The organism is Paenibacillus sp. IHB B 3415, assembly GCF_000802655.2.
In the GTDB taxonomy this organism is placed as follows: Bacteria; Bacillota; Bacilli; order Paenibacillales; family Paenibacillaceae; genus Paenibacillus_AQ; species Paenibacillus_AQ phytohabitans.
In genome coordinates this window covers 1-57,671 of sequence record NZ_JUEI01000006.1, presented here as the reverse complement: position 1 = coordinate 57,671, position 57,671 = coordinate 1, and the positions used below count along the sequence as shown (strand labels likewise).

Sequence of the window (57,671 nt, the reverse complement as noted above, 5' to 3'; positions counted from 1 at the left end):
TATTTATCTGCTTAACTTCAAAATTCAATAGTTGCATTTCTCTTTCAACTTCATTAATAGAAGCAATTATTTCTCTTTTATTTTTCAACTCATCCTTATAGGTTTCCATGTAATCAAAATTTTTTCTTTTTGTAGTTAAATCATTAAGTTCACTTTCAAGTAATTGCTTACGCTGTTCTAAAATATCTAGTGATGATATGTTATCATCATGCTGATATAATTTGATTTTTGTTTCACATTCTTTCAAACTTGAAGACAGAGAATCTTTTTCACTTAATAAATCATCCCTTATTATTCTGAAAAGAAATAGATAAATTGTGTCATATGTATCATTTGATGTATTATTCCCTAAATACTTAATCATACTTTCAGAAGTTGTATCGTTTACTCTAACAAATTTTGAAATTAATTGCCTTAGTGTTGGATTATCTTCTTTCAAATTAAATAGAATAGATTTTAGTTCACTCCAAAATTCACCTTGAGTATGTTCCTTACCATTAATTATCCGTTTTCCATTATTAAATAATTGTCTTATAATGCTGAATTTCTTATTTTTTTCACCATTTTTCTGATCAATCAGTATTAATTCTGCTTCAACTTTGTGATCAGCTAAAAATTTCTTTATTTCAAGGTTTTCACTTTTAGTATCTACATCATAGTATAAACTTCTAACTGATTTAGCTCCTAAGCACAAATCAATTATTTTTATTACAGTAGTCTTACCCACGTTATTGCCACTATCTTCAGCTAAGTCACTCGTATTATCTACAATTAAACTTAATCCCTTAAGGTTAAATGAAATATCTCTTATAATTTCATTTCCCAGCTGAGTCTTTCGTACAATTAATCTATCAATTAGCATAATTTCACCTTATCTTTTTCAATCTCAATTAGTGATAACATATATAACCAATCTAAAGAGTAATAAATAAAATCAATGTATAAGTTCTCATCAATTAATTGTTTAGTCTTTTGATAAAGTTCATCAATAGATATATGATCTTGTTTCTTCAATATTCCCAAAATAATTCCACCAATATAATATAGTGAGTATTTTGGTTCTCGATCTATATTTACTATCATTTATTTCACCTTCGGCTTCTCCAATATCTTACATTCAACGAAAGAATAACAAATGATTCTTATCAAACCCATATCAATATCTTCAACGAACAATCTATCTTTACTACCATCTTCCAAAATTCTTTTTTCTAACACTTCCTTTACATAGTCTATAATCTTATCTGCATTCATCCTAATAATATCAATATCAGCAATTTCACTGGTTTTATTTTCTAATAATAACTGTCCTTTGAAATCCTTATAGTGTAAAGAAATGCTATTTAGTATTCTTCTTTTCACGCCCATATCGTTATTGTCAATTATATTAAATGCGTGTTCGCAAATATTTCCATACAAACTGTACTCTTTGATTAAATCTTTGTACTTTATGACATCATTATATTCTATTTTTTCATCTATACCATAGGTTATTAACTCCGATGGGCTTATTTTATATGTCCGTTCCATTTCCTCATCTGTAATGTTAACTAAATCTGCTAATTTTTCAATAAGAACTGGTATTAAAGAAGCATATTTATTAGCGGGTGTAGGATGAATATAAGTAATATCTCCATGTACAACCCCTGCAATCACACCATCATTTTGTCCAGGGTTAGTTAATGAATAGGTCGGTTGTCTATTTATCACGTTGCTGTATTCCTCCTGATACTATTCCAGCCATTACTCCGTCATTGGTTCCTGAATTACTAATATCAATGCTCCCCTTGTTTTTTATATCATGCCTTTGATTATTAGATTTGATATCACCACTTTTTATTTCTGTTAAAATCACTTTTGCCTCATTCTTTGCTTTAATTGCAATAATTGTGGATATTACTGTAGCAATCATTGACACTATACTAATTACTAACATAACTGTTTCCATAAATATGCCCTCCTTATGATATGGTTGTTTTTCACCTTGTAATTCTATCCCCTTTTGGAACTACTTTTTATGGTTCAATAATACTAATATATCCTAGTTTCGACAAGAAATATTTAACAAACCAACCATACATTTCGACTTCGAAAGTAAAATTCACCAAATGAAATATATATTATAACTATGAATTTAACCTTATCGTTATTCGTATCCCCTATTAAACACAAGATAAAATGCTCATATTTTAAATTCAAAATCACTAAGGAGAAGAATAGAATGAATAATACTGTTAATGAAGAATTAATGAACCTTATTAGTCAAACGTTAAACGAGCAGAAAAACTGCTCTTCAATTCAGCAACTAATTGAAAAATTCCCAACAACATCGGAACTAATGGATGTATCAGAGCAACAGTTAGTCTCTATAAAAGGAATTGGTAAAGGAAAAGCCCGGCAAATTACTGCTATGTTAAAACTTGCAAAGGTGCTGACTTTACCTGATCAAAATCAACATATAATTCGTAATCCCAAAGATGTGTTCAACTTACTCGAATCAGAATTGCGTTATGAGCAGAAAGAACACTTTATCTGCCTCTTCCTCAATACCAAGAACCTTGGCATGTCCTTCAAATAATCAGATGTAAAGACCTCACTTAAGTGCTTTTATCCACGGTTTAACCATACTCCGTATCAATTCTCTACTATAAGCATTGAAATCCTTACTATATCCTGTTGAGCCTCCTACCAAAAAATTCTATCGTTTGATTAGAGGTGAAGGGAAATGAACAGCATTGAATCTATTGGGGAAAACATCAGGATTTTACGGTTGAAAACGGCTTCATTCAGGAGCAGCTTACACTAAGTGCAGGGGTAAACACATCATACTTTGGGCAGATTGAACGTGGAGAGAAGAACCCTACGATCAAAATACTAGAACAAATCTCGGCTGCTCTGGAGATTACCTTAGTTGACTTATTGACTTTGTATGATCCGAAGGGAGGTGTGAGAAGCGGTTGCCATCCTTCAGCTTTAACTATAACCCTTGAAACCATTATGCAATGTCCACTAGGGTGCTGCTGGAAACACAAATATGATTATTGAAACCAAGAAAGAAACTTAAAGTTCAATTACTCTTTTACTCATTAAAAATCTTTTCAAAATATAGAGGTAATCTGTTTTCACTATAAAAAAGAGAGCACCTTATAAGGCACTCTCACAACTTCCCGCGTAGCAATTTATTCCTCCGGGCTATACTCAATCAATTCCGACAACTTACATTGAAAAGTATCGCAAAGCTTAAATAACGTCTCAAGCTTAATAGTCTCTAATTGGGTTCCTCTGTACAGCTTATTGATGGAATTTCGGCTTAGTCCTGATTTCTCCATTAATTCGGTAATGTCGTCTATCTGATGTTCAGCCATTAGAATTCTTAAATTGCTTTTCAACAAGAAGTTCCCCTCCAGCTATTATGTATGATAATTGCAGAAACGATTGACCTTATACAATTCCGACAACTTACATTGAAAAGTATCGCAAAGCTTAAATAACGTCTCAAGCTTAATAGTCTCTAATTGGGTTCCTCTGTACAGCTTATTGATGGAATTTCGGCTTAGTCCTGATTTCTCCATTAATTCGGTAATGTCGTCTATCTGATGTTCAGCCATTAGAATTCTTAAATTGCTTTTCAACAAGAAGTTCCCCTCCAGCTATTATGTATGATAATTGCAGAAACGATTGACCTTATAGAGTTAAAATTTAACTTTACAATTAACTACACAAGGTTATATAATGACCTTGTAAAGTTAATGGTTTGGAGGTGTCCAGTTTGTATGAATCTTTAGAAACTTTAACCGACCCACTGATCCGCATTCGGCTTGAAGGAATGTACCGCGAACTGTCCAACACCGATCCTAATTATAAACTTCTCGTATTGGAAAGCGATGAGTTCTTCCAGCAGCTTAGAAGTGTTCTACCGGAGGATCTGCAAAAGGCTTCATTTCTGTATGAGGATACTCAGATATCGCTTCAGGCTATTCTTGAACGCTCCATCTATCTGCAGGGATTTAAAGATGCACTCTATCTCTTCAATGAACTACAAATTTCATCACATGGTTAATTCGATCTTTTATTTACAATATCCTTTTTCTAACCGGGGTACAAAAAAAGGGCTCATTCAACTGAATGTGCCCTTTCATTGTGAATATGGATGCCGAGGACGGGGGTCGAACCCGTACGGTACTCAACTCTATCTCTTCAATGAACTACAAATTTCATCACATGGTTAATTCGATCTTTTATTTACAATATCCTTTTTCTAACCGGGGTACAAAAAAAGGGCTCATTCAACTGAATGTGCCCTTTCATTGTGAATATGGATGCCGAGGACGGGGGTCGAACCCGTACGGTACTCACGTACCGCAGGATTTTAAGTCCCAGAAGTCATTTGGACTTTAACAACCTGCAGTGGAATATAAGGGAACCTACAATCCGCAAAAAACCTTGTAGAATCAAGGATTTTTACGGTTTTTCGTGTTTTCCTTAGAGCCACAAGGGTTTCCGGCAACATACAACAAAAAGAGCAAATTTAGCCTTTGGAGAGAACTGCGAGAGAACTCGGAGAGAAAAATGAGAGAACCAGCCCGCTCCCTACCATTGACAATATGTTCGGAGCAAACCTCCGGGGAGGTTTTTATAATGACACAAACAACCGTTATCACCATTGCCAATCAAAAAGGTGGCACAGGCAAGACTACCACCGCCTACAATCTGGCGTGCGCCTTGTCCTATGAAAATAGAAAAGTGCTGCTGGTTGATTTCGACCCACAAGGCAATCTGAGCATGTGCTTTGGAATCGAGAATCCAGATCAGCTTAAGTTTTCAATGTTCAATATTATGAACGCCCTCATGAGCGACGAACCACTGCCGGCTCCTGAAGAATACATTCATAATCATGGCAATATAGACCTCATCCCAAGCAACATAGAACTATCCGTTGCTGAGATTAATTTAAGAGATGAAATGGGTGGTGAAAAGACTCTCACCACATTATTGGAATCCATGAAGCAAAGATATGACTATATCATTATAGACACAAATCCCTCTCTTGGTCTACTAACGATAAATGCCCTGGCAGCCAGCGATAGTGTGTTGATTCCAGTAAACCCTCAATTGTGGTCAGCGACAGGCCTAACTCAGCTTCTGAAAATTATCATTAAGGTAAAGAAACGAATTAATCCGCGGATTAACATTGCAGGTATTTTAATGACCATGTGTGATACTCGAACCAATTTATATAAAGAAGCCTTTCGGTTAGTGAAAGCTTATTACCAGAAAACCGTCCGCATCTTTGATGTTCAGATCCCTCTTTCCGTCAAAGTCGGAGAGGCGAATTTCTATAGTCAAAGCATTATCGAATTCAATCCTAAGTCGAAGGTAGCCACAGCTTACTGCAGTTTAGCGAAGGAGCTGATGCAAGATGAGCAATAAGCGACCTACGCCTAAGCTTTCAAGCATTGATGAGCTTTTACTTTTGTCTAAAGGGCCCAACCTTACAACATCATCCCCTGAAAATTCAGGAGTCACTTCTCTTCTACTATCCAGCCTTATTCCCTTTCATAAACATCCATTTAAGCTGTATGAGGGCGAAAAACTGGATGACCTAATCGAAAGTGTCTTGGAGAACGGTGTTCTAATTCCGGTTATAGTCCGTCCAATGGAACAAAACTCCTATGAAATCCTCTCTGGGCATAATCGCGTCAATGCCGCTAAAGCCGCAGGGTTACTTTATATCCCTTCCATTATTAAAGAACATTTGACGGAAGCAGAAGCTGTAATTATCGTGGTGGACACCAATTTCCATCAACGTTCCATTCAGGATATGTTGCCCAGTGAGCTCGCCCGTGCCCTGCAGATGCAGCTTGAAGCTTGCAAGGAGGCTAAGCAGAAGCAGAGTAAAGTAACTCAGCTTGAAAACGGCGAGACCCCTTATAACACAAAGGAATCTGAGTCCACTGTCCCAGTGGGACAGCGAACTTGGAGTGTGGATGAAGTTTCCGAAAAAAACGATATGAGCCCAACCAATATCAAACGATATCTGCGCTTGAACCACCTTCTACCAGAACTCATGGAAAGAGTAGATCAAGGTGAAATCAAGCTTCGCCCGGCCGTCGATCTCTCTTACCTAAAATCTGAAGAACAACAAACTGTGGAATCCTTAATACATGTACAGGGTTTCAAAGTAGATATGAAAAAATCCGAGCTGCTTCGAGCGAAATCAGAAAACCACATTTTCACGGAGCAAGCTGCATCAGCGATCCTTTCCGGTGAGTCTAGCCGGAAGCCAAAGAGTAAGATTCCCGCTCCATTCAAGCTAAAGCATAAAGTATATGCCAAATATTTCTCTCCTGAGAGTAAAGCCACAGAAGTTGAGGAAATCATCGATAAAGCTTTAACCCTATATTTTTCGCTCCAGTCAGAACCTGAACAACATCCCTTAATTGAAGAGGAGGAAATTTAATGATATTCAAAGATCTGGCTCATGAACAGTTTTATGAAGGTAATGTCATTCGTTCTGAGCGTCAACACGATCCTTACCGATCCGCTCTGTTTTATCTGTTAGGCCTTACAGAAGATACTCGCCGTCACATTAATGATCTTTATGATTTCAGAGAAGACAGCATTAGGCTAGAGGGCTTAAACAACGGCTGGCAGACAGGAACAACGGTCCGTCTTTCCCGCCTCGCATTTAACCTTTATTCGGGCTATACGGGAGAACATGAAGAAGAGACCCACTCTTTTAGCCCCTATCATCTGTTCGATAATGGACTCATGCCATATTTCTTTGAAGGGATCAAGCTTCGCTATCCAGCCTATGCCGTAAATATCAAACAAGATTGGCTTCCCTTTGTGCCAGCCAAAGATATCTATGATGAGCTGGAACAGTAAGGAGCACATTTCATCCATTGGAAGGGAGGATAACTATCATGGCTCGTGTTACAACACTAAGAGCCATCTATCAGTCGGCTGTATCACAAATTTCGCAGTCACCACAAGACTGGATGGATTATTTAAAATTTGCTTCTGGTATTTATAAGTACTCTTTTGATAAGGCTCTTCTCATATATATGCAGAATCCAGGGGCTACCATGTTGGCCTCCCTTCCTCTTTGGAACAAACTGGGCCGGTACATCAATCGAGGAGAAAAAGCCATTGGTGTCAGTAACTTTCAGGAGAATAGGCCTCATATAGACTATTTATTCGATGTCTCTCAAACTCATGGGAGAGTCCCTCCTCAATCCTGGAGTTTACAGAGGCTAGATTTGGTTGAACTCGCTCACAGACTATCCTCCAAGGAAACAAATGATTTAGGGTTATGTATTACACAGCTGGTTAAACAGCATATATCATCTTTTGACTTATATCAGAATATAGAGCTGGATATGGTAAATCATCCTTTTGCCACATTTCCTATTTCCGGCGTGCAAGAACAAATGCAGGAATTGATTGCAGCCAGCAGCATCTACTTCATTCATTCTCGGTGTAAGCTTCCAGAGCCAGATTCAACTCCGGTGTTCGATACTATAAACGACTGGAACAATGTACCGCTAATGTCCCGACTGGGCGGCATTCTAACTGAGATTTCCAAAGAGATTTTGCTCGATATCGGTAGGCATATCAAATTAATGCAACAAGAAAGGATGGTTAATTATGAACAAAGAGAATTTGAATCTCAACTACAGTCAGCAGACAGACGGACTTTTGTATCCTCTGATACAGATCTCCAGTCAGGCGGAGGCCGACCAACAGCCATTAGGCAAATACGGAAGGATGAGCTTAAACTATCTCAGAAATCATCATCCCCATCGATTAATGAGCCTGAGGATGCAGGGCAATCTGATGGAGAAAATGCACCAAATCGACCAAGAAGCGAACGAGAGGATGCAACAACTGACGGACCAGTTACTCCGGCTTCAGCCGATACCTCAGACCGAAGATACTCTGGAGCGGACACGTCACTTGAACCAGATCAAATCAACCGCAGAGGAATTGGTACTGAACGAGATCATCTTGAGACCCAGATAACTCCCCCTTTCCATACACTATCTTCTGAACCGCCAACCAGCGGTTCTTTTTTATTGCCTAAAAAAAACCAAAGTATAATCACATCGGAACAAGAAATGTTAGAGTATTTGCTCCGCAGTGGTATGGGTTCAATGCAAGGAAAACAAGACATCTACTCTTACGTAGTCGAACACTCGGTTACGAAAGCTCCTGACCTGATTCCTTTGCTTAAAAATCCATACGGGACTGGTGGAGCCAGAGGAGATTTTGGTAATGGCTTGACAGGATATACTCACTCTGGAAAAGGAATCGAACTAATGTGGTCTGACAGTGCAGGTTCACACGAGATTCTTATCAACTGGAGAACGGTAGCTACTACCCTCCTGCAGCTCATTCAAAATGGAAGCTATGACGATAGCCTACCCGCCTTCCCTCCGCAAGAAGTGGAATGGACATTATTTGATTACGTTCAGCAGGTGGAAGACACTAATAATCAGGCTGATTCTCCTAGAGACCCTATCCGCTTTGAACCTATAGAAATCGGATCCACCGAGAATCACAAATCATTTCCTTCTCAGTCCCTAGAAGAGACTGAAAGTACTCCTTCTGTAACACAAGACACCCTAGACCCTCCTATACTTCCTGCTTTCACACTTCAGAACTTTCACAATAATCCGGAAGTATCCCTGTACCCATCCGGAGCTAAAAGCAAATATAAACATAATGTGGAAGCAATCCGTCTTCTTAAAAGACTTGAATCCGAACGTCGTATAGCCTCACCTGATGAGCAAAGGATTTTAGCTAGTTATGTGGGCTGGGGCGGACTAGCAAATGCCTTTAATAAGAATGCAAAAGATTGGGAATATGAAGCTACAGAGTTAAAACATTTGCTGGATGAGAGAGAATATACTGAAGCACTGAACTCCACGATTACAGCCTATTACACAGAGCCGGAGTTAATTCGTTACATCTATCAAGCACTCGAGCGTTTTGGCCTAAATGACGGAGAACACCGTAAAATCCTTGATCCTGCTATGGGTACCGGAAACTTCTTCTCTGTACTTCCTGACACCTTACAGCAAGCAAAGCTTTTTGGCGTTGAACTGGATGGAATCACGGGTAGGATTGCGAAGCAATTATACCCCTTAGCACAAATCCATGTTCAAGGTTTTGAGACAACAAACTTTTCTCCGAGTAGCTTTGACGCCATTATCGGTAATATCCCTTTTAATAACATCCAAATTTTCGATCATCACTTTAATGACAGCTACTTAATCCATGATTATTTTTTCATAAAATCTATGGAATTGGTGAAGCCGGGCGGGATCATAGCCTTTATCACCAGTAAAGGTACACTTGATAAACAAGACTCTTCGATCCGCAAAGAGTTAGTAAAACAAGCCGATCTCATTGGTGCTATTCGCTTACCAAATACTGCTTTCAAAGCAGTTGCCGGTACTGAAGTAACTACCGACATGGTATTCCTGCAGAAACTGGATCAGCCCCGGCAGCTGGACACTGAACAATTCCCAGATTGGATTTCGGTCTCCCGCACATCCGATGGCATTCCAATCAATACTTATTTTGTTCATCATCCCGAAATGGTGCTTGGAGATATGAACTGGGATCGTAGCATGTATGGTTCAGAACGAACTACTGCTTGCTTTCCAAAACCTGCCCAGAATCTATATGCCGACTTAAGCGTCGCCCTTCATTCTTTAAAAGCACAATTTTCAGCCTTACCCGATGACATTCAAATTGAGAACTTAGAGGATGGGCAGGAACAAGCGCAACCAGCCGATGCAGGAACCAAGAATTTCACTTACGTGATCAAGGATAATCAGATCTATTTCTGCGAGAATGAATATTTACTTTTCCAAGACATCAAGGGCAAAAAGGCAGAACGCATTAAAGGATTATGCGACATTCGAGATGCCCTCAAAACAGTGATTGACATTCAGTCCCGAGAATATGGTTATGACATCTCTGAACTCCAACAGGGACAGCAGCGACTAAATGAGGTCTACGATCAATTTGTCAAAAGATACGGTCCCATTAATGATCGAGCCAATACTGCCGCTTTTTCAGATGATGATCAGCTCCCACTACTACGCTCCATTGAGGATATGACACCCGAGAAGAATTGGGTAAAAGCTCAGGTGTTCACTAAACCCACGATTCGTCCGAACCGCATGCCAGTACATGCTGATTCAGCTTTACAAGCTCTTCAAATCTGCCTGAATCAGAAGCTCAAAGTAGATCTATCCTATATGTCGAGACTATATGGAAAATCAACAGAAGAGATCTTAGATGAACTTGGAGACCGGCTGTTCCTTAATCCCCAGAAATATGTTGGCAATCAAGACGAAGGCTGGGAACTGGATGAAGAATACTTATCCGGAAATGTAAAAGACAAATTAGCCTATGCCAAGCTGAAAACATCGGAATATCCCGAGGTGTTTGAGCGTAATGTAACCGCCCTGAGTGCTGTGCAACCTGCTCCACTATTACCAGGCGATATTGATTTCCGGATTGGCAGTCCGTGGATTCCAATCAAGTATTACCGTGATTTCATGTATGAGACATTCGGAACGGCGGGATATCATCAATCTGCTGGAAATATCAATGTTGAGTACATGGAATATGCGAACTCCTGGCGCGTCTCCGGCAAATCATTGGAACGGGAATCAATAAAAGTAAACCGTACTTTTGGTACATCACGGGTAAATGCATACGACATTTATGAAGGCACTTTGAACCTGCAGAGTATTACTGTTCGTGATCCGGTAACCTACTTTGACCAGAATGGTAATGAACAAATCAAATACGTGGTCAACGCGAAGGAAACGATGATTGCCCGCGCCAAGCAGCAGCAAATCAAAGAGGCCTTTTCATCTTGGCTGTTCAAGGACAAAGACCGGGCAGATTTATTGCTAGGTATCTATAATGAGAAGTTTAATACTCTCCGTCCACGTACGTATGATGGCAGCCATCTTGTATTTCAGGGTATGAGTGAAGAAGTGGAGCTCCGGCAACACCAGCAAGACGTTGCAGCAAGAATTATATACTCAGGGACCGCCCTTATGGCTCATGAGGTGGGTGCCGGTAAAACCGCTGCTATGATTGCTTCAGGCATGTATTTAAAGCAACTCGGAGCCATTCAAAAGCCACTTTATTGTGTTCCCAATCACTTAACTGAACAATGGGCTAATGAGTTTATGCGCTTCTTCCCTGCTGCCAACATCCTGGTAACCACAAAAAAGGATTTCAGTATGCAGAACCGAAATCGCTTTGTTTCTAAAATCGCCATGGGTGATTACGACGCAATTATCATCGGCCACAGCCAATTCGAAAAGATCCCTATATCTCATGAACGTCAGGAACAATTACTGCAAAATGAAATCAATGGAGTTACCCAGATGATTGATCAGGTCAAACGGGAAAAGGGTGACAACTGGACGATTAAACAGATGGTCATTTTTCAGAATCAACTAAAGCATCGATTGGAGCGTTTGGTCAATGAGGATAAAAAAGACAACTTGCTCTACTTTGAACAGCTTGGCGTTGATATGTTATTTGTCGATGAAGCGCATGCCTACAAGAACTGTTTTACTTTTACCAAAATGCGCAATGTCGCCGGTATAGGTAAAACAAGTAGTCAGCGTGCCATGGATATGCTCTTAAAATGTCAATATATCCAGGAAATAAATCAAGGCAGAGGTGTGGTGTTCGCTACAGGGACACCGATAAGCAATAGCATGTCTGAGATGTATGTGATGCAGCGTTATTTGCAGCCCACGGTCTTAAAGCGACTCGGATTGGACTTTTTTGATAATTGGGCTGCCACCTTTGGAGAAGTTGTCTCCTCGCTCGAGATGACACCTGAAGGCAGTGGTTATCGCATGAAGTCCCGGTTTGCTAAATTTCATAATCTCCCAGAACTGATGAACATATTTCGCACCGTTGCTGATATTCAAACTGCCGAAATGCTCAAGCTTCCGGTTCCCGAATTGAAAGAAGGGAAGCCGGAGATTGTCGTCACTGAATGCTCTCCCTTCCAAAAAATGATGATGGACAGCTTTGTCGAACGTGCTGAGAAAATCCGTAACAATGATGTGCTGGCTACCGAAGACAATATGCTGAAATTAACGAATGAAGCCAAGCTTATGTCCATTGATCCCCGTATGGTGAACCCTGAAGCTCCGGTTGAATCTGATTCCAAGTTAAGTCGATGTATCAGCAACGTTTTTGATATTTGGGAACAATCCAGATCTGATCGACTTACTCAAGTCATTTTCTCTGATAGTGGCACACCCAAGCCAGGATACTTTAATGTCTATGATGAAACAAAAACACAACTAATCAATAAAGGAATTCCTGAACAAGAGATTGCATTTATCCATGATGCTAAAACGGATATACAACGCGAGGAATTATTTGAACAGGTTCGCCGCGGTGAAGTAAGTATCTTGCTCGGATCAACACAAAAGATGGGAACTGGAACGAATGTTCAGGATCGACTTATTGCAGCACATCACCTTGACTGTCCCTGGCGTCCGGCGGATATTACTCAACGTGATGGACGTATCCTTAGGCAAGGTAATAAAAACAATATGGTCCAGATCTTTCGCTATGTAACCAAAGGGACATTTGACAGTTACCTCTGGCAGATTCAAGAGCAGAAGCTCCGATACATTTCACAAGTAATGACCGGCAAAAGCATATCCCGTTCCTGTGAGGACGCTGATGAAACGGTTTTGTCGGCTGCCGAGGTAAAGGCCATCGCTACAGCTAATCCCCTTCTTACAGAAAAGATGCAGGTAGATAATGAGGTGATAAGGCTGAAGTTGCTCAAGGCCAATTGGAACAATGAGCGTCTAATAATGGAAAGACAGATTTCACAGCAATATCCGCGGGAGATACAAGCTTGTGAACAACGGATTGAGCGTCTGAAAGTTGATCTAGCTTTGGTTGATCAAACGCGAGACGACGAATTTCTAATTGTGCTTGAAGGGAAAATCTATAATGAGAAACCACAGGCTGGAGAGTTGCTACTCCTTCTTTCGAAGGTGAATGAGTTTAACAACGGAGATTCAATACATGTTGGAAGATACCGTGGATTTGAACTTTATTTAAGTCGATCTGCATTTAATATTATCTCTATTAAGCTCAACGGAGCCGAGACATATTCTGTTGATTTAGGCGATTCGCCTATCGGGAATATTACTCGATTGGAGAATGTTATTGAAAAAACACCAGTAAACCTCCATTCTGCTGAACAGAGGTTATGTGAAATTCAAACGCAATTCGCTGAAGCCACTATTGAAGTAGGTAAGCCATTCGAATTTGATCAAAAGTTGCAGGAAATGCTTACTCGTCAGGTAGAGCTTAACTCACAGTTAGAATTCCAAGAATTGAAAGATCAAACATTAATGATAAACATAAATAACAAAATATCGGAAATAGAACAATCCGATAAGTGGGAATACGAATCGTAGAAACACATTTAAGTAACTATGAATACTTGCAAATTTTCCGACAAAAGTTCTTACATTATCTTAAAATTATAATTTTGAATGAGCAATTTCATTGGAAATCAGCTTTAGAAATGATAACCACAGACGATCTTCCTAATACTTTTGCCCTCCCCCAAGAATTAATCACGACAAATATATCAGTAGTTTATGACAAATCATCTATTCCCTATAGAAAAGCATTTCCTTCTTGTTCAATCGACAATACTAGATTTATAATAGAAGGAACATGTTGGAAAAAACCTCTTTAGAATATGGGGGAATAGGACTTATGTCGTATTCGACAAGATATACTACATTATCAGATGTCACAGATGAATACTGGGACGAGTTATTAGTTAATCATGAAAAAATAACTGAAGGTTATTCTGATACTACCAGCGCTGTCTTTATTGCATCATTAAATGAAGAAGATAAACCGTATTTGCAAAAGATCTTAAAACTTGCTGATTATGAAGATGAAATTAAGTGGAATGAACATTTAAAGACTCACAAAAACTTTATGGATTTCTTGTTTCTCAAAGAATTTCTAAAAAGAAAGAAAAAAGCTATAGATGAAATATTCGATAAAAAGCTTCCGGATAATGAAGCAACCAAAATATCAACTGTAGTAAAGTCAATAAAATTATTTCTCACTAATCCCTCTTGGCTTTTTGAAGTTTTGGTTCTTCATGAATGGAGGAACAAAGCTTCAGGCGATGTTTTCACTTCAACTAAAAAGTTCACTTCGAAAATAGTAAATAGTTTAAGTACAGAAAAGGGATACCAAGACACCATTGCAAATGTTTTATACAATAATTCCGGAAGAAATAATGATTATAGAATAATTGCACACTGTCAGCTTGGAGAACATTATTTTTTGTATATGATATACAAACTAACTAAAGATACTAAAAGACCTGGCTATGATAAAGCCAAAAGAGTAAAAGATAGAGATCAAGTTATGTTTGCAATTCAAACAGAAGAAAAAACACTTGAAATTAAAGCAATGAAAACTGATTTACGCGGTATAAAAAAATACTTCACTGATGAATTGGGATTAACTCTTAATGAGATTCAAAGAGAAGTATTCACAGAATACAAAGTTAAAGATATCGTTCGGCTCTTTGAAGAAGGAACACCAGTAACTAACGAAAATCCAGAAGACTTTGTCATCGATCGCATTTCTTTTTCAAACTCTTTATTAAGTAAGTCTCCTGATTTAATTCTTCAATTGAACGGAACTGATATTTGGCCAAGCGTGATGGACGCTTTTCAGCGTAGAGTAGTTGACTTAAACAGTCTCAAGGATATAAAGAATATTTCATTTCATTCAAGCAAACATTCAAAATCAATACGATCAATTTCACTAGAAAATGGAGACGTGGTTTTCAAACTAGACGATAGTAATTTGAGTACAGCAACTAAAACATTAATCAACAACAATTTTTTCAAGAAATTCGGATTTCCTCTGGATCGCCCAATTAAAAATAAATTCACTGGTGGTCGCGCTCTCAAAATCGATCAGATCTTTAGATTTTCGAGACAGGATCAACTTGAAAATGATCAAAAGCAAATGTTCGATGAACTTATTACTTTGAAACTTCTAGAGTTAAAGCAAGACGATAAATATTCGTGCAATAACTGCAACTTCTATACAATTAATAAGAGTGAAGTGATTTTAAATACTCATGACATATTAGAGTGCCCAGAATGTCATAATGATATAAAAGTTACTCCGGAAGAAGAAATAATAGCTAACAATGAAGTTATGGAAAAATATATTTATGATTTGTTCGATACTCTTCTAGAAAGAGATTCTCGATTAGAAACTAAAGGTTATTCTCAACAAACTATTAGAAAGAAAAAATTTAAATTCAAACGTTTTTTATTTGAAAATCGTTTATTTCAAGTTCTTGTGACGAAAAATGTGCTTTCAAAAAGAACGCTGGAGAATATTGAAAGGAAATTAATTCCTACTATAGTGATATGTTACGGCGTAGATCAGCAAACAAGTGACATCTACTCACTTGATACAATTGAGCAGCTAACATTCGGACAAATTTATGTAAATAATGATCAACAAGATTTTAGTGTATTTATGGGTAAATATATAGAAGATCTAAATAAACGTACGCATCATTTGGTAGTAACAGCCGCTATGAAGGCTGTTAAAAATCTCAATTTTATTAGTGGAAAAACAACTGAGTTAAAAGACAAATATGACGATAGTGATCTTGAAGATGATGTTTTCCCAGTTATAAAAGATATGTTTCCCAATTCTGAAAAGTGGGGAAAAGAATTAATTGGTAAACCAATACCTGAAGGACTTTTTGCAATTCAGTACAAGGAAAATGCCCCTTTAAACTCTTCCGAGATGAAATATGCCTTTACTTATGATTGTAAATTCACTAAAGATCCAGCTGGATACACATTAGGGTCAGGTGAACATCGTAAGGCCTTGCATTACGTCAAACAACTAAATAGTTTAGTTGATATCTCAACTTATTGTACTCCTCATGAAGTAACATCACATATTTTCATAGGAAATAAATTTAGAAAACGTCAAATTTTTGCAATGGCTGACTTCTTTAGAAGAGAGATTGTTAAAGGATATACAACAAAACCAGTTTTTATAGACTGTAAAGATTTAGCTTATCTCCACGAACAGATAAGTAGCAATAAGGAAAAAATCCAAAGAGTTCCTGACATATTCTTCAAACAGATGGTGGCTATTTTTACAACGGATGAAGTTCTGATAACAAAGGAGTATATTGACGACCAGTTTCGGGATATTGGAATTGCAGCCAGAAGTTATTCACCTCTTGATACAACAGAACTAACTATTAGCCTAACAAAGAAAAAATAACAATTTTCCTGTAGTTTATGATAAAATGGACACATGCGAACACATATTCGCATGTGTCCATTTGTTATTGGAGGTGCTCCTTTCATGGAGTTAAAAATCAATAAAAATATTCAAACCAATCATAAGCTTTTCATTGAAAACAGTATTAGCCAAATTTTTATAGAACAGTTTAACTACAGTCAAAGAATAAAGGTGCAAGAATATTGGATTGGCTTTTGTTTTTATTATGAATATGCTTTTATTCTAATCACTAACAAAGAAGATGAAATTAAATTTTATGATCAAATTAATTACGATACCATGATTCCTGATTCCTTTTTAAACAGTCTATATGAACACACTTCATTACTTCCGTTCCATTACAAAAATTGGTTAGCAGATTCCTATGTCGAATTAATCCGTAAGGATATTGCCCAATCTTTATTGTTTAATCGGCTTAATCTTATCCATGACCCTTCAAGTAGTTCTATTCACTGGAATTGGAAAAGTCATAACATATCACTCCAAATGAATAGCTCATTTGCATTTGAAGATATCGGAGGTTTTATAAAGAATTAATAATGTTATTATTTAGTTTTTCTTAACTTACTCTATATCCCCTCTCTCATCCTAGTTTACGATCCTGATAAACGAAAATGGTGTTGGTTCAATTAGGTGTTAATTATTTGTATACTGGCACAAACAAAAAAAGGCACGCCTTTAGACATGCCAGAATTTCCTCTCTTGAAGTTCTTCGTTTAAATGATCATTTTAAACATATCTAATCCCATATGTTCTCTTACCATTAGTATTTTTAATAATAATGATATGTTATTTCACTAATTAACGGATACGCTATTTTAAATTTCTTTTCAATTTGCTCCTTACTCATGGAGATAATCGCTTCCAATTCACTAGATAGTAAGACACTAACCGTACGACCCTCAACGTTGTCTATCTTAGATTTTTGTGCGATACCACTTCCAACAATTTTTGCCCAATCCTCTTGTAATTCATCCAAATCATAATCCGATTTCGATAAAGCACCGAAGTTTCGAACATCAATTTCATGAAGTAAACGGACATCTTGTTCGTCACTTTTCAATGTGTTTATTAACTCCTTTGTTACATCACGCACTTGCTTCTTTAGTGACTCTAGAGTTACATTACTATTGAATTTCACTCTAACTAATGGTATTCCGCTCATTTGAAAAATCAGGTTCTTTCGTTCATCGCGAATAGCCGCAGAATCAGTTTCATGATATGTGCTATCTTTCTCAATTGCAAGGACTGGAGTATATGTGGTTGTACTAATAATGGCATAGTCAACATGAGCCATAAATAGATAATTAACATGCTCTTGTGAAACAAGTTCTTTTATTTTCTCAACATCAATAATTGTTTTCAAACTAATGTTTGGGAATATAAAGTGTTGCGGAAATAAATCAATTAATGCATGATACAAGTTAATCTCAGATTCATGATAAAAAATAGGCCTATATAAGGACGCCTTATCAACTCGAATTATCTGACGTTCTAACTTAGGTTCAACGTAATTAGATACTAATTCTTCAATAACCGGTTCTAATATATAGGAATTACTATTGGGAATAATTAATTCCAAATTCAATAATTCTTCCAAATTTTTTTTGACATAAGACTCTTTTTGTCGCGTAGCCTCTGATAATTCATTAAATGTGGGTTGTTGGTCAGATAAACGATAGAGAGCAAATAATATACTTTTTTGATATTTTGTTGTTTTCTTAAAATAGATGTCTTTCAAAGTCTGATTTTTGTTCTTTTTTTCTTTAATTAGATTTTCAATTCGCTTTTTGTTATTTTTATGCATTACTTCATTAGGAGCCAAAGAGATTGCTCTTTCAAACAGGGATAGGGCTGTTTCGTATTCTTTATCATGCTCTTCATAGATTACCCCTAAATTATTGAAAATCGCATTTGTTTCTTTTCCGTTCTCAATAGCCTGTGAATATACTTTTTTAGCCTCTTCAATGTAACCACTCTTTTTTAAAGAAAATGCAAACTCAAAGTAGTAACCTTCTATTGAAAGATGAGAAAAGTAAATCTTTGCTATAGTTCCGTATTCACTCTGCTCAAATAAAAACTTCATTGGATCAAATGATTTGAATGCGTCACCTGCTATTTTATTAATGATTTCCTTGTCTCGTATCTGAGTTAATTTTGAACAAAATTCAATTAAAAGTGCTGTTTTTCTAATGTCGTTTATATTTTTTATTAAATCCCAATATTCTTTGATAATACCTGGAATTGAGTTTTCGCTAGACCATTTCAGCACTTTATTGGCACATTTAGCAAGATTCTTGATTTCTTTGTCTGATAAAACAACCTCGTTAATTGCATACCCCTCTGCATTAAACTCACCTAGATTAAGCTCTATCATCCAACGAGTTAAGAAAATCAAATCTTGAACATCAGTATTCTGTTTTAATATTGCCGAAAGCTTTTGCAATAGTAAAAGGTATGAACATTCCTCTGATGAAAAATACTGAACCTCATCTAAGATTAGTTTAAGGCAGGCATGTATATGGCGATTGAACTGTTTGCGTGGCACATTCATGTCCATGATAATTTTTATTATCTCAATATATGCCTTTGTAAATTCAAAGACACTAGGAATATGATAAAAGACACAATTGTTTATATCGCCTATATTCCAATCTTTACTTTCATAAATTATATCAACCGGAAAGATAATCGTGTGTATTAACTCTTCAGGAGATATAAACTTCCACATGTTTAATAATGAATTCGAGAATGAATTTAGATGATTGTATTGAATAATAGCTTCAATAGCGATATGCATTAAGTTATAACTATAGTCGAATCCTTCTACTGATTTAGTTCTTTCATCATCTAAATATGATACTAATTCTTCTTCCATTTCATTATGAAAAATTTGGTAGGCATATTTATAATGCCCGCCTTTCACTAGTCCATATTTGATTATGTATTTAATATGAAGTTCCCAGCTATAAGCCTCTGATTCATCTAATAGAGTCAGAATACTATGCATCTTCTCAATGACATAGTGTACCCTAGGAAAAAAGTTTTCTTTTGAATAAAACTCTTTTACTTCTCCGTCTAAAAGGGCCACTCTATACTTCTTGGGAATCTCTATCAAATATATTAGTTCTTGCGGAGTATTTGCTTCAAACAAAGGCGTCGCCTCCAAATGCTTATTAGTAACTGTATTATATCATCTAATGATCCATTAATTTGATACTGATTTCATCACTTTTTCGATTCCAAATCATATTTAAAAAGGGGTAAATATGAAAAACAATCTCTTTTTAGATAAAAATCAAATCATCCAAGCCAGTATCACGAACCTAGTACAATTCGCCAAATCCCATGGCTACACCCTCAAAAACGGCGGCCGCCGCGCACTACATGCAAAGCACAGTGGCGGTCTTTACTTTTTCAAAGACAGCAATAAGTACTATCATTTCTCCACCGATACCCACGGCGGCCCAATTGACTTTGTAATGCAATTCTGGAATATGAGTTTCAAAGAAGCCGTAGCTTTTCTGCTGGGAAGTGAAATCCCACGCTTCACTCCTCTGCCCTATTCTCCTCAAACAGCCGGCCAGCTCATCCTTCCGGACAAGGCATCCAACTATAGACGAGTCGCTTGGTATCTCGTACACGTTCGAGGGATTGACCCTGAAATCATGTCCCACCTCATGCACGAAAAAAAGCTTTTCCAGCAATCCAAAACTGGAAACTGTGTTTTCGTCGGATACGATCAAGATGGAGTTCCTAAGTACTGTTCAATGAGAGGCTGTAATCCGAATCGACCTTTTAAGCAGGACCGGGAATACTCAAATAAAAGTTATCCTTTTCATATCTCACCTCGTCATATTAGCCAGCGAGTTTACGTATGTGAAAGCCCCATCGACGCCATGAGCCATGCCACACTCACCAAGCTGAACGGGCTGGACTGGCGAGCAGATCATCGAATCTCCCTTGGTTGCTTATCAGATCATGCCTTAGAGCGCTTCCTATCCCAACACACTATTAATGAAATCATCTTCTGCTTAGACAATGATTATAACGCCACTTATCGAGATGGCAGCCCGGCTCCCAATTGGGGACAAGAGGCTGCCTTTAAATTTGCCCATAAGTATGATGAGTTAGGATATCGGACCAGTATCCAGACGCCACACAATAAGGATTTCAATGTAGATCTGGTTTCTATGCGTCAGCCCATAACCGAAGAGAAATCACCTATTCATGAGGAGGATTGTGACTATGAACTATAGATTTTTTTCTCATTGGATAAAAGAACTGCCGTCCCACCACCAGAGGGCACCGCCCGATGGTGGTGGTGTAAAGGCAGGAATAGCAAAATGTCATTTTGCAAGAAAACAGCGTGGAAGCAGAGCTTCCACCGACATTTTTAGTGATTTTTACCCGGCAAACGAATGTCACTTAAGTACATCAAAGGGAAGGAGAGACCATTGGCACAAGCTGAGAAAACTATACAAATCACCGTCAAGCTCCCAAAGAAACAATATGAAGCATTGAAAAAGTATGCAGCAACCAAGCATCTCAGTATGGCAGATATCGTACGTGCCTTTATTCAAAAGGGGATGTCTGTAGATGCCTATACGGAAGAGATTGATTTCATCACCACCATTATCCGCCAGGAGATCACCATTGCCATCAATGGTTTGAGCAACCGGTTAGCCGGACTGGCTAGCAAAGACCTTATCATGTCCGCCGCCTCTTATTACTCCACCATTGCTATTATTGCGGATTTAATCGATGTGAATCGTTATACAACTTTCCGGGAGATTGAGAAGAAGGCTCGGCAGCTTGCAGTGGAATACATGAAGATGAAGCTCACTGATGTGGAGAAGCTATTCCTCTCCGGTGATGGTTTTGAGCAGGATGCTGAGCGACTGCGCGGAGGCGATATCGATGTCGGCTCTGATCTATAAGCAACGCTTCTTCCACCCCAATAAGCCCAAAACCGCAGTCAGCAATTACTGTCATATTGGTTATATCGCCACCCGTCCCGGTGCAGTTCGGCATGATGCGAAAAACCATGGTCTATTTGGAAAACTAAGGCCCGGCGAGATGCAGATATTTGATTCCTGGCAAGAAGTGGCGCGAACTGCCCGAGATATTTCGCAGCAAGGCAAAAACATGTATCGTGGCATTATTTCTTTCCGCAAAGAAACTGCAATGGAACTAGGACTATCAAACTTCACGGCATGGCAGCAGTATATCGAACAACACATTGCCACACTTGCAGCTCAAAACCAGATTAAAACAGAGAACCTTTGTTGGGCTGCCGCCCTTCATAACGAAATGGATCATCCCCATCTTCATGTGGTGTTCTGGGACAGGAAACAAGAAATCATGAAGAACTTCACTTCCCCCGAAGTCCCCAACAGCATTCGCAAACAGTTGATTAAAGACACGTTCGCTTATAAAATCAAACAGTTTATTGCCATGCGGGATCAGGCCAAATCCGGAGTGTCCGAGATTACCGATCAATTGGTGTCAGAATTTGAGAACTATCTGAAGCAGTTGAATCCCAAAGAATTTCGAGCATTCCAGCAGCGGTTTGAAGTCGATGATGCAGACTCTCTTCTCCTCTTTCCCAAACACCACTTGGTGGAGCCCTCTTCTGTCAAGAAGTTGGCTGAACAGCTTTTTCAATTGCGTCAACAAATGCCGAAATCCGGACGACTTGCGTACAAGCTGTTGCCCCCTGAATCAAAAACACCGCTAGATAAGTTTGTACAGAACTTGTTGCAAGAGAATCGCTATCTTGCTCAGATGGTAGAAGATTACGTTGAGGCCAAAATGAACCTGGCAATGCTATATGACTCTAATCCAGAACATTTGAACAGGCAGCGTGCTAAATATCAGGCTGAAGCAGAGAAACGTATCGCCAACCGCATTCTCTCCACGGTTCGCAACATCATCCAGCTAGAGAAGGATGCCAGCTTTAATATCAAACAAGCTAATTGGCAGTATGCCATGACAGAGCAATTAGTGCTTGAGCTGCTTAACCTGATGGAGGGCTTGGCGATGAATGCCCAAATGGATTACGACGACAAAAGCAAGCTAATGGGAGGTGACTTATCGAAGCAGGCTAAGAAAGAATGGCTCCTACGGAATAAGGATAAAGGATTCGATAGGTAATGTGAGTCTCCAACCACACCGAAAGGATTGATCAAATGTTTTTTACCGATGGAAAGCTACAATCATTTGAGAAACTGATGCGTCAAACCCCACGGAAACATCGACCACCTTCAGAAGACAAACCGAAACAACAACCTCAAGTAATTCCTTATCAGGAGAGTCCATCTCAGCTCAAGGAGCAATCGGCCAATGGAGATCAATAATCGAATGAAAGAGGTGCTGGAAGCAGAACTCTCCCGTTTGGGTTTGAATATACAGCGTGAATCGACCTCCGTTCTCTCCGTTCTTCAAAAGAACGACCCTATCGCATTTATTCATCAGAATGGTGAAATTCATTATCCAGCTAATGCCGAAGCTGAACTCGCTCACCAGATACCGAGCATTGTCGGAAAGGTCTGGGAGATAGAGCGCAGCTATCGTAATGCTACCCAACTTGGAATCTCCAGTTTGAGCAGTTACCGCAGTATGCTGGAATATAACCATCATGTATTAGCAGGCCGTTACGATGGGGACGGTGAGTTTCGCTTTGTTACGTGGGAGATGAATAGCGAGCGGACTGGATTTGCCATGGGCCATTATTTTTATCGCAACGAATATGAGAAGGCTAAGGAAGATTTTCTAATGCGGAGTGGATTACTCGACAAGGGTAGACTGTTTGATAGCGATCAGCTAAGTTCGCTTTACGCTGCCCTTCTTTATCGTAGCCTTAATGATTCCACAATAGGGTATAACGAAAAACAATCCGTTGACCATCTTCTACAGAAAATCGAGTCATTGGCTCCCCCTTTTCCCAGTCTCCTCTATCCCCAAATACAAGCCGAACTGGATCACGAACAGTAGCCTTCTTGAAAGGTGTGCCTCAAATGAAAAGTAAAAGCGAATTTTATAAAAGCTTCTTTGCTGCCTTATCACAGCAAGGAATTGAGGTCCGGCGTTCCACATCCGCGGACTATTTAGCAGATCTATATCAGAAGGATCAAATCATTGCCTTTTATACACGGATGGATAGTATTGATCGTAATCCTTTTGTTACTGTCCCGGATCGGCTTATGAGCAGCATTTCAGACCTGGCACGGAAAACAGCCTTGCAGCTAGGTGTTTGTACCGAAAAGCCATACACCGATAAGGATGAGAAGATCACAAACGGTGTCTACAAGCTTAGTGAATACGGGGACGTCATTCTTGCTTGCAAACATCATCCTCTATTCGAATATGTGTTTTCGACCTACCGTCTTGCGCCAGAGAATGGAATACCGGTACAACGCCAATATTTTTATGACAAAAATGAAGCAATGGAGAACTTTGCCGTCCGCAGCGGCCTGGTAGATGGTAAGAAACTATTCAGCGAGAATGAGCTTATTCTCATTCATGATGAGATGGTCAAATTCCTCATCAGTCCCAACGACAAGACGATGGAGCAATTCGAACAGGTCCAGATCCTGATCGACCGATTGGAGGAACTACTGCCCGAGCTTAAAGATCGGGAAATCCACCTGAACTACGAACATGAATTTAGTCATGACTTTGACGGTAACTCGGAGACGCTCGAAATTACCGAAGATGCTCGGTAACAACTCATCTTTGTTATAGAAGGAAGTGAGTCCATGCCTCAGCCCGAAAGCTTGATATGGGGTAATATTTTAACCTGCGCGGAAATTGGCCTGCATGTGTACGGCATGATGGCCGAACACAATAGCGGCATTGTTATGGATGCTGATTATGCCAAAGAAGTACTCAGTGAAGAAGCGTTGCAAGCTGGAGAGTCACAAGGTGATCATATTTATTTCGACGACGCTAAAAGTATCATTCCTGCTTATGAACTACTCAAAAAAGATGCAATTACAGATCCGGAATTTAAAGCATGGTGCGGCTCGCCAGAAAAACTGGCCCAGGATGGAGAGTTTTTTGCTCCGGAGTATTTTGGTGGAATGCCCCCACCAGCAACTACACCTTGGGGAAACATTACGGAGAGCCAAGAGTTCTACAATGGGATCTCCATGGTGAATCATGACGGAGAGTGGGCACTCGCGGTACATCAAACGATCGCAAAGCACTGTCTGTCGGAGATGGCACAGGAAGTAGCAGCTGGTCAAGAAAACTATCTCTTTTATCCACTAGATGCTTGCTCCATTCCGGTTTATGAATTGTCCGCTTCTCACCCCGCTGTACTGGAACAAATTATTAACGAGGAAAGTTTGGTGCACACCTTATGTGAGGATCATCCCGTCTATGTAACGATGCATAATCTTCATGTTGAAGAATGGGGCCGTATTTATGATCAGCCGGCACCAAGATCACTTTTTCTACAAATACAGCTGGATCAGGAAGCGCGTTTCCCTGTTACGGAAAAATACGAAGAATTCCCACAATTCCATCAAGATTCTATCTCCCTGAGAGAACGACCTGATAATTATTTTGAACCCACAGAGGAGCCAGAGTGGTGAAAACGAAACAAAAGCTGCTGCTTTGCACGCTTTTAATAACCATCGGTTCCATCTTTAATCTCTTCTTCTCTATGGCCCTGCATGGTGCCTTATCCGGTTCAACTTCAACCCTCACCGTCCCCTCCCTAAATGCAAGCCTGGGTAGTCTTATTTCTAGCAGAGTTCACTTTCTGCTTTTTCTTTGTCTTCAAGGATTTACTCTACTCCTGTCCGCTCTCTTTTTCGTCTCCAATAACCGGCCATATCAGAGCAAACTTAAGCAAATCGCCCCCGGGATTGAAACACCTGTAGTGGTGGGACAAAATCAGCATGGCTCCGCACGATGGCTCCAAGAAGAAGAATGGGCTCATGCCTTCGACTGCGAAATGCTCGATCTGCATCATCCCTATATTCGCCATTTGATTCAATCCGGTTACGACGACCTGCATTTCCGACAAACCGATCTGAAGGAGGACTTTCACCATGAGAATGCTTCATCCGAAGTCTATTCCGAAAGTGAACACCGCCATTAACCATCCTCGCCCAACTGCTGCACCATCTCTGATCAAATCTGGTGGTATTGTCCTAGGATTACAACAAGCGCGAAGTCAGGAGCGTCTTTTCTTTATAGGGGATGATGTTCATTCTCTCTGTATCGGTGCGACGCGCAGCGGGAAATCTCGAACAGTGGTCCTTCAATCCATCGGACTCTTGGCATTAGCCGGAGAGTCATTGGTTATCTCTGATCCGAAAGCAGAGCTGTTTCATTATAGTAGCGTCCTGCTGGAGAAGCTGGGTTATGAAGTGTTTGCGCTCGATTTCCGTCATCCTGAAAAGAGCCACCATTATAATCTGCTTCAGCCTATCATTGACGCAACGCTGGCTGAAGACCAAGAGCAAGCAGAAATGCTCGCTTGGGACATGACGAATGTGCTGGTAGGGAAAGCTCAGGGTGAAAAAATCTGGACCAACGGAGAAATGTCGGTCATCGCCGCCTCGATCCTCAGTGTAGTGTGGGATAACGTCAAGCGTCCAGAGTTTCAAAATATGACCAATGTCTACTGGTTTTTAGCGGAGATGAACAAACAAATCGGCAACAAAACACCGATGCAGGAGTACATTAAGCGGTTGCCTCAGAACCATCCTGCTCGGGCTCTGCTCAGCATCTCCGACATTGCTCCCTCCCGCACCAAAGGTAGTTTCTATACCTCAGCGTTGACCACATTGCGCCTCTTCACCTCCAAATCCATTTATGCCATCACACACAAAAGCGACTTTTCTTTAGCCGACATCGGCAATAAGAAACAGGCGCTTTTTATTATCCTCCCCGATGAGAAGACAACCTTTTATCCTGTGGCTTCGCTTATGGTATCCCAGTTGTACGAACTATTAACTACCGAAGCAGACAAACGTGGAGGACGCTTAAAACAACGGGTCAATTTTATCCTTGATGAGTTTGGTAACTTTACGCCCATTGCCGATTTCACAAATAAGTTGACGGTCGGCGGCGGGCGTGGAATGCGCTTTAACCTATTTCTACAGAGTTTCGAACAATTGAAAGAAAAATATGACGACCATGTAGCCAATACGATCAAATCCAATTGTCAGACCTGGATATACCTGCAGGCTGACGATCTAGAGACGCTGCGGGAAGTCAGCGAGAAGCTCGGGACATATACAACGTCCAGTTATCAGCTATCTGCATCACATGGCAAATATTCGACGCCCAGCACTTCACACAGCTTAAATCTGCTTGAGCGCAAGCTGTTAACGGTAGACGAGGTGCACCGTGTCTCACGCCCTTACCAGATTGTACTATCTCGTTCCCATCCAGCAATGATGTATTCTCCCGATCTATCCTCTTGGGCATTTAACGCGATGATGGGCCTTGGAGACAAGGAGCACAATCGCAAAGTGAGAGAAGAACGAGAAATGCGGCGAATCGTACGAACGAATACGAATGAGGAGGTGAAACTTTGGAACATTTGGATCTACTATCAGAAAGACATTACCAGGCAGATGGCCGAACAACGGCAACAAGCAGCCGCTCAAAGCGGATTATTCCCTCCGGGTTCAGACGACGATTAAGGTCCGGCCGCTTCTCTTCGGTTATACGAACTGCAGCAGCCGTACTATTTACGCTTTACTACTATTGGGTTGAATCCGCATCCGTTTATGCTTCCGGCGACATTAAAGGTAGCAAGCTGGTGACTGGGACCGAGAAATTAATTGGTGATGTCACAACTTGGTTGATGATTCTGGCTCCGGTTGTTTCCGGTTTGCTCATTGTTTATTTTAGTATCCGACGCTCAGCTGCGGATGAGATGGACACCAAAAAGTGGAACAACCGTATCATTGTTGCCGTTGTATCCTGCATTGGTGCAGTACTCGGCGCAGCCACCCTTAATATCATTATTGGCTACTACAAGTAAAAAAGAGCTTGTTGACCGCAGCAGGCTCTTTTCTATGCTCACATTGAATTTTGGAGGTTATGAATAATGAAAAAATGGATGAAGGCTGTACCAATAATATTTGCTCACATGGGGAGCAATGCAAAGAGAGTACTTAGCAACCGAAGCGGGGAAGGTTTCGTGGATACGGCTGTAAAGATCCTGATGGCCGTTGTGATCGGCGCACTTGTGCTAGGCGGTCTGTATCTGCTGTTTGAAGGAACCATCCTGCCCACACTTACTCAGCGGATCAAGGAGATGTTCAACTACAAAGGTTAAGTAGCCTTCAGAGGAAGCGGCGGTCACGCCGCTTCTCTTAGAAAGGAGGAACAGATGGAAAAGATCTTACTGCTGCTCGTCGTTGCTCTGCTTAACGGGGCGCTGATCTACATGGACACCTTATTAAAAGATATCCTGCCCATCTCCTTGTATGCTGAGAAATACATGACCCTTACAACCGGCACGAATCTACTGGAAAGCTTATACGATATTTTGTTTGGCTTTGGAGTTGCAGTGATGATTCTCAAATTCCTGAAAAAAGGCTTTGAGATTTATGTACTGTGGACCGATGGGGATCCGGATGAAGAACCGCTATTTCTACTGACCAATTTTTTCAGGGCAATGGCTGTTGCCATTTGTTTTCCCACTATCTATACCTGGATCGGTCAAATGGTTGAAGAGCTAACCAATCAGTTACTGGTCGTCATCGGACAATCGACCGACTACAACTGGCAGGTTTGGGTTAACAGCATCAGCTCACTCGGACTTGTGACAGCACTATTTGGATTGGTCTTCGTTGTATGCTTCTTCATCTTGTATTTCCAGTTTCTCATGCGCGGACTCGAAATGTTTATCCTTCGTGTTGGTATTCCGCTAGCCTGCGCTGGATTACTGGATAATGACCGTGGTGTATTCCGTGCCTATACCCAGAAATTCATGCAATCCATGTTGACAGTAGTCATTCAAATCGCCTTAGCCAAATTAGGTGTGGGGTTGATGCTGCAATCCCATGTCTTCTGGGGACTAGCCTGTATGATGCTCGCGATTAAGACACCACGTTTCCTCTCCGATTTCTTGATTACATCTGGTGGCGGTGGCGGGGTTGTAAACAATGTCTATCACTCCGTCAAACTCGTAGGAATGGCCCGCAAAATGATGAAGGCCGGGTGACTGAATGGATACCCTGGAGGAGCTAGCAGAAGCCCTTATCGCTTTAATCCGTCTTGGCTGCGCCTGTCGCTTGGTATATTGCATGGTACGTCTGGCTGGAGCTGATGAAGAAGCGACGAAATATAAGAAGCGTAGCCGGAACGTTGTACTGTTCTACATTCTTGCTGAAAGCATCTGGCAGGTAAAAGATATCATTCTGTTCTATTACCAATAGGAGGTCTGAGATGACTCAAGAATCGCAAACGTTGTATATTCCGATGGGTGTGAAGCCGGAAGCCGAGTGGTTTCCGGGTTTTGGCAAACAGCAATTAGGTCAGGCTTTTCTAGGTTCATTGCTCACTGTACTTCTAGCGTTACTTCTTTGGCTGATCAATGGCAGTGTGCCGATGGCCTTAGTTACTTTCTTAACCGGTGTTTCCGCCTCAGTGATGATGACCACGAAAGACCGAAATAATCTGTCCGTTCTCGATCAAGTACGCTTCATGGTTCGCTTCGCCAAAAGCCAAAAGGTATATCCCTACAGAAGTCTACCTGAATGGCCGTGGCAGGAGGAGCAACCTTGAGTCTCCCCCTAAATCTCTTCCTTCTGAAAGGTTTACTCCTCGTCTTGTTCCTGACTTGTGCCAGCATTACGGATGTTAAAACGCGCCAGATTCCTGATTTTCTTTCTGTAGCTATTACCGCTGTAGGATTCATACACTTCTCTCTTCTTTTCTCCTTATCTGGGATGCTCCTGACTGGCGTACCGTATCTTGTCGCCGCTGTAATCTCCAAAGGTAAGCTCGGCGGCGGTGATATCAAACTCATGGCAGCCTGCGGCTTTGTGTTAGGTCCTGTAGGTGGCACAATTCAAAGCATTATTGGATTAACATTTGTTCTTTTAGCTGCTGCAGGAATCGGTATCAAATCCGGTTATCAATCTGCAAAACATACATCTCTGCCGCTGGCTCCCTTTTTATCTGCCGGCGGCCTTTTTGCGTTTATCATGATCCAACTCTAAACCCTTCCTCAGGAGGTCTTGTCTTTATGCACAGATATAAAAATCGTTCTGTATTAGGAGCTGCCTGTATTCTACTCTCCCTCATTATTTGTTTTGGCATTGCACCACTCTTAAACCGTGCAGCTGGTGATACCACTCAAATCATCCGTATTACCAAGGATGTCGCTAAAGGATCGGTAATTCAGTCAGAACAGGTAGAAACCGTTGAGGTAGGAAAGCTCCATTTGCCTGGAGCTGTTCTTAAAACGACGGAGGCCGTTGTTGGACAATTTGCGACGGTGGACCTTAAAACTGGCGACTATTTGCTCCCTTCCAAGTTATCTGCTGTTCCACTAGATGCTTACCTCAATCGACTGGATGGGCACAAACAAGCCATGTCCGTCACAATTAAGAGCCTTGCAGCAGGATTATCCGGTAAACTTCAACCTGGTGATATCGTGACCCTCATCGCTTCGGATTACGGAGAAATGCGTACGACTACCATGCCTCCAGAGCTGCAGTATGTCGAAGTATTAGCTGTCACTGCAAGCAGCGGGGTGGACGCACAAACAGGAAATAACGGCTCCACTAAAGACGACGATGAGGACAATGAACTCCCTTCAACCTTAACGCTACTGGTTCAACCACAGCAGGCTCAACTTTTAGCCGATCTTGAGAATAAAGCTAAGCTGCATACGTCCCTCGTGTACAGCGGCGACCCTGCTACCGCCAAAGCTTTTACCAACAAACAAGATGCATACTTTACAGCCCAGCAAAAGAAAGGGGAGGCAAATGAGTAATAAACCGTTGATCGCTGTTTGGGGCAATCCCGGTAGCGGCAAGACAGTAACGACGATCAAGCTGGCTAAAGCCTTTGCCGCTAAAAAGAAAAATGTTCTCATTCTCTGCTGCGATGCCCTTTGCCCCTCCGCTTCCACAATCCTGCCGCAAGCCGCCAAGCAACAACGCTCCCTGGGCGAACTACTCAGCCTGCCTGCTCTAACCCAAGAAGAATTACTGCAGTTTGCTCTACCACTGGATGGTTCTCCTCATATTGCTCTGATTGGTTACAAAAAAGGAGACACCGCGTTTACGTATGCTTCTTACGACAGGGAACGTGCTGTCGATCTACTAACGTTAGCAAGACATCTGGCAGATGTGATATTGGTTGACTGCTCCAGCTATCTCTCCGTCGATCCTCTTTCCACAGTAGCACTCGAACTGGCTGATATTGTCTATCGGTTACACAGTTGTGAGCTGAAAAGCCTGATGTTCTATGCTTCCTACTTACCATTGTTGACGGATTTACGGTTTCGCCGTTCATTGAATGTCTCTGTACTATCCAATGTTAAAGCAGGGCAAGACGAACGGGAATACAGTCAAGTTTTCGGGGGTATTGAGGTAACCCTTCCCTATGTGACTGAGCTAGAGCAACAAACGGCAGATGCCCGGCTGCTCGATGACCTATGTGGCAAAGAAGCAACGACCTATCTCAGTGGTGTGGAACATTTGATTCAACTGGCTTTACCGGAAGAACACCCGCATGTAGCGAAGTCAAAAGATAAATCCTCTACAACTCCAATCCGTAATCCGACAACTTTTAATCTCCTCAATTGGCTGAAATCATTCCTACCAAAACGCCGAGGTGATGGTCAATGAATCAAGCTTCTTCTCTATTTTTCTCTGCCACTCAGTCCAAGCCCTTTGCAGATGTGCTTAAGGAAGTCCAGACCTATCTTTCCGGGAAATATGCCACACTGATGAGCCGCCATCCTGATGAACAAAAACAGCAGATCATTTCCTATATGAGTCAATATCTAACCGACCAACGGCTACATGTGCCAGGACTTACCTTCGATGAACTAATCAATCGACTGTATGCCGAGATGGTGGAGTATTCTTTTTTGACTCGTTATCTCTTTTCAAGAGATGTCGAGGAAATCAATATCAATAGCTACAATGATGTGAAAATCAGCTATACGGATGGACGAATACTCCCCGCTGAAGAACAGTTTTCTTCACCAGAGCATGCGGTGGATGTCATCCGGCGGCTACTGCACCAGTCCGGAATGATCCTGGACTATTCTCAGCCCATTGTCCGGGGCCATCTGGCCAACAATATTCGCATTACCGTATTTGGTGCTCCTATTACAGATAAAGATAAAGGGATTGCCGCCTCCATACGGATCATTAACCCGCAGAAGTTAGCCCGAGAGGATTTTATTCAGAATGAAACAGCGACCGCAGAAATGCTGGACTTCCTTAGCATCTGTCTAAGGTACGGATTATCCATGTGCGTCACTGGAGCCACCGGCAGCGGGAAAACAACATTGATGAGCTGGCTGCTCTCCACGATCCCCTATGACAAACGTATCTTCACTATTGAAAATGATTGCCGTGAGTTTGATCTGGTCATTACCGACGAAAACGGCTGCGTTCTGAACAATGTGGTGCATACGGTGACACGCTCCAGCGAAGACCCCCGCCAGCATATCGATCAGGAAAAGCTACTGGAATTTGCCCTGACTGCCAACCCGGATATTATTTGCGTCGGAGAAATGAAATCTGCTGAAGCTTTTGCTTCTCAAGAAGCAGCTCGAACTGGTCATACCGTGATTACCACTACCCATGCGAATTCTTGTTTTGCTACCTACTACCGGATGGTGACACTCTGTACCCAGAAATATGATATGAATGACCAGACCCTGTACAACCTGGTAACAGAAGCTTTTCCACTCATTTTGTTTGTGAAGAAACTTGAGGACAATAGCCGCAGGATGATGGAAATCACAGAATGCTGCATACTCCCAGATGGTCAGCGTGTCATTCATACGCTATTCCGGTTTGCCGTCCATGCTACTTACGAAGAAGCCGGCCGTATTTGCATCGACGGCGCTTATGAGAAGGTTAGTGACATTTCCATCGGCCTACAGAAACGGTTGCTCGAAAACGGTTTGCCCTTGTCCTCATTGCATCATTTGTTATCTGGAGGTGAAGCCTCATGACGTTTATGCTGCTGTTAGCCTCTATCGGTTTAACTGCAGGCTGCATGTTGATCCTTCAACTCACTCCTTACACATTAGCACAAGAACTCTCCGAACTACTCTCCCATTTGTCTATTCGAAGTCCATCATTAGCAAAACGGATCCGTGCTGTTCAGCACCCAAAGAAACTTAAAGGCTGGAGAGCTGCAGTACATGAAGCCCAAGCCATTCTAGAACAGACGGGTCATAGTCAACGGTTTGGTTTGCTTATCGCCGTTTCCCTATCCTTAGCAATTATCGGAGCTATGCTGGCAATCCTCATGAACAACTTGTGGTTGTTACCCGTAATGGCTGGGGGGTTTGCCCTCCTCCCTTTTTGGGGTATCTTGTTCAGCTCTACATTCTACAAGAAGCGTCTGGGTAGTGAATTAGAAACGGCGCTCTCCGTCATTACCACCTCCTACCTGCGTAACGAGAATATTCTGGCAGCGATTGAAGAAAATCTCCCTTACTTGAATCCTCCCGTAGCAGATGTGTTTCAAGCATTCCTAGCTGAAACTAAACTGATTCATGCCAACCTCAGACTGGCGATTCTACAGCTTAAAGGACGGATTAATAATACCGTCTTTCAAGAGTGGTGTGATGCCCTAATTGCCTGTCAGGATGACCGAACGTTGAAATCCACACTCATGCCCATTGTCGCCAAATTGTCCGATATGCGTGTTGTCTCGGCGGAACTTGACTATTTACTCTATGAGCCATTAAAAGAATTTCTAACAATGGCTATCCTACTTGTCGTCAATATTCCCTTACTTTATTTTCTGAATCGCGACTGGTTCCATACATTGACTACCAGCACTCCTGGGCATATCGTGCTTTCAATCTGCGCATTGGCATTGTTTATCTCACTGGCAGCAGTGATCCGGCTTACACGTCCTCTGGAATACAAACGTTAGAAAAGGAGAATTCAAATGCACGATTCTATTCGGTTACTAGGCAATTTGATTGAGGCATCCCCGCAAGAGCAGATCATCTTACAATCCCTGATTGAGGAATACGGGTTCCATAACTTTTGGGACCGGTTCGAGGAAGAGGAACTGCCAGCAGATTTGAAAAGCAAGCTACGGGCAGTAAAGAAGATCTTATATGCCTTGAAGCCAGTCCCATCTCCTGAAAGGAGCGAATTCGATGGGCCAAGACTCTCTTGATAAGATGGTCAAGGAATATATCCAATCCCTTCATCTGTTAACGGGAATTTCACTCGATAAATTAGAGAACTATGGAAATACCAATAACCTAATGAATGCTCTGGAGCATCCCCATTCCTTGGAACTCACTTCAATGCAATTACAAAAAGTTGAGCAGCTTAATGAATTCCTCATATCTCACCGTGTTCTGCAGTGGGAAGTGGAGAATACACAGCGAAAAATCACCTCTCCAGAGCTGGCAGGAAGCTACTTCTCCGCATTTTTACATGGGCTACGGGACCGAGAACGCTTCATGGTCGCCTTCTTAGATAATGGTAACCATGTGATTGAAACACGGATTATTTCTGAAGGTGGTCTCACTGAGGCTCCTGTGTACCCCCGCAATATTTTAAAGGCTGCGCTGAATTGTGACTGCACATCCATCATTATGGCGCATAACCATCCGGGCGGAAGTCTGAAGCCATCCTGGGAAGATATCGAGATGACCAAACGAATAGTTGCGATCTTTGAACCGCTTAATATTAGTATTTTGGATCACATCATTATTGGTAATGCAGGCTTTACTTCATTGACAAAGATGGGGAAATTGCCGAAATCAGCTGAAGCAGCGATTAGTTATGAGGCCATCACCCTCAAAAGTCTGGAGGAAGTCGAACCGTATATTCACGCTCCTTACCCGGAGCCTGCATGGGATGGTGTAGTGCGTGAGGAAGAATGGGAGCGCTAATGGAGGTAATTGTCTATGATGTCCGGATTACTAATGTTCATTGGTTTGTTTTTCGCTGCTGGATCTTATCTCGTTATCACAGACCTGATTAAACTTCCCACACTTGCTGCCTCCAAGGCAATCATTCGGGTCGCACGAACTGGGAAGAAAAACAGTTCTACCTTCGATGCTCTCATCTTTCGTATGTCTTCCTGGCTAGCTCCTAAACTTCGACTAAGCGATTACTATAAACGCAAAACTGCTGCGACCCTTCAGTCAGCTGGTATTCCACTAACCCCGCAAGCCTATGTAGCTCATTCCATTGTAAAAGCAGGTCTGATTTTTGGTGGAGGATTAGTGAGTCTTCCAATTTTACCGTTGATTTCACCACTCTTTATCTTTTTGGCGATCGCTGTGTTCTTCAAAAACATAAGTGCGGCAAGTGAATCTGTTCGCAAAAAGAGAGAAGAAATTGAAGCTGAACTCCCCCGGTTTGTAGCCACTATCGCGCAGGAGCTTAAAGCTACTAGAGACGTGCTGCGGATGCTTGAGGTCTACGCCAAGAATGCCGGGAGCAGCTTGCAGAGCGAATTATTTATCACTATAGCGGATATAAAAAGCGGCAATCAGGAGACGGCACTGCTGAGGCTCGAGACCCGTATCGGCAGCACGATGTTATCCGATATTGTACGGGGGTTGCTAGCCGTATTGCGTGGTGATCAGGGAGTTGTCTATTTTGAAATGCTCGCACATGACTTCAAATTGGTAGAGATTCAGCGTCTCAAGCTTATTGCAATGAAGCGTCCAGGCAAAGTACGCAAGTATTCATTCTATATGCTCGGATGCTTTATGTTGATGTACATTGTCATTTTGGGCACGGAGATCATGAGGGCGATGGGCAAGTTATTCTGATGCATACCATCCAGAAGGAAGGGAGGAATGCTAGGTGTCCATCCTCCGAAGTAAGCGCGGAGAAGGTTACGTCGATGTGGTGGTGCTAGTATTGGCTGCCATGTTATGTGTAGCTCTGGCGATCAAGGTGTTTCCGGTCTTTGTTGTAAAGAATCAACTGGACACTTTCGCCGCGGAACTGGTACGAGAAGCTGAGATATCCGGCAGAGTTGGTAATGAGACTACAGAGCGAGCTAATGAATTACAGACACAAACTGGTCTATATCCTACAATAACATGGAACAGAACCGGACAAATTCTAATTAATGAAGAAGTAACGGTAATCTTGAAAATCACTGTTAATATCGGACTATTTGGGAGTTTTGGCTCCTTCCCCATTGAACTCTCCGCTAGAGCTCAAGGAAAGTCTGAGGTGTATTGGAAATGAAGTGGCTGACTAACAAATCTGGTAATGGCTTTCCGTTAGTTGTTGCCATTGTGTTGGCAATATTGATGTTTTCTAGTGTAATTTTTGAATATATGAGACTAACGATTATTGCCAGTGGTGTACGTGATGCCGTGCAAAGCTCCATTATTGCCGTGGTTGCTGAAAACTACAGTAATGTATACAGTAGCCTGCGGCAAAGTTACTCCGGCGGTTATTTACGGTCCGGAAACGAATGGCAGGAGCAGGTCTCCACAGGACATGTCTATCCACGGCTACAAGAGAATTTGGGACTGGCCCAACAAGGGACAAGATATGCCAAACTAATTGGAGATCAGGTGGAATATAGTTTATCCGGTTTAGTTGTAACTCTTATCAATGCACCGTTCGCTCCTTCTTCTCCGAACACCATAGAGCAATTCACAGCCGAAGCAGTAATACAGCTAGAGGTGCCACTTTCCTTTGGCTGGGGTCATCTACCTTCTATGAAGGCAGAATTACATGTTAAAGCAGTATATATGCCTCGTTTCAGCTCATAAACTTATAAAAAATTATTGTGTAAGCTGATTTCATTGGATTTTACAGAATTATACAGTAAAATAGAAGAAAGGGATCCTCTTGTAAAAACACAAATATGTTATAAGGAGTCGAGAAAGATGAAGCGAAAGATATGGGCTTTTGCCGGAGGAATTGTGATTATTGGGCTTATAGCTACTTGGGCGGCATGGCCACATCAAGACAGCAGTCAAATAACTGATCCTGCAAAAACGATAACCTCAGCAATTCCTTCTAAAATCAATGTTTCTGAAATAGAGCCAAGCCCTACTAACTCCCTCCAGAATCCAAGCCCAAGCCACTCCCCCATCTCTGTTGACGAAATCACCCCTCAGCCTAACATATCTGAAACTCCTATACTTCAACCGGAAAAGGAAAAGAAGAATGTTGAAGTACCCATTACCCAACCTGCAAAAACACCAAAACCTACCCAGCCACCTAAGCCCAAAGTTAAGGCATCTACAAAACCACAATCTCCTGCTTCTACTCCAGCTTATGAGGAAAAGACAATTCAGCCTAATAAACAAAAAGATGAACCAAAGGCCGGAGCAAAAAATAATGATGGAAAGGTTTTCGTTCCTGGCTTCGGATGGGTTGAAGATCAAGGTGACAATAAGGGAAACACCAGTGAATCAGATGGCGATTGGAACAAACAAGTAGGGTCTATGGACTAGTCCAATTTAATCCATGTTAAAGAAGAGTACAGGCGATAATCCTGTACTCTTTTATTTTGGAGGTGAATACTTTGAAACGGTTTCTATTATTTCTTCTTTCTTCAATACTTGCGCTTTCCCTTTTCCAGCTTAATTCTTTTGCTGATGGCACTGGTGATGGAAATATTGATAATGGCGGAGGCGGCATGGGGTCAGGTACGTCCCAAAATAAGTGGGTACCTGGCTACGATGGGGTTAGAGTGACAGTTATTCGTGTTTCAAATGAAGCGTCCGTTTCTACTCCTGTTGATTATACAAATAAAAAACCTGCATCTAGCTTAATTAATTTTGGAAAATTAAGTAAAACGCAATATCGCAATGGAACTGACCTTAGCGTTCGTGTTGGGGGATACGTTTACCAAATACCCGCATTGCCAATGCCTCAGATCATCAGCTCAGGTGGAAGCGTAACGAATATTGAGGTTATTAAAAAGTATTTCTGCTCTGAAGGGGCAATAAAAATGATTTCAAATGATACTGGGATAGACTATGCCCTCTTAACAGGTGGCAACTATAAACTCCTTTTAGAGCCGATAGCCTATTTTACATTTGAAGGTGGCTTTATGGGAATGACAGCTCATGAAGCTGCTTTATATGATCAAGTTCTAAACGGTGGTTTGCGTTCCAAAATGGTTAGCCTAACCCACCAGAATTTACCGCTCTCAATGTTCTTAGAGAACTCCGACCTTAACTTCCCCGCTTGGAATGGCTCTACCAACAGTCGTGTCAGTAACGATCAAATTATTACATCCCTTGGTTTGGGCATCGTCCGCTTTAATAACGCCCCTACTATCCCTTCCCCCAGTCAGACGAGCTACCAATACCGGACAGATACTGATGTGATTACCTCTGTGCGTCTTTCCACCTCTGCAGAAATCACACCTGATAATCCGGTAAGCGTTACATTTGCGATTATGGGCAGCACTTACACGGTGACGAATATCGTCATTCCGGAAGGCGACAGTCAGTTGGTTTGGATAAAATGGCACACACCTAGCACACCACAATCAATTTCTATTCAGGTGCGCTCAACAAACGGCTCTCTTAATGTTTCTTCTATAACAGCTTCTATTGTCGATCTAAACCAGAATCCCCCGCCCAATCCTACTGCCACAGATCGTAACGATTCATTTCACCTCCCTGCAGTTCCTACCTATCCATCAAAAACTACTACCTTCTGGGGAATCTGGTCGGCTAGTTGGCATGAATACTGGGTCTGGATTTCTAACTGGCAATGGTACAGTAGCGGAAAGGGTACCGGCTATTGGATAGACAATGGATATTGGAAAGATCAAGGCTGGTGGGATTATATCTGGACTAGTTATTTCGCTTCCCTCTCTGCCACTCAATCAGTCATCCCCGATACTAAATCACCATCTCCTTCCTCCAATAGGATGAAATCAGGATATGGCATTGAGATAACTAGCAACAGCACGACCTCTTCTAATGCCCCTAGTAGTCACATCACCGGTGCCCAGCCGCCGTAACCTATTTCCCAGAGTTTTCTTATCAAACCTACTGGCGGCTTCATGACCTTAAATCAGGTGGAGTGAACGCCAGCTTTTGGTTGAAGACCAATGAATATTCATCCTATCAAAGTCGGGTTCACTTTACGCCGGTTTGGTTCCCTGACGGTCCCTATATTCCAATCACACGCATTCTGGATGCCTGGACGCCTGCAGGCATGCTAACCCTTCAATTACAGGGAACGATTACGATCTCCGGGAACCTATTCTCTGATTGGCATATTGCACCGAAAAAAACAAAATAGAAAGTTGGTGCTGCATTTATGCTGCCCATCATTGTGCTGCTCCTCTGCCTTCTTGGCGGAGGAGCTGTTTTATTTCACCTCATGAAAAGTAAATCAAAATCAAAAATCACCACTGATCTTGCCATGCAAACAGCACAAGAATTCGTCCAAGTACAAGACATTCATGGGAACTTCCTTTATACACAAGACGGTTGGCTGATGAGCTATGTGCGGATCTTCCCGATTAGCCTGGATTTATTGAGTTCCTCTGAAAAGCGGATGCTTATCAGCAAACTAACAGCCGAATTATCCTCTTTCAACTATCCATTTAAGTTTCTTGCGGTAAGCCGCCCTGTAGATATTTCCCCTCTAATTTCAGAACTCAGTGCCTTACTCTCTACTGCAGACCCTAAGCAGAAAGAACTGCTCCGGCAAGAAATGCTGGAGATGAACACGCTCACTCTCTCAGGTGAAGTAGTTGAGCGACAATTTTATTTAATCCTCTGGCAGCGACAAAAAGACGGAACTGAACGGGACCTCTTGGACAAAGCTAAACGGCTTGCTCAGCATTTTGAAGATGGCCAAGTGCAGACCCAACTTTTAAAACAGCAAGACATCGTTCAGTTATGCAACCTAGTTAACAATCCCTCCTACACCCACCTCGAAACGGCAGAACCTGAAAATGTAATTCCTTTTCTTGCGAAGTTGGAGGTGTAGAATTTGGATCCCTTCACTGCGAAGTTACTTTCCAAAATAGCCCTGAAAATTGCTTCCGACGAACAAGCTCGCAAACGAATACTGATGCTGATTTTAATTCCTGCAGCCACCTTGTTGGTTCTCATCGCTATGGTTCTACAACTGCTTACCTCCCCCTTAGAGTCACTTAAAATATGGCTCTCGGCTGATGAAACTCCTATTGTAAATGAAATGCGTACCGATTATGGCTTTACCCAAATTCTACAAAATACCGACGAAGGATATTTGGAAAGTCAGGGGCAGCACTATGAGGGAGTTACGTTTAAGGATGGTAGTCGTGAAGTTGTCTACTACAACCAAATGGATTCCCGTTGGGCAGATAAGCCTTACGGTCCTAGAGATACCATTGGAGTGTCTGGATGCGGTCCAACTTCATTAGCAATTGTTGTATCGACGTTTACAGATAAAAGTATCGATCCTGTGACTATGGCTAAGTGGGCCTATGAAAATGGTTATTTGGCAGAAGGAACCGGTAGCTACCATAGCTTAATTCCTGATGGTGCTCAGCATTTTGGTTTGAATGTTCAAGGTGCTGCTCAAAAAGACCAGCAAACTATCATTAATGCCTTATCTAGTGGAAAACTGGTTGTTGCCATTATGGGTAAAGGTCACTTCACTTCCTCCGGCCATTTCATGGTACTTCGAGGTGTCACCACTGAAGGCAAGATTCTTGTCGCCGATCCAGCCAGTCAAAAGCGAAGTGAGCAGGAATGGGATTTCTCCATTATTTTGAACGAAGCCCGAAAAAATGCAGCAGCAGGTGGCCCCTTCTGGATCATAAGCGGAAAGGAGAACTGATATTTTGAAACCCACATCTCCATCTTTATCTGTGAATCCTTCACTTCTAAACGCAATCACTCCTATGGGCTTGGAGTTTTCTCGTAACGGCCTTGTGATTGGTGAACAAACAGCTAAAATGTATGGCGTCATTCAGTATCCTCCCAAAGCCGATGTCGGTTGGCTCTCCACTCTAACCAATATGCCATCTACCATGGTATCCATCGGTTTTCAACCTATAGACAATAGCGCCTTAATCTCAGCAATATCCAAATCCATTACACAAAATCGCAGCATGGCCGACAGTGCTAAAGATCCTCTCACCCGTCAACGAGCAGACAAGGCGGCTACCGATGGTGAGAACATTATGATGCAGATCGACCAAAACGGTGAAACGGTTGGCCTTATGAATGTAATGGTCATGCCATTTGCTGAAGATGATAAGCAGTTCACCCGCACATGTAGACGTGTTGAAAATACCTTAAGTATGATGCGCTGCAAAATTCGTAACCTGGCCCATCTTCAAAAAGAGGGCTTTCGTCACCTATCCCCCATGTACCCCGCACAAGATCAAATGGGGGATATCCTAAATAAAATCATGCCGATGAGCACCTTCGTGGGAGGTTTCCCCTTTGCAAGCTCTGGTTTCAACGACGGCACGGGTTACTACTTCGCCAAGGATGCTAGCGGCGGATTGGTCATCGTCGATACATGGAAGCGTGGCGGCGACCGAACCAATTCAAACATCGTCATTATGGGCGTGGCCGGCGTGGGTAAATCTACAGCTGTAAAGCATGTGGCACTTAGTGAATACATGAAGGGTACCAAAATTATTTTTATTGATCCAGAATCGGAATATAAGGAGCTTTGCCAGAGGCTAAATGGCGATTGGATTAACGCCGGGGGTGGATCTAATGGCAGAATCAATCCACTGCAAATTCGCCCCGCTCCACGCGATGAAGAGGATGAGCAATTTCCGCTTTATAAAGATGAAGGTCACGGTATGTCCGACATGGCGCTTCATCTTAAGAATCTGGAAATCTTCTTTAACCTCTACATCCCTGACCTGACCATGATGCAAAAAGCTGTTCTTAAGCAATGTTTGATTGAATTGTATAATCAGTTTCAGATTACCTGGACCACAGACATTGCGAAACTTTCCAGTACCGACTTCCCAACTTTTTCTGACCTCTACGCTCTGATTCATGGCAAGGAAAAGAAGCTTGGAGATGAAGTGTATAAAGAGTTGTCCCTACTATTGCATGATATTGCACATGGTGGGGACTCTTTTTTATGGAATGGTCACAGTACCATCCAAACCCATAGCCGCTGCGTTTGCTTGGACACCCATACTCTTCAGAATACTTCTGAGAACATCAAGAGAACCCAATACTTTAACCTCTTATCCTGGTGCTGGGAGCAAATGTCTCAGGACCGGACAGAACGGGTTCTTCTAATCTGTGATGAGTGTTATTTGATGATTGACCCGAACGTCCCACAGAGCCTAGTTTTCCTGCGTAATGTAGAGAAACGTGCTCGCAAATATGAAGCTGGATTGGCAATTATCTCTCATAGTGTCGTCGACTTTCTAGCACCTGAAGTCAAGATGTATGGGCAAGCGCTTTTGGATATTCCTTGTATCAAAATACTAATGGGGACAGACGGGAAGAACCTTCAAGAAACACGAGAGCTTTATAACCTAACGGACGCAGAGGAAGAACTTCTGGCCAGCAAGAAGCGCGAACATGCTTTGTTGATGATCGGCTCCAAGAGGCTGCATATCCACTTTGATATCCCTGAATATAAGTTTGCTTATATGGGAACAGCAGGAGGACGATGAGCATGGACAAAAAGAAACAGCTCATTGAGCTTTTTTTCTATATGGGTCTAGTGGTCATTGGGATTATATTGTTATTCATGAAGGAAGGGTAAAGGATGATTCTATATCTAACTAGTAGTAATAAAGTTAATCTGCTAGATTTTATTGAGACTGAGTTGGAATTGCCGATAAAAAAGCTGATTGGGTCATTTTCACTCAATTCCTTTGTGGTCAAAGATATGCGCTTTTATAGCCATGTTCGCTATTTAGCAATTGAGCGTGGAGCAATAAAAGAGACTGATGAAGAAATGGTACAAGCACTTTTATCCTTTCAGATGATGTATGAAATGCGGATCATTGTGATTTCGGAAGGGCTACCGGAGAGCAGTCCTTTTTTCCAAGAACTGATACAGGCAGATATTCAAAATGTGGTTACAGCCGAAAAAACAGAAGTGATACAAGATGAAATTCGAGAGTGTTTTTCAGAAGTGGGAATGTTGCGACGTAAAGCTGAGGGAGAGTCAATCTCATTAGAGGCACCGCCTCAAATTTCACCGGTGGAAGAAGTAACCCAATTACGGTTTAACTGCACTAATGTCACAATTTCCATTGCAGGATGTGACCGGCGAGTCGGTGTGACTACTACTGCTTTCAACCTGGTCTGTTGGATAAACGCCCACGGAGGAACTGCATGTTACGTTGTGGCAAATAGTAACAACCATTTAGCTCATATCATTCAGTTATTCAAACCCGATAAATTTGGTAACGCCTATTCAATGGAAGGTTCTGACTTCTATATGACGAAAGAATTAAATCAGGATTATAACTTCATCGTGATTGACTGCGGAATGTTAAAGGAACACAAGATTCAAGACTCTTTTGTAAACTCCGACATTCGGTTACTCTGTAGTTCAGCAATGCCTTACGAAATGGCAGGGTTCTACCGGTCTATGGAGCGATGTAAGAACCTTAATGTGCAAGCGTTAGGATTATTTGTACCGGATAATATTAAAACCTATTTGTCACAAAGCATTAGTCAAGACATCATTTTCTGCAATGCATCTCATGACCTTTTTGATTCAAAAATAAATGGAGAGGTTTTTAAAAAATTACTCAACACATATATTAAGGTCTGAACAAATATTACCACGCTTCAATATTAGCAAATTAGATTTATTAGCAGGGAACTTGAAATTATTACCTTAAACAAAAACTGTTTACTATAGAATAAATAATTAATCTTAGTTGATATACAAAATCCGTGTTTAATATATTTTTTTCACAAAAATCCGAATTTCTTTATTAATAATTTTGGCATTTATTGCAGAAATGAGGTAAGATATATGTATATAAACCCCTCGAAGAATCCCACACCATCGCTATTTAAGTATGGAGGGGATCTCTTTTAAGGAGGGGTTTTTATGTTGAGTCCTGATCAAAAATTGAATCTATTTGAACTGCTCAAAACTAGAAGGGGCGATGATCCCTGGCCACTTCATCGGATTGGACATCATATCAGTTTCCCTGTGAAGACACTTAAGGAAAAAAACTCCTTAAGGTATCAGATTAAAAAGTTAAGAAAACATCCCGATTTAGAATACCTTGCCAACATAGGAAAGGGATATTTTATCCCTGAGTATGAGTATGAATTCGAAGACGTTTCTACTACTTTTAAAAATCGTGCGAATGGAATGGCTGAAACAGCTGAAAAGTACAAAATCGGGGGATTACGAGCGAAAAAGTCTAGCAGAGATCATGAACAACTGAGTTTTGATTTTGATGCTGCTGCCGAACAGTAAGGAGTAGATGTTAATGTTAGTAAAGAATTTGCCTATTGATATGATTGATGAAGATTTAGAACAACCCAGATATAACTTTGATGACGAAAGTTTAATTGAATTAGCAAATAGTATTCAGGAAATTGGTCTTCTTAATCCTATAAAAGTCAGGGCTTTAAATAATAACAGATATAAAATCATTTTTGGAAATAGAAGGTATAAAGCATTTTGTCAATTAAAACTTACGGATATACCGTGTATTATTTCCGAAGACATGGATGAACTAAGTATTTATTTAGAGCAACTTGCTGAGAATATACAGCGTGAAAGTTTTTCTCCTGTAGAAGAGGCCGAGGCTTTTCACAAACTTTTAAATGAAGAATACAAAATCTCAACAAAGTTCCTTTCAACTAAGCTGGGAAAAACAGAAACTTATATTCGTACAAAACTTGAACTTTTAAAATTCAGTAAAGATGTGCGCTCACTAATAAAAAGTGGTAAAGAGTCTGTTTCAGGCCGATTAACAGAGGATCAGTTGCTTCCTTTAAAAGATGTAGCGTTTGAATTTCGTGATGCATTGGCAATGAAAGTAGCCGGTTCTCAAATGCCTCCAAAAGATGTAAAGAGAATAGCAACAATGTTTAAAGATACTGATATTAAAAATGAAACCAAGGACAACTTGATTAGAAATGGTGGAGAGGAATTACTTCGTGCCTGGTCTGTTTATGATGAAGAAAAGCGGCTACCAAAAAAATCTTTCGAAAAGCCAAAGATTGCTGATTCTCAATCAAGACAAGAAGAATTGATACCATTTGAAATTACAGCAATTGAACAAAAAGTCCAAGAGCTGATTTCTCGTATACCTTCCTATCGCCCACTTTCCACAGATACAATCTTCTCACATGAGCGCATCACTCTTGATAATAAGGTGGATTTTCAAAGACAACTTAACCTCTTGATTGAAAACTTAGAGAAGCATCTTTCTGAATTCAGAAAAGTCCGCGACATTTGCATGAAAAATTCTATAAAAGTGATAAAATAGTGATCTACCATCTAATACTCAGGCTCATAATTTTGTATGGAGTAGGACTATACAATAATATCGCTGCCCTAAGATAAGTAATTTCACTAAAGAAAGGTGGATCTAATTTAGTCGATTCACCTTTTTTATTAATCAAAATTTCTTGGAAATAGTAGAATATATTTTTAGAGTTGTTTGGCAGTTATGTGTGAAAAATTAGTATTCCTGTTCAGGTAATTTTTAAGATATCCTCTATTTCCACCCATTCTGATTGATCCCTCATAGTTCTCACTTCAATTCCATACAGATGATAATCCACTGTCATTACGATACCATGAAGTACTCTATCATAATTTGGTTTAAATACCTTTAACCATATTGGACTATGCTCTTCAATAGACTTATTTATAGCACTTTTAAACACTTGTAATTGAATACTAGTAAGTTGAGGTTTTGTGCGTAGTACAATATTTTCTTTATCTGATAATTTCTCATCGAGTTTTCTAATCATTCATTCTCCTCCTGGTAATTTATACAGTAAGTCCAGCAAACCATATTACTATTAAGTTATTGTAGAAACTATAAAGGAACGTATGTTTGTATTATATATATTTATAATTCTTTTAGCAATAATTAACTTACTAAGCATTAATTCATATCTAAATCAAAGGAATAGTTAAAATTAATATATGATACCTGACATCTATAGGCGTGCTTCTCGAAAACAACAAAGACTGCAACTCAACAACGAGTATACAGTCTTTGTCTTAGCATAACGACCGTGGTTTCCAGTATACTTCTCTACACTTTAAGGAGATGCTCGACAAGGCGAAACTGACGCAAAGCATGTCCCGAGTGGGTTGCTGTATTGATAACGGACCCATGGAATCCTTCTGAGGGACACTCAAATGTGAAAGGTACTCTACTTGCATACCTACCAATCCTTTAAAGAGCTCCAACAAGACATTGATAATAATTACATACACTTTTACAATTACGAACGGATACAGACAAAACTAAACGGCCTCAGTCCCAATGAATTCAGGACTAAGGTCGCTTAAAATACTTATTTTATACTGTCTACTTGACCGGGTGCAGTTCAGGACAGCCCAGCCCTTGTGGATTTCCGATTTTGCATTGCTTGAATGACAGCAAATCTTGTGCAGCTTAAGCTTTTTTCTTCCAACGGGTATATGCGGCTATGATAGTCTCTGCGTTGAGATATTCAGCGGCTGACACCAGACAATCTGCCTGCCGGAGCGTTTGGGCTGAACCGATGCCAACAGCGAACATCCCGGCCCGCTTGATCGCTTCAATGCCAGCAGCAGCATCCTCTACCCCGATGCAGAGCTCACAAGGAACCTTCAGATAATCTGCGGCATTCGTAAAAGTCTCCGGGTCCGGCTTGCCGTACCTGATGCGGCCTGCATCGACTACATAGTCAAATGTGCTCTCCAGTCCCAGGCGCTCTAACACGAACGGGGCGTTCCGGCTTGCCGAACCGACAGCCAGCTTCATGCCCGCCGCCCGCAACTCCTGGAGCAGTGCAGCTATGCCAGGCAAAATATCGCTTGGCGTGATGGAGGCGATCAATGCGGTATAATGCGCATTTTTCTGGGCTGCCAGAAGCTCCATTTCCTCTGCTGTCAGCACCGGAGGAACAGGCGCCGCCGCAAGAATCCGCTCCAGCGACTGCAGGCGGCTGACTCCCTTTAGCTGCTCATTCAACGCTTTGTCCACTTCTATTCCCAGCTCCGCGCCGAGCTGCTTCCACGCCAGGTAGTGGAATTCCGCAGTATCTGTGAGAACGCCGTCCAGATCAAAGATGACCGCTTGGGGAAAAGTGCTCAAGAGGAAACCACTCCCTGCCGCAGCCAATTTACGCTAAGGTTAAACCACTCGGAGAGATGCAAATGCTGTACCTGCTCTGCGGACTTGACCGTTTCATCGCCAAGCGACATGCCATGTGGCCCCTTTTCGAACATATGCAATTCACAGGGCACCTTATTGCGGAATAACGCCTCCGCCAGACCGAATAAATCCGTCGGCAGGATCACTGTATCTTCATAAGTCCCCCAAATAAACGTGCGGGGCAGCTCCGGATGAATTTTGTGCAGCAAATTTAACGATGCTTTCTCCTCATCCGTCAAATTCTCTTTGCCCATCAGGATTTCACGAATGCTTGGCCCTCTCATATCCGGCATCAGTCCCTTTTCCATCAGTTCAATGACAAAATCGGGGGTCTTCTCCGAACGTGGCTCCAGGGTAACTGCCGGATAGCCAAGCAGCAGCTGATTGGGCTTGATCTGGGCAGCGTTCAAGCCTGTACTGTCGGTAAGAAGGGGATGTTTATAATAAATCCCAAGACTAAGCGCAAGATTGCCGCCTGCGGAAAAGCCGATTACTGAAATATTGTCCTTGTCCACGAGCCATTCTTCCGCATGTTCCCGAATGAAAGCCATGGCATAGGCCAGCTCGAGCAGAGCAGCGGGAAACGGATTGTCGATTTTCACAGAATAACTCAGAACAAAGGCATGATACCCCATTCGAGCATAAGCCAGTGCCACCGGTTCTCCTTCATTTTGCGAAATAACTGTATATCCGCCGCCAGGGCAGATCAGAACAGCCGGACGGACTATGTTTTTTCGGTCGAATTCACCGTCTTCCTGGATGTAGGTTGTAAGTGTGGCTGCAGAGTTATCCAACAGCCGGATTGTTTGATGAATCATGGGTATACCCCTTCCTATAATCTTGTATCCCATTTGCCGCAAAACGGATCAATCGGGTTCTTGCCTGTAAACTGTGACCGCCCCATCAATTTGGCAAGCAGCTGCGGCAGCGTATAATCGTTGACTCCATAAGTATTAATGTAGGTCTTGACCCGTGGGACATCAAGAAGATGATACGGATTCTCTGTAGAAATAAACAACGTCGGAATGGAGTTAATATAATTTGGAACATTGATTCCCATCGGGTTAAGCCACTCGATCCGGACAGTTGTCTGATTGGACTTGGTTGCCAGATTACATAAATAAAGGATAATATCATAGCTTTCTTTCATTTCTGTAAAAGAGCTCTGCAATCCCTCATAGACGCCCGCTGGCTCAAAGCGTGTTACTTTGAACCCCTCACTCTCCAGCATCGGGATAAAGGCTGTAGCCAGTCCGTGCGTCTTGCTGTAGCCCAGTGCATTAGCCTCGCTTTCGATGTCATAGAGCAGCACACGCGGATAACGTTCGGGTGATAACGGAAGCACGCCGGCTTCCTCTTTAACAAGCGTTATAGACCGATCTGCCACAGTTCTGGCCGTCTCCAAATGACTTTCATGTCTCAGCACTCCGGAGGACTCAGCAAGCACCGGAACATTCTCCCGCTCATGCAGTCTGAGCGAAGCCTTGAGCCCCAGAATGCGCAGGACTGCATCGTCCAGTCTGCCGGGAGAGAGCAACCCCGCTTCCAGGCCTTCCTTCATGAATCTTACATCCTCTTCCAGGTTTTTGGTGAACAGAAACATATCGCAGCCGCTTTCAATCGCCCGGGGGACCAACTCATTTCGCGGCATCGGGATGTTCATTCCCGCCATCGTGGTCGCATCGGTAATAATCAGCCCGTTGAAGCCAAGACGTTTCCGCAACAGCCCGTCCAGAAGCTCACTTGCCAGAGATGCCGGTAGGATCTCCTCATCCCGAAGGGACGGATTTAGCAGTTTGGAATATCCGGGAAGGGCAATATGGCCAACCATTACCGTCTTAACTCCTTCTTCGATTAAGTGGCTGTACACCACTCCATAGGTATCGTCCCACGCTTCAGGTGTTAGGGAATTCACGGAGGTCACAAGATGCTGATCCCGCTCATCCACGCCGTCGCCGGGAAAATGCTTCACCGAAGCGGCCATTCCATGTTCTTGGCAGCCCTTCACATAGGCAGCTCCCATCTCCATCACCGTTTGGGGACTGCTTCCGAAAGTCCGGGTATTCGTGATCGGATTACGGAAGTTATAGTCAATGTCGATTACAGGCGCAAAGGCGTAATTAGCCCCTACGCTGCCGCCTTCTAGGGCGCATATTTTGCCCAATTGATAGGCCAGGTCATTGCTCCCGGTTGCAGCAATAGCCATATTCGAACCAATTTTGGTACCATCCGTGGTAATTCCTTGCCCACCTGCCTCCAAGTTGGCGGCAATCAGCAGCGGAATCCGAGCAGATCTCTGCAGGGTGGTTACAGCGGCTACCACTTCTTCTTTGGCCATCGAGCGGCACATCAGCCCTCCAATACCGGTCTCTTGGGCTACACCCTTCAGAAAAGACTCATCCTGCTTGTAGCCGACCATGAAGAACAGCTGTCCGATCTTTTCCTGCACCGACATTTGCCCGAAGGCGCCTTGCACCCATTTCAAATCTTCTTCACTCAAGTAAAACGGTTTCTCTCTCAACTGCTTGATATCCATTCTCCCACTCCTATCCTTGCTGCAGTTGCCGTCCTAGCTCTAAGCCTCAGAACGTGCACTGAATCGTTTGAAAAATGTGCGTATTTTCTCCTGGTTAGAGGTATATCCCATGAATGCCACGATGAACACACCCAGGTTGACGGTCTGCATGGAGCTGTCGATCCCCAGAATAACCATGCCATAGGATAAGGCATTCATTCCCAGCGCACCGGCGAAAATACCGAGTGGAATATTCGAGAAACGCGCCAAATAAAGTCCTACCAGCACCGGCCCCATCGAAGAAAACATCAACGAGGTGGAGCTCAGGTTGTTCGCGGGGGACACCAATACTGTAGAGGCATTGATGACAGCAGCTACCCCGAGCAACACGCCGACGGTCAAATAAGTAATCATGATATTCTTCTTCTCTTTCACGCCCATATTGACTGCCAGACGGGGATTTGCTGCAAGGGAACGCGTATCAAAGCCGAATCGGGTCCGGCCGAGCAGGAAGTAGAACAGCACCATAATGACCGCCAGCACCATATATATCCACGGTGACCGGGCAAATACCGTCAGCTCTGGATGCATATATAGCTGCGTCCCGGACCCGCCGTAGACTACACCTGACAACGCTTCGTACACCATGACTACACCAAGTGAAACAATGATGGTTGGAACCCGGATTACGAGATACAAAACGCCTTCCAGCAGGCTGAGTACCACCGCAATTCCCGCCGTCATTATCAGCAGGGCCAACGGTCCTGCATTCAGATTAATGGCCAGATTGCTGCCAACGATACCGGACAGGATAATGATGATCCCCGGCGCGAAATCCCATCGGGCTCCCGATAAGGGCAAGGCGATGGCATACGCAATAATCGTGGAAAGCACGCTGCTTCTGATCATTCTGTCAAAAGCCCCCGATGTTGCAAAACCCGAACGGTCCATCATGACGGTAACCAGCAAAATAATTGCATATATCAATACAGGGAACAAAAAAGTTCTCAGCAATCCCCAAGCTCCCTTGATCATAAGCTTCTTCATGTGCTCACTCCGTTACATTGGGGCGGGCAAGCCCATTCCCCGGTTCTATTCATTTCTGGCTGCTTGAATCTCCGACAAGGTTCGGCTGGTTAATGTCTGCAGCGATTCCCAGGTCGCAGATTCGTTGAAGCTTAGCATAACTTCCTTCAATTCGTCAGCGGTAACCGAACCTTCCGATTTATCACCAGGAATCACATATTTGGTGAAACTTTTGGCCTCTTCTACAGAGCTCAGTGTTACATAATTGACCTTTCCATTAAGTTGCCAGTCCGAATAAACCTTTCCGTTGATACGGTCGTACAATTGGGCAAAGGCGTTGGCCAAAATTTGTGTATAGTTATTTGTTCCGGCCATCAGGATATTGCCATTCTGAAGACCTGCTGTCGTAGAATTGTTGTATCCCAACGCAAGCAACCGGATTCCGGGAGTAGAGCTGTTAAGAATAGCCGGATAGACAAAATCCATACCAGAACCTAGACCAAAGATCGTATCTACCTCCGGATGCCCCGAGATGATTTTGGTTACCGCATCACTGGCATTTTCCGGTGCAAAGGAATGATATTCTGTCGGATAAATGACAGCCTCTTGGTTCACATCCAGTTCCTTCATCTTCCCGGTCATGCCGGAGATGATTGCCGGTGCGTCCCGGAAGGCAAACTCAGGAAACGAGGTAACCCCGATATTTCTAGCGCCCGCGCTGTAAGCCTTCTCTGCGTAGATAGCTCCCAGATCTGCCGGATTGTCCCCGAATTGCTTGATTCCTCCGACCAGGTAGTCGCTCTTTACACTTCCATCCACATCACCAAGCATTACCATGTAATACACACCGGCTTCTTCTGACAAGCTCACGCTTTGTTCGAGAGCGGTGTCATAACCGCTTATGATGCCTTTAACCCCGGAGGCAAGCAGGTTCTCCAGACCTTTGATATGGTCCTCCTCACTTGAACCCACAGTTGCATAGTTAAACTTCACATTGAAGTTATTTTCCAGGTAGGCACCGTAAGATTTGATCTCCTGGCCTTGGATATCCGTATAATTGTACAGCATAACCCCAATATTGACTGGTTTCTTCTCATTGCCGCCTGCATTATTAGCTTTGTCCCCACAGCCGGTCATAACGATCCCGATGAGCAGCATCAGCGTAATCAGAATAGCAGCCAGTTTTCTTTTTCTCATTGTCTATCCCTCTTTTTATATGAATTTTTTGTACATTAGCGGGGCATAACCTCGGTAGAGGGCCGCTTGAGCAGCAGAAACACCACCAGCAGGAACACGATCCCCTTAACCAAAGAAACCACTTCCGTAGCCACTCCCACCATGACCAACCCGTTATTTAGCAAAATGTAAGTAATGCTGCCGACAATCGCCGAGCTCATCTTCGCCTTGCTGCCGCCATTCAGCGACAATCCGCCCAATATCAGAGCCACAATGACATCCATCTCCATACCTGATCCCGTGTTCTCGCTGATCACCGTGGAGCGGGCCAAAGATAAAATCGATGCGAAGCCTATCAGCACACCCGCCAAGGCATAGCCGGTGATCTTGGTTTTTTTGACCTGGACTCCGCTTTGCATAGCCGCCAATGGGTTATCGCCAACCGCTCGGCTCTGCTTGCCAATCTTCGTGTAATGAAACAACACAATTCCGATAAGTCCGACCACCGTAAGAAAAATCAGAATAAATGGAATGCTTCTGCCCAGCAGCTTCAGCTGTTCCGCATCCATGACGCCAAGCTTCTCGGTAGCTGTGGATACGTTATAGGTCACCAGCCCTCTAGCGATAAACATAATCGAAAGGGAGGAAATGACAGGCATCAGTCCGAACTGTATGGCAATTAAAACATTCAGCAAATAACAAATGACAGACACGGCAACAGCAGCCAGAATGCCTGCCGCAAGCGGAGCACCGGCATTCAGTGTATACACCGCCGCCATGGAACTCAGCGCCATGACAGCGCCTACCGAAATATCCATTCCTCCATGGGAAAAAATAAAGACCATGCCCACTGAAATTGTGAATAGAACGGCAAGCTGCTTGATAATCGTCCGAAGATTGAAGCCAGATAGCAGGTCTCCGCCGGTCAGTATGGCGAAGACCACAATTACAAGCGCCAAGCCTGCATATTGAATGAGGGTATTTTTATTTTTTTTCAGAAATCCGGCAATGCCCGGGAATTCTCCCACGCTCCTGCGGTTTCCTTTTGTAGCCGTATTGCCCTGTTCCATTAAGTTTCCCGCCTTTACTCTAAATCATATGCTCAATCAGCATACCCTCACTAAGATCCTCCGACCGGGTGAACTCCTTGCTAATTCTTCCGTCCTTCATCATCAGAATCCGGTCGCTCATGCCGATCAGCTCCGGCAGTTCCTCGGAAATCATCAATATGGAATACCCTTCCCGCTTTAATGTATAGAGCAGCTGATACATGGTGGTTTTCACCCCAACGTCCACCCCGCGGGTAGGGCTGTCCAAGATCAGAACTTTGGAGTTGTTCCCAATCCATTTTCCGAAGGAAACCTTCTGCTTGTTCCCTCCGGACAATTCCCCGACATTCTGGTTCATGCCACTGGCTTTAATCTGCAAACCCTCCATCTGTCCCGTAGCGAAGCTTTTTTCCCGGCCGGGCAGGATCAGGCCGAACCTGGAAAGCTGGTCCAGCGCAGATAGCACCAGGTTGTCCTTAACGGACGCTTCCATAATTAACGTTTCCTTGTCTCTGTCTTTGGAAACATAACCGATTCTGCTAGCTATTGCCACTTGGATGCTGTTCAGCTTACGCGGAACCGCCGGAACGCCATCCTCCCGTTCTTCATAGACGATGACCTCCCCCTGCACAGGTTTCAGTCCTCCATACATTAATTTGCCCAGTTCATGCATTCCGCTTCCCGAGAGCCCGCCTATCCCCAAAATCTCTCCTTTATGCAGCTCTAAATCAATATCCCGCAGGACGGAAGCGCTGACATTATTGACGGAAATCAAGACCTGCTCGCTGTAAGAACCGTCATAGTCAGTCCGGTAATAATTCCCCTCAATGACCCTCCCTACCATCGATTGTTTGATATGATTTTCATTAAAATCCTGTTTCTCAATGGTTGTAATCAGATTACCGTCCCGCATTACCGTGAGCACATCGCAGACTTCCATCAATTCGGGAAGATCGTGGGAAATAAACAATACGGCCTTATTTTGGTCTCTAAGCCTGCGCATCATTTGATGGATCAGAACTCTGCCTTCATGCGATAAAGCGGTTGTAGTCTCATCGACAATAAACAATGTGGGATCATAATATAAGGCTCTGGCGATTTCGGTCAGTTTCCGTTGTTCAAACCCAAGCGTATACATGGGTCTGGTCACATCCAGTTCGTGCAGGCCGATCAGCCCCAGCGCGTGTTTGGCCTCCCGGTTCATCCGCTGACGGTTAATGAATCCACGCTTAGCAAACCGCTTCTCTTCGCCAAGAAACATATTCTCTGCGATCGACAGCTCAGGAATGGTGCCTGTCTCCTGCACGATCATTGAAATTTTATGCTCTCTGGCATCGAGTGTGCTTTTGGGGCGGTAGAGAGCACCCGCAATCCGCATTTCTCCACCCGTAGCAGGCAATAAGCCGCTCATCATCGCCGAGATGGTTGATTTTCCTGATCCGTTCTCTCCGATGAGTCCCCGGATTTCACCGAGCCTAATATTCATGCTCACCTGATTAACAGCAGTCACATCATTAAATTTCTTACTTATATTCCGGGTCTCCAGAAATACTTGCCTTTCCATATCCAACATTCCTTTTGCCATAGGTTATCACTTACCTCCCACTGCTATATCGTAACATTTGCCACAACCAATCTTAACTGTTCATATTAACTAGATTAGGGCAGATTTTTAACCTATAATAAGATCATTAGCGCTATCTTCATTAAATTTTAAAGAATGAGATTAAATATTTGCATATTGTTTCAACCTTCAAGATTAAATATTCGCCTATTGAAAGGGGTACACCTATGGAATTTCGTCATGAAGTCATTAGTTTTCCCAAACAGCTCCCCATCAAATTCTTCCTCCACCGCATCGGACAGGTCAACCGCCACTGGCATCAATCGCTGGAGCTCATTATTAATATCAAAGGAAGCGTACACATTACCGTCAACAACCAGAGTTATGAACTTGGAGCCGGTGATATTATTCTGATTAATTCCAATGAGGTTCATGAGCTCCATGCCGAGGATGCCACCATGATTGCACTGCAAATCAAACTAGAACTGCTGAAAGAAGTCTCGTCGGATATCCAGAAAATGTACTACGACTGCAACTCGGCCCGTTCCGGCCACCCCGACCGATTCAAACATTTGAAACGGATCGTTGCCCAAATCTTGAAGTACAATATCTATCCCGATGAATATATCGATCTCAAAAACATTTCACTTGTGTACGAACTGATCTATGAGCTAGGTTCTAATTTCAGCACTGACGGCAAGGACATTAACAGCTACTCCCAGGAGAATCTGGACCGGCTCAGCCGGATTCTGGATTATGTCAACAGTAGATACAGTGACCCCGTCTCTCTGCAAAATATGGCCAAAACCGAATATTTGTCCGTGCCCTATTTGTCAAAATACTTCAAACGAAACATGGGAATGTCCTTCAGTGACTACTTGAAAGATATCCGGTTACATCATGCGGTAAATGATCTGCTCAACGAGTCGTTGACAATAGACAAGGTAGCAGCGCAAAACGGCTTCCCCAATGTCCGGTCATTTGTTGTAGCTTTCACCGAGAAATACGGAGAGCTACCCAGTGCTTGGAGAAAGAAGCATGCGGGTGAAATTCTGGGAAGTATCGAAGCGACCAAGGAAAAATCCGTGAATTACTACCAGGACGAGCCTTTGTCTTATTATGAGGATATTAAGGCGTTCATCGAAAGCAATCTGGAGTCCACCCCCGTTGACCTGCCGCAGCGGATAGGCAGTAGCAGAACTTCTTTGATAAAAGTTCCTGCCGCTGCTTCCGGGACAGTGCTTGAGCATCATTTTAAGAACTTTATTGGGGTAAGCCGGGCCAAGGAGGTGCTGTTGGCCGACGTGCAGCAGGCGCTGCGGATTGCCCAGTCGGAAATTGGGTTCAAGTATATTAAGATGCACAGCCTGCTGGATGATGACATGATGGTATACAATGAAGACGCTGAGGGTAAGCCTATCTATAATTTCCAGTTTATTGAGAGGGTGTTTGACTTTCTGCTCTCCGTACGGCTGAAGCCGCTGGTACAGTTCTCCTTCATGCCTAAGAAACTCGCCAGTAATCTGGAGAAGACCGTTTTTTACAATCAAATCAATACCAGTCCGCCAAAGAGCATGGACAAATGGAACCAGCTGATCAGGACACTTACCCTGCATCTGATCCAGCGTTACGGTCTGGAGGAAGTAAGAAGCTGGCTGTTCTGTGTCTGGAATGAGCCCAGTTCTTCCAATCTATTGTTTGGATTCAGCCATGATGACATTTTTAATCAGCTGTACCAGAACACCTATAGAACCGTGAAGCAAATCGATTCTGCAATCCCCTTCGGGGGACCCGCCGCCTTCTCGACCTATAACAAAAATGAAGACTGGCTGTTCCAGTTCCTTAATTTCAGTAGAGAACAGGGCTGCACGCCTGATTTCATTACGATTCATTACTACGATATAGACTTATGGAATTATAACGGTCAGGATAACCAGTTAAATCTAAGCCCGGTAAGCCACTCCTTCTCTGAATTTATTGACCGGCTGAAGCTGAGGCTGCATGAATCACGGTTCGGGTCCCTTCCTGTGTATCTGACAGAGTGGAATTCGACTGTCTCCCATAAAGACCTGATGAGCGATACCTGCTTCAAATCAGCATATATTGTCAAAAACCTAACCGAGAATTATGACCGCCTTGATGCCTTCGGTTATTGGCTGCTGACCGATCTCCATGAGGAGAATCTCCTGCCGCAACAGTTATTCCACGGAGGACTCGGCCTCTTTACCCATAACAATATCAAAAAACCGTCCTATCACGCCTTTTCCTTCCTTAACAAGCTGGGAAATGAGCGGATTACGGGCGGCGAAGGATATTTCATTACCAGATCAAGCACCGGCTTTCAGATTCTGCTGCACAATTATCACCATTATGATGAAGTTTACGCCAAAGGCGTTTCCATCAGCATTTCCTACCATGAACGCTACTCCCATTTTCCGGCGAAATCGCGCAAGGAATTCAATTTCGAACTGGTACCTGCCAGCGGCACATATGACCTTGTAGAGCATGTGGTGAACCAGCAGTTCGGAAGTGCATTTGACAATGAAAACAGTATTGGGGGAGGGATGGAGCATAGAGCCGATGAAATCAATTATCTGCGCAGTATCTCCATACCTAAACTCAGCAAATCACGTGTACGCGTTTCCGGCGCACTGCCGATCCAAGCTATTCTGGAGCCTTTTGAGATCCGCCTGATTGAAATTATTAAGCGGTCTGGGGAATAGCAGAAGCACAAAAGGAGAAAAATGAACAAAATCACCCTGCGGGTGAATGGGCTTACTAGCCAGCGCTTATTTGTCCGCTGGCTCCTTTTTTCTCACCAAGGTTCCATTACAAGACAGACAGAAAAACTCTGGGAATTTTCCGGGTTTTAGCCCATACAAACACTCGCCCACTATAAAGTCAGTCACAGGATCTAACTCCCCACACTCGACACAGACATAGTCAATCCATACCTCCGGCTCTTCTTCTCCCCACGGCTCCCATAGATCCCAATTGCTTGTTTTATCCGGCTTGGTCTCTTCGCCTTTTCCCATCTTTCCTTATCCCCCATTTCTTTTGGTTTGCGTATTCCCGCTCTTCGTCATAATAATAAATCCGCCCATATTCTGCATGCCAAATGACCACAAGCAACATCCGGTGCTTGCAGCAGGAACAAATCCGCGGGTCTTGACAATAACTCTCCAGCATTCGCTCACGGTCTCTTCGTCATAATAATAAATCCGGCCATATTCTGCATGCCAAATGACCACAAGCAACATCCGGTGCTTGCAGCAGGAACAAATCCGCGGGTCTTGACAATAACTCTCCAGCATTCGCTCACGGTACCTCTTCTTCTTCCGTTCTTTGGCTGGAAAGATCATCTCGATTTGTTTATGTACCATGAACCGCCACACAGATTTATGACCTTCTGCGACTCTTTGTTTTTTCCACGGCTATATAG

The 57,671-nt window shown here is 42.6% G+C and carries 58 protein-coding genes and 1 pseudogene (1 of these 59 running past the window's edge); 42 read left to right on the top strand and 17 right to left on the bottom strand.

The annotated features are described in order from the left end of the window. The 4 genes in view from QW71_RS03555 to QW71_RS03540 are tightly spaced (each overlapping or abutting the next) and all read right to left on the bottom strand, a layout consistent with a single transcriptional unit that may run on beyond the window. A protein-coding gene (locus QW71_RS03555; RefSeq protein WP_039293342.1) for a DUF2326 domain-containing protein crosses the window boundary here: on the bottom strand, positions 1-862 show its 5' portion. 857 nt of this gene lie to the left of the window's left edge; the window shows 862 of its 1,719 coding nt (coding positions 1-862); its start codon is at positions 860-862; its stop codon lies beyond the left edge, outside the window. Then, positions 856-1,083, bottom strand: coding sequence for an ABC-three component system middle component 6 (locus tag QW71_RS42155; RefSeq protein ID WP_039293340.1), 228 nt, complete (start codon positions 1,081-1,083; stop codon positions 856-858). Before QW71_RS42155 ends, QW71_RS03555 begins: the two co-directional genes overlap by 7 nt. Then, the gene (locus QW71_RS03545; protein WP_039293337.1) at positions 1,084-1,710 is read right to left on the bottom strand and encodes a hypothetical protein; all 627 of its coding nucleotides are present in this window, start codon (positions 1,708-1,710) and stop codon (positions 1,084-1,086) included. Beyond that, positions 1,700-1,948, bottom strand: a complete 249-nt coding sequence (locus QW71_RS03540; RefSeq protein ID WP_039293334.1) for a hypothetical protein — start codon at positions 1,946-1,948, stop codon at positions 1,700-1,702. The genes QW71_RS03545 and QW71_RS03540 overlap by 11 nt, the downstream gene beginning before the upstream one ends. 273 nt (positions 1,949-2,221) lie before the next feature. On the opposite strand from QW71_RS03540, the gene QW71_RS03535 reads away from it, so the two are divergent. Then, complete coding sequence (locus tag QW71_RS03535) at positions 2,222-2,578, top strand: JAB domain-containing protein (protein ID WP_052769870.1); 357 nt, start codon at positions 2,222-2,224, stop codon at positions 2,576-2,578. A 161-nt stretch (positions 2,579-2,739) separates the two neighbouring features. Beyond that, positions 2,740-3,045 carry a helix-turn-helix transcriptional regulator gene (locus QW71_RS42150; protein WP_200905883.1) on the top strand — a complete coding sequence of 102 codons (306 nt, stop codon included), beginning with the start codon at positions 2,740-2,742 and terminating at the stop codon, positions 3,043-3,045. A gap of 134 nt (positions 3,046-3,179) precedes the next feature. Here the strand turns inward: QW71_RS42150 and QW71_RS03530 are convergent, their stop codons facing one another. Further along, positions 3,180-3,392, bottom strand: coding sequence for a helix-turn-helix transcriptional regulator (locus QW71_RS03530; protein WP_039293332.1), 213 nt, complete (start codon positions 3,390-3,392; stop codon positions 3,180-3,182). 18 nt (positions 3,393-3,410) lie between these two features. Continuing rightward, entirely contained in the window at positions 3,411-3,635 is a 225-nt protein-coding gene (locus QW71_RS03525) for a helix-turn-helix transcriptional regulator (protein ID WP_039293330.1), read from the bottom strand. 134 nt (positions 3,636-3,769) lie between these two features. Here QW71_RS03525 and QW71_RS03520 point away from each other — a divergent pair, with 134 nt between their 5' ends. The 8 genes from QW71_RS03520 (at position 3,770) to QW71_RS03490 (ending at position 16,944) form a co-directional block, all read left to right on the top strand. Next, positions 3,770-4,060 carry a hypothetical protein gene (locus QW71_RS03520; protein WP_039293329.1) on the top strand — a complete coding sequence of 97 codons (291 nt, stop codon included), beginning with the start codon at positions 3,770-3,772 and terminating at the stop codon, positions 4,058-4,060. Between the two features lie 578 nt (positions 4,061-4,638). Continuing rightward, positions 4,639-5,430 (top strand): ParA family protein, encoded by a 792-nt coding sequence (locus QW71_RS03515; RefSeq protein ID WP_039293328.1) that lies wholly within the window; start codon positions 4,639-4,641, stop codon positions 5,428-5,430. After that, positions 5,420-6,460 (top strand): ParB N-terminal domain-containing protein, encoded by a 1,041-nt coding sequence (locus tag QW71_RS03510; protein ID WP_039293326.1) that lies wholly within the window; start codon positions 5,420-5,422, stop codon positions 6,458-6,460. Before QW71_RS03515 ends, QW71_RS03510 begins: the two co-directional genes overlap by 11 nt. Next, positions 6,460-6,888, top strand: coding sequence for a DUF6075 family protein (locus QW71_RS03505; RefSeq protein ID WP_039293324.1), 429 nt, complete (start codon positions 6,460-6,462; stop codon positions 6,886-6,888). The genes QW71_RS03510 and QW71_RS03505 overlap by 1 nt, the downstream gene beginning before the upstream one ends. A 762-nt stretch (positions 6,889-7,650) precedes the next feature. Next, positions 7,651-8,025 (top strand): TnpV protein, encoded by a 375-nt coding sequence (locus tag QW71_RS39680; protein WP_152679685.1) that lies wholly within the window; start codon positions 7,651-7,653, stop codon positions 8,023-8,025. Between the two features lie 95 nt (positions 8,026-8,120). Next, positions 8,121-13,502: an N-6 DNA methylase gene (locus QW71_RS03500; protein ID WP_306766024.1), complete on the top strand. Its 5,382-nt coding sequence runs from the start codon at positions 8,121-8,123 to the stop codon at positions 13,500-13,502. Positions 13,503-13,767: 265 nt separating this feature from the next. Continuing rightward, positions 13,768-16,386 (top strand): hypothetical protein, encoded by a 2,619-nt coding sequence (locus tag QW71_RS03495; RefSeq protein WP_152679683.1) that lies wholly within the window; start codon positions 13,768-13,770, stop codon positions 16,384-16,386. A gap of 84 nt (positions 16,387-16,470) precedes the next feature. After that, entirely contained in the window at positions 16,471-16,944 is a 474-nt protein-coding gene (locus QW71_RS03490; protein WP_039293309.1) for a hypothetical protein, read from the top strand. A 235-nt stretch (positions 16,945-17,179) separates the two neighbouring features. Here QW71_RS03490 and QW71_RS03485 read toward each other — a convergent pair whose 3' ends face one another. Continuing rightward, positions 17,180-19,561, bottom strand: coding sequence for a DUF2726 domain-containing protein (locus tag QW71_RS03485; protein WP_039293306.1), 2,382 nt, complete (start codon positions 19,559-19,561; stop codon positions 17,180-17,182). 115 nt (positions 19,562-19,676) lie between these two features. Here QW71_RS03485 and QW71_RS03480 point away from each other — a divergent pair, with 115 nt between their 5' ends. The 30 genes from QW71_RS03480 to QW71_RS03335 all read left to right on the top strand — a co-directional run bounded on the left by QW71_RS03480 (position 19,677) and on the right by QW71_RS03335 (position 45,009). Then, a complete protein-coding gene (locus tag QW71_RS03480) occupies positions 19,677-20,666 on the top strand; it encodes a DUF3991 domain-containing protein (protein ID WP_039293304.1) in 990 nt (329 codons plus the stop codon). A 198-nt stretch (positions 20,667-20,864) separates the two neighbouring features. Next, complete coding sequence (locus QW71_RS03475) at positions 20,865-21,347, top strand: hypothetical protein (protein WP_039293302.1); 483 nt, start codon at positions 20,865-20,867, stop codon at positions 21,345-21,347. Continuing rightward, positions 21,328-22,563, top strand: a complete 1,236-nt coding sequence (mobP3, locus tag QW71_RS03470; RefSeq protein ID WP_039293300.1) for a MobP3 family relaxase — start codon at positions 21,328-21,330, stop codon at positions 22,561-22,563. Before QW71_RS03475 ends, mobP3 begins: the two co-directional genes overlap by 20 nt. 189 nt (positions 22,564-22,752) lie before the next feature. Further along, positions 22,753-23,403, top strand: a complete 651-nt coding sequence (locus tag QW71_RS37730; protein ID WP_052769869.1) for a hypothetical protein — start codon at positions 22,753-22,755, stop codon at positions 23,401-23,403. A 23-nt stretch (positions 23,404-23,426) separates the two neighbouring features. Further along, a complete protein-coding gene (locus QW71_RS03460; protein WP_039293297.1) occupies positions 23,427-24,134 on the top strand; it encodes a hypothetical protein in 708 nt (235 codons plus the stop codon). A 33-nt stretch (positions 24,135-24,167) separates the two neighbouring features. Then, on the top strand, positions 24,168-25,007 hold the full coding sequence (locus QW71_RS03455) for a hypothetical protein (RefSeq protein WP_039293296.1): 840 nt from the start codon (positions 24,168-24,170) through the stop codon (positions 25,005-25,007). Then, positions 25,004-25,519: a hypothetical protein gene (locus tag QW71_RS38785; protein ID WP_083442402.1), complete on the top strand. Its 516-nt coding sequence runs from the start codon at positions 25,004-25,006 to the stop codon at positions 25,517-25,519. Before QW71_RS03455 ends, QW71_RS38785 begins: the two co-directional genes overlap by 4 nt. Then, positions 25,470-27,074: a VirD4-like conjugal transfer protein, CD1115 family gene (locus QW71_RS36870; RefSeq protein WP_052769867.1), complete on the top strand. Its 1,605-nt coding sequence runs from the start codon at positions 25,470-25,472 to the stop codon at positions 27,072-27,074. The genes QW71_RS38785 and QW71_RS36870 overlap by 50 nt, the downstream gene beginning before the upstream one ends. Before the next feature lie 119 nt (positions 27,075-27,193). After that, entirely contained in the window at positions 27,194-27,418 is a 225-nt protein-coding gene (locus tag QW71_RS41165) for an Mbov_0395 family pilin-like conjugal transfer protein (protein WP_197074276.1), read from the top strand. A 108-nt stretch (positions 27,419-27,526) separates the two neighbouring features. Continuing rightward, the gene (locus QW71_RS03440) at positions 27,527-27,715 is read left to right on the top strand and encodes a DUF6133 family protein (RefSeq protein ID WP_246552918.1); all 189 of its coding nucleotides are present in this window, start codon (positions 27,527-27,529) and stop codon (positions 27,713-27,715) included. Positions 27,716-27,769: 54 nt separating this feature from the next. Next, complete coding sequence (locus tag QW71_RS03435; protein WP_039293291.1) at positions 27,770-28,606, top strand: conjugal transfer protein TrbL family protein; 837 nt, start codon at positions 27,770-27,772, stop codon at positions 28,604-28,606. A gap of 4 nt (positions 28,607-28,610) precedes the next feature. Continuing rightward, positions 28,611-28,820, top strand: a complete 210-nt coding sequence (locus tag QW71_RS03430) for a hypothetical protein (protein ID WP_039293290.1) — start codon at positions 28,611-28,613, stop codon at positions 28,818-28,820. 10 nt (positions 28,821-28,830) lie between these two features. Next, on the top strand, positions 28,831-29,169 hold the full coding sequence (locus tag QW71_RS03425) for a hypothetical protein (RefSeq protein WP_039293288.1): 339 nt from the start codon (positions 28,831-28,833) through the stop codon (positions 29,167-29,169). Then, the gene (locus tag QW71_RS03420) at positions 29,142-29,606 is read left to right on the top strand and encodes an A24 family peptidase (protein WP_047013597.1); all 465 of its coding nucleotides are present in this window, start codon (positions 29,142-29,144) and stop codon (positions 29,604-29,606) included. The genes QW71_RS03425 and QW71_RS03420 overlap by 28 nt, the downstream gene beginning before the upstream one ends. Before the next feature lie 26 nt (positions 29,607-29,632). Then, positions 29,633-30,385, top strand: coding sequence for a Flp pilus assembly protein CpaB (gene cpaB / locus QW71_RS03415; protein WP_039293284.1), 753 nt, complete (start codon positions 29,633-29,635; stop codon positions 30,383-30,385). Then, the gene (locus QW71_RS03410; protein ID WP_052769866.1) at positions 30,378-31,244 is read left to right on the top strand and encodes a hypothetical protein; all 867 of its coding nucleotides are present in this window, start codon (positions 30,378-30,380) and stop codon (positions 31,242-31,244) included. The genes cpaB and QW71_RS03410 overlap by 8 nt, the downstream gene beginning before the upstream one ends. Next, entirely contained in the window at positions 31,241-32,590 is a 1,350-nt protein-coding gene (locus QW71_RS03405; RefSeq protein ID WP_039293283.1) for a CpaF/VirB11 family protein, read from the top strand. The genes QW71_RS03410 and QW71_RS03405 overlap by 4 nt, the downstream gene beginning before the upstream one ends. Then, the gene (locus QW71_RS03400) at positions 32,587-33,525 is read left to right on the top strand and encodes a type II secretion system F family protein (protein ID WP_039293281.1); all 939 of its coding nucleotides are present in this window, start codon (positions 32,587-32,589) and stop codon (positions 33,523-33,525) included. The genes QW71_RS03405 and QW71_RS03400 overlap by 4 nt, the downstream gene beginning before the upstream one ends. Before the next feature lie 232 nt (positions 33,526-33,757). Further along, on the top strand, positions 33,758-34,504 hold the full coding sequence (locus QW71_RS03390) for a RadC family protein (RefSeq protein WP_047013596.1): 747 nt from the start codon (positions 33,758-33,760) through the stop codon (positions 34,502-34,504). Positions 34,505-34,519: 15 nt separating this feature from the next. After that, complete coding sequence (locus QW71_RS03385) at positions 34,520-35,395, top strand: secretion protein F (protein WP_235441373.1); 876 nt, start codon at positions 34,520-34,522, stop codon at positions 35,393-35,395. Between the two features lie 100 nt (positions 35,396-35,495). Continuing rightward, a complete protein-coding gene (locus tag QW71_RS03380) occupies positions 35,496-35,822 on the top strand; it encodes a DUF4320 family protein (RefSeq protein WP_083442420.1) in 327 nt (108 codons plus the stop codon). Next, positions 35,819-36,358, top strand: a complete 540-nt coding sequence (locus QW71_RS03375) for a hypothetical protein (RefSeq protein WP_039293275.1) — start codon at positions 35,819-35,821, stop codon at positions 36,356-36,358. Before QW71_RS03380 ends, QW71_RS03375 begins: the two co-directional genes overlap by 4 nt. Positions 36,359-36,475: 117 nt before the next feature. Continuing rightward, on the top strand, positions 36,476-37,048 hold the full coding sequence (locus tag QW71_RS37720) for a DUF6550 family protein (RefSeq protein WP_052769864.1): 573 nt from the start codon (positions 36,476-36,478) through the stop codon (positions 37,046-37,048). Between the two features lie 71 nt (positions 37,049-37,119). Then, the gene (locus tag QW71_RS36865) at positions 37,120-38,574 is read left to right on the top strand and encodes a hypothetical protein (protein ID WP_235441372.1); all 1,455 of its coding nucleotides are present in this window, start codon (positions 37,120-37,122) and stop codon (positions 38,572-38,574) included. 302 nt (positions 38,575-38,876) lie between these two features. Next, positions 38,877-39,554 carry a hypothetical protein gene (locus QW71_RS03360; protein ID WP_039293273.1) on the top strand — a complete coding sequence of 226 codons (678 nt, stop codon included), beginning with the start codon at positions 38,877-38,879 and terminating at the stop codon, positions 39,552-39,554. Positions 39,555-39,557: 3 nt separating this feature from the next. Then, positions 39,558-40,391 carry a C39 family peptidase gene (locus QW71_RS03355; RefSeq protein ID WP_039293270.1) on the top strand — a complete coding sequence of 278 codons (834 nt, stop codon included), beginning with the start codon at positions 39,558-39,560 and terminating at the stop codon, positions 40,389-40,391. Between the two features lie 4 nt (positions 40,392-40,395). Then, entirely contained in the window at positions 40,396-42,210 is a 1,815-nt protein-coding gene (locus QW71_RS03350; protein WP_235441371.1) for a VirB4 family type IV secretion system protein, read from the top strand. Positions 42,211-42,305: 95 nt separating this feature from the next. Continuing rightward, a complete protein-coding gene (locus QW71_RS41160) occupies positions 42,306-43,325 on the top strand; it encodes a hypothetical protein (RefSeq protein WP_235441370.1) in 1,020 nt (339 codons plus the stop codon). Positions 43,326-43,610: 285 nt separating this feature from the next. After that, positions 43,611-43,988 carry a hypothetical protein gene (locus QW71_RS03340; protein WP_039293262.1) on the top strand — a complete coding sequence of 126 codons (378 nt, stop codon included), beginning with the start codon at positions 43,611-43,613 and terminating at the stop codon, positions 43,986-43,988. 13 nt (positions 43,989-44,001) lie between these two features. After that, positions 44,002-45,009 (top strand): ParB/RepB/Spo0J family partition protein, encoded by a 1,008-nt coding sequence (locus QW71_RS03335; RefSeq protein ID WP_039293259.1) that lies wholly within the window; start codon positions 44,002-44,004, stop codon positions 45,007-45,009. 208 nt (positions 45,010-45,217) lie between these two features. Here QW71_RS03335 and QW71_RS03330 read toward each other — a convergent pair whose 3' ends face one another. Beyond that, entirely contained in the window at positions 45,218-45,499 is a 282-nt protein-coding gene (locus tag QW71_RS03330; RefSeq protein WP_039293257.1) for a YolD-like family protein, read from the bottom strand. 260 nt (positions 45,500-45,759) lie between these two features. On the opposite strand from QW71_RS03330, the pseudogene QW71_RS41155 reads away from it, so the two are divergent. Continuing rightward, positions 45,760-46,049: pseudogene (locus tag QW71_RS41155) on the top strand (transposase); the annotation flags it as partial. 106 nt (positions 46,050-46,155) lie between these two features. On the opposite strand, the gene pgmB reads toward QW71_RS41155, so the two are convergent. Genes pgmB through QW71_RS03295 form a run of 7 tightly spaced genes read right to left on the bottom strand, consistent with a single transcriptional unit; the run spans position 46,156 to position 54,229 of the window. Further along, positions 46,156-46,839 carry a beta-phosphoglucomutase gene (gene pgmB, locus QW71_RS03325; RefSeq protein WP_039293255.1) on the bottom strand — a complete coding sequence of 228 codons (684 nt, stop codon included), beginning with the start codon at positions 46,837-46,839 and terminating at the stop codon, positions 46,156-46,158. Beyond that, positions 46,836-47,717 (bottom strand): alpha/beta hydrolase, encoded by an 882-nt coding sequence (locus QW71_RS37715; protein ID WP_052769863.1) that lies wholly within the window; start codon positions 47,715-47,717, stop codon positions 46,836-46,838. Before QW71_RS37715 ends, pgmB begins: the two co-directional genes overlap by 4 nt. Positions 47,718-47,731: 14 nt before the next feature. Further along, a complete protein-coding gene (locus QW71_RS03315; RefSeq protein WP_152679682.1) occupies positions 47,732-49,435 on the bottom strand; it encodes a glycoside hydrolase family 3 protein in 1,704 nt (567 codons plus the stop codon). A gap of 39 nt (positions 49,436-49,474) precedes the next feature. Then, positions 49,475-50,461, bottom strand: a complete 987-nt coding sequence (locus QW71_RS03310) for an ABC transporter permease (protein ID WP_039293253.1) — start codon at positions 50,459-50,461, stop codon at positions 49,475-49,477. A gap of 45 nt (positions 50,462-50,506) precedes the next feature. Further along, positions 50,507-51,637 carry a sugar ABC transporter substrate-binding protein gene (locus tag QW71_RS03305; RefSeq protein ID WP_039293250.1) on the bottom strand — a complete coding sequence of 377 codons (1,131 nt, stop codon included), beginning with the start codon at positions 51,635-51,637 and terminating at the stop codon, positions 50,507-50,509. 35 nt (positions 51,638-51,672) lie between these two features. Beyond that, complete coding sequence (locus QW71_RS03300) at positions 51,673-52,686, bottom strand: ABC transporter permease (protein ID WP_039293247.1); 1,014 nt, start codon at positions 52,684-52,686, stop codon at positions 51,673-51,675. A gap of 19 nt (positions 52,687-52,705) precedes the next feature. Further along, positions 52,706-54,229, bottom strand: a complete 1,524-nt coding sequence (locus QW71_RS03295) for a sugar ABC transporter ATP-binding protein (protein WP_039293541.1) — start codon at positions 54,227-54,229, stop codon at positions 52,706-52,708. A 227-nt stretch (positions 54,230-54,456) separates the two neighbouring features. On the opposite strand from QW71_RS03295, the gene QW71_RS03290 reads away from it, so the two are divergent. Further along, positions 54,457-56,952, top strand: a complete 2,496-nt coding sequence (locus QW71_RS03290) for a helix-turn-helix domain-containing protein (RefSeq protein ID WP_039293245.1) — start codon at positions 54,457-54,459, stop codon at positions 56,950-56,952. Positions 56,953-57,018: 66 nt separating this feature from the next. Here QW71_RS03290 and QW71_RS03285 read toward each other — a convergent pair whose 3' ends face one another. Together QW71_RS03285 and QW71_RS03280 are read right to left on the bottom strand one after the other, a co-directional pair. Beyond that, complete coding sequence (locus QW71_RS03285; protein ID WP_039293242.1) at positions 57,019-57,264, bottom strand: hypothetical protein; 246 nt, start codon at positions 57,262-57,264, stop codon at positions 57,019-57,021. A gap of 6 nt (positions 57,265-57,270) precedes the next feature. Beyond that, positions 57,271-57,612, bottom strand: a complete 342-nt coding sequence (locus tag QW71_RS03280; protein ID WP_152679681.1) for a hypothetical protein — start codon at positions 57,610-57,612, stop codon at positions 57,271-57,273. Positions 57,613-57,671 lie beyond the last annotated feature (59 nt).

What these genes read in the sequence shown, in the direction of transcription:
- QW71_RS42155 (WP_039293340.1), bottom strand. Translation starts at nt 1,083, where the DNA reads ATGATAGTAAATATAGATCGAGAACCAAAATACTCACTATATTATATT.
- QW71_RS03540 (WP_039293334.1), bottom strand. Translation starts at nt 1,948, where the DNA reads ATGGAAACAGTTATGTTAGTAATTAGTATAGTGTCAATGATTGCTACA.
- QW71_RS03535 (WP_052769870.1), top strand. Translation starts at nt 2,222, where the DNA reads ATGAATAATACTGTTAATGAAGAATTAATGAACCTTATTAGTCAAACG.
- QW71_RS03515 (WP_039293328.1), top strand. Translation starts at nt 4,639, where the DNA reads ATGACACAAACAACCGTTATCACCATTGCCAATCAAAAAGGTGGCACA.
- QW71_RS03510 (WP_039293326.1), top strand. Translation starts at nt 5,420, where the DNA reads ATGAGCAATAAGCGACCTACGCCTAAGCTTTCAAGCATTGATGAGCTT.
- QW71_RS03505 (WP_039293324.1), top strand. Translation starts at nt 6,460, where the DNA reads ATGATATTCAAAGATCTGGCTCATGAACAGTTTTATGAAGGTAATGTC.
- QW71_RS39680 (WP_152679685.1), top strand. Translation starts at nt 7,651, where the DNA reads ATGAACAAAGAGAATTTGAATCTCAACTACAGTCAGCAGACAGACGGA.
- QW71_RS03500 (WP_306766024.1), top strand. Translation starts at nt 8,121, where the DNA reads ATGTTAGAGTATTTGCTCCGCAGTGGTATGGGTTCAATGCAAGGAAAA.
- QW71_RS03495 (WP_152679683.1), top strand. Translation starts at nt 13,768, where the DNA reads ATGTTGGAAAAAACCTCTTTAGAATATGGGGGAATAGGACTTATGTCG.
- QW71_RS03490 (WP_039293309.1), top strand. Translation starts at nt 16,471, where the DNA reads ATGGAGTTAAAAATCAATAAAAATATTCAAACCAATCATAAGCTTTTC.
- QW71_RS03480 (WP_039293304.1), top strand. Translation starts at nt 19,677, where the DNA reads ATGAAAAACAATCTCTTTTTAGATAAAAATCAAATCATCCAAGCCAGT.
- mobP3 (WP_039293300.1), top strand. Translation starts at nt 21,328, where the DNA reads ATGTCGGCTCTGATCTATAAGCAACGCTTCTTCCACCCCAATAAGCCC.
- QW71_RS37730 (WP_052769869.1), top strand. Translation starts at nt 22,753, where the DNA reads ATGGAGATCAATAATCGAATGAAAGAGGTGCTGGAAGCAGAACTCTCC.
- QW71_RS03460 (WP_039293297.1), top strand. Translation starts at nt 23,427, where the DNA reads ATGAAAAGTAAAAGCGAATTTTATAAAAGCTTCTTTGCTGCCTTATCA.
- QW71_RS03455 (WP_039293296.1), top strand. Translation starts at nt 24,168, where the DNA reads ATGCCTCAGCCCGAAAGCTTGATATGGGGTAATATTTTAACCTGCGCG.
- QW71_RS36870 (WP_052769867.1), top strand. Translation starts at nt 25,470, where the DNA reads ATGAGAATGCTTCATCCGAAGTCTATTCCGAAAGTGAACACCGCCATT.
- QW71_RS03440 (WP_246552918.1), top strand. Translation starts at nt 27,527, where the DNA reads ATGGGGAGCAATGCAAAGAGAGTACTTAGCAACCGAAGCGGGGAAGGT.
- QW71_RS03435 (WP_039293291.1), top strand. Translation starts at nt 27,770, where the DNA reads ATGGAAAAGATCTTACTGCTGCTCGTCGTTGCTCTGCTTAACGGGGCG.
- QW71_RS03430 (WP_039293290.1), top strand. Translation starts at nt 28,611, where the DNA reads ATGGATACCCTGGAGGAGCTAGCAGAAGCCCTTATCGCTTTAATCCGT.
- QW71_RS03425 (WP_039293288.1), top strand. Translation starts at nt 28,831, where the DNA reads ATGACTCAAGAATCGCAAACGTTGTATATTCCGATGGGTGTGAAGCCG.
- QW71_RS03420 (WP_047013597.1), top strand. Translation starts at nt 29,142, where the DNA reads ATGGCCGTGGCAGGAGGAGCAACCTTGAGTCTCCCCCTAAATCTCTTC.
- cpaB (WP_039293284.1), top strand. Translation starts at nt 29,633, where the DNA reads ATGCACAGATATAAAAATCGTTCTGTATTAGGAGCTGCCTGTATTCTA.
- QW71_RS03410 (WP_052769866.1), top strand. Translation starts at nt 30,378, where the DNA reads ATGAGTAATAAACCGTTGATCGCTGTTTGGGGCAATCCCGGTAGCGGC.
- QW71_RS03405 (WP_039293283.1), top strand. Translation starts at nt 31,241, where the DNA reads ATGAATCAAGCTTCTTCTCTATTTTTCTCTGCCACTCAGTCCAAGCCC.
- QW71_RS03400 (WP_039293281.1), top strand. Translation starts at nt 32,587, where the DNA reads ATGACGTTTATGCTGCTGTTAGCCTCTATCGGTTTAACTGCAGGCTGC.
- QW71_RS03390 (WP_047013596.1), top strand. Translation starts at nt 33,758, where the DNA reads ATGGGCCAAGACTCTCTTGATAAGATGGTCAAGGAATATATCCAATCC.
- QW71_RS03385 (WP_235441373.1), top strand. Translation starts at nt 34,520, where the DNA reads ATGATGTCCGGATTACTAATGTTCATTGGTTTGTTTTTCGCTGCTGGA.
- QW71_RS03380 (WP_083442420.1), top strand. Translation starts at nt 35,496, where the DNA reads ATGTTATGTGTAGCTCTGGCGATCAAGGTGTTTCCGGTCTTTGTTGTA.
- QW71_RS03375 (WP_039293275.1), top strand. Translation starts at nt 35,819, where the DNA reads ATGAAGTGGCTGACTAACAAATCTGGTAATGGCTTTCCGTTAGTTGTT.
- QW71_RS37720 (WP_052769864.1), top strand. Translation starts at nt 36,476, where the DNA reads ATGAAGCGAAAGATATGGGCTTTTGCCGGAGGAATTGTGATTATTGGG.
- QW71_RS03360 (WP_039293273.1), top strand. Translation starts at nt 38,877, where the DNA reads ATGCTGCCCATCATTGTGCTGCTCCTCTGCCTTCTTGGCGGAGGAGCT.
- QW71_RS41160 (WP_235441370.1), top strand. Translation starts at nt 42,306, where the DNA reads ATGATTCTATATCTAACTAGTAGTAATAAAGTTAATCTGCTAGATTTT.
- QW71_RS03340 (WP_039293262.1), top strand. Translation starts at nt 43,611, where the DNA reads ATGTTGAGTCCTGATCAAAAATTGAATCTATTTGAACTGCTCAAAACT.
- QW71_RS03335 (WP_039293259.1), top strand. Translation starts at nt 44,002, where the DNA reads ATGTTAGTAAAGAATTTGCCTATTGATATGATTGATGAAGATTTAGAA.
- QW71_RS03330 (WP_039293257.1), bottom strand. Translation starts at nt 45,499, where the DNA reads ATGATTAGAAAACTCGATGAGAAATTATCAGATAAAGAAAATATTGTA.
- QW71_RS37715 (WP_052769863.1), bottom strand. Translation starts at nt 47,717, where the DNA reads ATGATTCATCAAACAATCCGGCTGTTGGATAACTCTGCAGCCACACTT.
- QW71_RS03315 (WP_152679682.1), bottom strand. Translation starts at nt 49,435, where the DNA reads ATGGATATCAAGCAGTTGAGAGAGAAACCGTTTTACTTGAGTGAAGAA.
- QW71_RS03310 (WP_039293253.1), bottom strand. Translation starts at nt 50,461, where the DNA reads ATGAAGAAGCTTATGATCAAGGGAGCTTGGGGATTGCTGAGAACTTTT.
- QW71_RS03305 (WP_039293250.1), bottom strand. Translation starts at nt 51,637, where the DNA reads ATGAGAAAAAGAAAACTGGCTGCTATTCTGATTACGCTGATGCTGCTC.
- QW71_RS03300 (WP_039293247.1), bottom strand. Translation starts at nt 52,686, where the DNA reads ATGGAACAGGGCAATACGGCTACAAAAGGAAACCGCAGGAGCGTGGGA.
- QW71_RS03295 (WP_039293541.1), bottom strand. Translation starts at nt 54,229, where the DNA reads ATGGAAAGGCAAGTATTTCTGGAGACCCGGAATATAAGTAAGAAATTT.
- QW71_RS03290 (WP_039293245.1), top strand. Translation starts at nt 54,457, where the DNA reads ATGGAATTTCGTCATGAAGTCATTAGTTTTCCCAAACAGCTCCCCATC.
- QW71_RS03285 (WP_039293242.1), bottom strand. Translation starts at nt 57,264, where the DNA reads ATGGGAAAAGGCGAAGAGACCAAGCCGGATAAAACAAGCAATTGGGAT.
- QW71_RS03280 (WP_152679681.1), bottom strand. Translation starts at nt 57,612, where the DNA reads ATGGTACATAAACAAATCGAGATGATCTTTCCAGCCAAAGAACGGAAG.